This window comes from Puniceibacterium sediminis (assembly GCF_900188035.1).
GTDB lineage: Bacteria > Pseudomonadota > Alphaproteobacteria > Rhodobacterales > Rhodobacteraceae > Puniceibacterium > Puniceibacterium sediminis.
The window spans coordinates 114,844-171,371 of the sequence record NZ_FZNN01000009.1 but is presented as its reverse complement, the minus strand read 5'-3'; the positions used below and the strand labels follow the sequence as shown (position 1 = coordinate 171,371).

Genomic DNA, 56,528 nt, shown 5'->3' with positions numbered 1-56,528 from the left:
TCAATGCCCTCGGCACTGCCGAGATCATTCGCGTGGCATAACGCCAGCGGGGTAAGGGGAAGTCATGCCTCAGGCGTGAGTTCTGCAACAATGCCACGCCGTGGCGATAAGGCAAGCAGCGAACCACCGGTTTCAACTGCTTTTTGTAGATCCTACAGGCTACACGGGTTTTCCTCCCGCAGCGTTAGCTCAATTCAGAAACCGTTCTAGCGAGATAATCGTCAACTTTATGAGATCGTTTATCGAACGATTTGTCAGTGGGGACCATAGTGGCCGGGAGCATGCTCTTACAGGTCTGGTAGGCGAAGCACGTGCCCGGAAACTTCTTCAGTCCGAAATCACGATAGAGCGTGTGGAGGCCGAATATCTTGAAATGATGCGCACCGAACTCGGGTACAGGTTCGCGGGGATGTCCCCAATCTATAACCCCGATCGAAATGAGATCCATTTTAGTCTGGCATATGGAACCAACCACCCTGAGGGGATGGATGTAATGAGGAGGGCAGAGTTCAAAGCGCTTTCAAGCCACGATCAAACGCAGTTTAAAAAGACCCAGAAGAAAACTGGCCCTGATCTCTTCGACTGCCTGGAAGAGACCATGGAGTATCGCGGCCCCTATCTTCGCGCTCGGCAAGAGCACAGGCTCACAGCATCAAAGTTGGTGGCATCGCTTTTGGATGCCGAGACAAATGGGATCGAGTTCATCCAGCTTGCCGCGAAGGTTCAGGAGAAAAAATTCCTGACGCGTACTGAAATTGGTGATGTGTTGATGGACATGAGTCGAGAGGGCACGATTAAACCTAGCTGGATGGACCGGGGCGGGAAACGTCCTGTCGGGGGTGACGTGCTCTGCCTAGCCTGAAAACACGTTTGCTGTAAAAATCCGTGTCAAACTCTGCAATTTTGCGTGTCACGCTACATTCATCCACAACTTATTGCAGCGTTCACGGAAATTTAGCTTTACACATACCTGCGCACGCAGGCACCATATGTAGTGAGGATGGCGGATGACCCCGCTGTTACTTGAGCAGGCACCTAGCGCTTGGGACGCTGCCTGAGCCCGGCGCTAAGCAAATCAAAAGAGGTGGCGCCATGGCATTGTCCGAGCAGTATCTTGAAGATGACATTCACCCAATCGACATCGTCGAACATCTGGCCGAGCATCACGACTGGGACTTTGATCGTGTCGCCGACGATCAGATCGCCATGGCTGTCGAAGGCCAGTGGCGCACCTATTCGATCACTCTCGCCTGGTCGGCATATGATGAAACGCTCCGGCTGATATGCACCTTTGAGATGGAGCCGCCGGCGGAGCGGATGGGCGACCTTTTCGAAGGCCTCAACGCCGTGAACGATCAGTGCTGGGCTGGCGCCTTTACATTTTGGGCTGAACAAAAACTTATGGTCTACCGCTACGGTCTGGTTTTGACCGGCGGTCAGGTCGCCACACCCGAGCAGATTGACACGATGATCAGCGCCGCCGTCATGAGCGCCGAGCGGTATTATCCGGCTTTCCAGTTGATGGTCTATTCGGACCAGACGCCCCACCAGGCGCTTCAGGTCGCCATTGCAGAAGCTTACGGGCGCGCGTAATTCTCCTCCCTGACGCGCGTGAAAAGGATCGGGCGACCGGTCCTTTTCCATTTAGGCAACCGAAAACCGAGGACGACATCATGCAGGACAGCGAAATCGCAAAGCGGGGGCTGGTGCTTCTGGGATGTGGCAAGATGGGGTCGGCCATGCTCGAAGGCTGGCTGGGCCGCGGGCTGCCAAAGACGTCGGTTTGGGTCACGGATCCGCATCCCGGCGACTGGCTGACAGCGCAGGGCGTTCATCTGAACGAAGGCATGCCTGAGAACCCCGCTGTTGTGTTGATTGCGGTCAAGCCACAGATGATGGCCGATGCCCTGCCCTCGCTTCAGGCTTTGGGCAACGGCAGCACAGTGTTCCTGTCGGTCGCCGCGGGCATCCCGATCTCGACCTACGAACGCATGCTGGGCGGCGACACTCCGGTGATCCGCGCGATGCCAAACACCCCCGCCGCGGTGGGGCGCGGGATCACGGCGATCATCGGCAATGCGCATGTGACCTCGACCGATCTGGATGCCGCCGAGGAGTTGCTGAGCGCGGTGGGCGAGGTTGTGCGCCTTGAGGACGAGAGCCAGATGGACGCGGTCACCGGCGTCAGCGGATCAGGCCCGGCCTATGTGTTCCACATGATCGAATGCATGGCGGCGGCGGGTGTGGCCGAAGGGCTGGCGCCCGAACTGGCACTGCAGCTCGCGCGTGCCACGGTGGCGGGGGCGGGACAGCTGGCGATGACCGGCGAAGACCCCGGCCAGTTGCGCAAGAACGTGACGAGCCCGAATGGCACCACGCAGGCCGGGTTAGAAGTATTGATGGACGAAACCAACGGGTTGCCGCCGCTGATGAAGGCGGTCGTGCGGGCGGCGGCTGCTCGATCAAAGGAGCTGGCAAGTGGCTGAGATTACGTTTGACGACTTCCTGAAGGTTGATATCCGCGTGGGTCAGGTGGTGCGCGCCGAACCCTTTCCCGAAGCCCGCAAACCCGCGATCAAGATGTGGATCGACTTTGGCCCCGAGATCGGAGAGCGCAAGACCTCGGCCCAGGTGACGGTGCATTATTCCCCTGAAACTCTGATCGGAAAACGGGTGATGGCCGTGGTCAATTTCCCGCCCCGCCAGATCGGGAGGTTCATGTCCGAAGTGCTGGTGCTGGGGGTGGCTGATGACGCGGGGGCTGTGGTGCTGCTCAGCCCCGATCTGGATGTGCCACTGGGCGGGCGGATGCACTGACCTAACCCATGGACGCGGGTATCACGCATCGCCATTGCCGTGATGAAAGCAAGTCTTGGTAGAGTGAAAGGACGCAGCATGACATTGAACGTCAAAGACATGATCGCCGCGGCAGAGGCCGAGATTGTGACGCTGGATGCGAGCATCGCCTCTGACCGTCATGGGGCAAAAGGTGTGCGGTTCATCGACCTGCGCGACCGGCGCGAGCTGGAACGTGAAGGTCGTATTCCCGGGGCCTTCCATTGCCCGCGCGGCATGCTGGAATTCTGGATCGACCCGGCGTCACCCTACCACAAACCGATCTTTGCCGAGGATGTGCAATTCGTCTTTTATTGTGCCAGTGGCTGGCGCTCTGCCCTGTCCGCCAAGACGGCGCAGGACATGGGGTTGAAAAAAGTGTCACATCTGGGTGGCGGGTTCAGCGCCTGGCGCGACGCCGGTCTACCGATAGAGGACGTGGCGGCGAAGTAGCATCCAGAAGGGCCTACGCCTTGGGACCAGTCTCTTCGCCCAGGGCTGCGCGCCAATGGCGGCGGCAGAGCGGCAGATAGGTTTCATTCCCACCAATCTGAACCTGCGCCCCCGAGGTCAGCACCTGCCCCGTCTCATCCTGCCGCACCACCATCGTGGCCTTGCGCCCGCAGTGGCAGATTGTACGCACCTCGCGCAGATCGTCCGCCAGCGCCAATAGCGTCGCCGAGCCCGGAAACAACTCACCACGAAAATCCACGCGTAGGCCATAACACATCACCGGCACGCCCAGATCGTCCGCCACCCGGGCCAACTGCCAGACCTGATCGGGCGTCAGGAACTGTGCCTCGTCCACAAAGATGCAGGCAATGTCGCGCTGCGCACTTTCCGCTTTCATCCGGGCAAAAAGATCGGTGTCGGGTGCAAAGGTTTCAGCCTCGCGGCCAAGCCCGATGCGGGACGCGATGCGCCCGGGCCCGGCACGGCTGTCCACAGCCGCAGTCAGAAGAAAGGGCACCATACCGCGCTCGTGGTAATTGTGCGCGGCCTGCAGCAGCAGGGTGGATTTCCCCGCATTCATCGTCGAGTAGTGGAAATAGAGCTTTGCCATGGAGCACGTCATGCCGGGAGCGCCACAGCTTGGCAAGCCCCTGACAGTGCCATGATAATCCGCACTGACAAATCACGAACTTTCCCTTAGGGTAGCCTTGCCGCCCATCTGATTTTTCGGGCCGGTGCGTGCAAAAGAGGTGGTGATGCGGTTTATCGCGGGTAATCTGAATATCAAACCGCAGCCGGGGGGCGCACTTGCGTGACATCCCAAATTTGGAACCTCGGCCTCTCGCCGATGCGGAATGTTATGTTCCCGAACTGCTTCAAAGGTTCGTGCAGAACATTGAAAATACACGGCATTCCACAGAAGTCTGGTGTCTGATCGTCGCGCTTGGACGTGAAGTGCAACTGCCGTTTATCGATTTCATCTCAGCCTCGTCCTATCGGGACTGGAAAAAAACCCTGTTCATCCGCACCTCCTACGACGCGACCTGGCTGAATACAGCCAATGAAGACCCCGAGATCTGGCGTTGGTCCTATTTCCGAAATCATGCGATGCATTATCTTACGCCCGTGATGACGGGGATCGAATTTGTCGATGAATACCACCACATTCCCAAAAAACGGATCGATGTGCTCCGGATGGCCGCTTCGCATGGGCTACGCGCTGGTTTTTCGATTCCCCTGCGTCAGAATGCGCCCCCTCAGGCCGCGATGATCACCTTTTCCGGGGACCATTCCCGGCGCGAGATGCTGGCCATCATTCGCGCCCACGGCTGGACGCTGAACGCTGCGGCGCTAATGGGACATCAGCGTTATCTGTATCATTTCAAACAGGAATTCAGTGAACGCAACCACATCACTGATAAACAGCTAGAACTACTGGAACTGCTGGGACTCGGCTTGCAGGACAAGGCGATCGCGGCTCAGCTTGGTATCTCGATCTCGGCAGTGCGGCAAAGAATGAACGCACTGATGCAGAATACCGACGCGAGGTCGCGCGCCGAACTGGCAGCGCTGGCCATGTCACTGGGCGTTCTGCCAGATCCGTTGAATCGGCCCGGACCCAGTGAGGACGAGATACTGATCGAGATGGACGATGCGCGGTCTGGCGCTTAGCTGAACACAATGGGCTGACCTCGCCCCAGCAACGCGGGGCCAGCTTCTGGGTCAGCCAAGCACTCAATCGCAACAGGAAAAAGGATGCCGCCATAGGGCGACATCCTGAAGTATTTAAATGTTCGTCGCAAAAATTTGCTAGACATCATGCGATGTCACAAAGTTTGTACACTTCGCAGAAACGACCCTCTTTTCAGGTGGATATGCGGATCGGAACCTGTTTCGGTGCTGTCGGCATGCTTCGGATTCCCCCGGATAACGGGCCGACCCAATGGGAACAGTGTACATCAGAATACGGCTTTTGTCTGCTGTCAGCTTGCAATCGACGCGGTGCATCGCACGGATAATACTTGCAGGTTTAGCCGATTTTCCTGCTATTTATGACAGGTCATAAATTAACAGCAGGGGCGATTTTGTTAACTTTTTAGTCTTTCCCACATGAGTCGGTCAAGGATCGCCACATCGGATCAGACAAGCCGACCCCAAAGGTCATATTCACCAGCCTCATCCACCTCGACCGTCACTATGTCTCCGGGCTTGAGCGTCTCATGACCGGTATCGATGAACAGGTTGCCGTCGATTTCCGGTGCATCGGACATGGTGCGGCAGGTGGCGGCATCGTCTTCGACCAGATCGACGATCACCTGCTGCCGGGTGCCGACCTTGGCGGCCAGTTTCGCCTCGGAAATGGCTTGTGCCTTTTCCATGAAACGGTCCCAGCGTTCTTGCTTCAGCTCGGCAGGCACGTGGTCGGGCAGCGCGTTGGAACGGGCACCCGCGACGTTTTCGTACTGGAAACAACCGACACGATCCAATTGCGCCTCGTCCAGCCAATCCAGCAGGGTCTGGAATTCATCCTCGGTTTCGCCGGGGTAGCCGACGATGAACGTGGAACGAAGTGTGATGTCCGGGCAGACGTCCCGCCAGGCGATGATTTCGTCCAGGGTACGGGCGGCGGCAGCGGGGCGTGCCATGCGTTTCAGCGTGTCGGGATGCGCATGCTGGAAGGGAATATCGAGGTATGGCAGGATGCGCCCGCCGTTGCTCGACTGTGCCGCCATCAGCGGGATGAGGTCCCTAACATGCGGATAAGGATAAACATAATGCATCCGGACCCATGCGCCGAGCTGGCCCAATTCGCGGGTGAGGTCGAGGATGGGGGCCTTGGTTGTGCGGTCTTTCCAGTCGGTGCCGTAGGCTGAGGTGTCCTGGGAGATGACCAGCAGTTCCTTAACGCCCGACTCGACCAGCTTTTCCGCCTCGCGCAGGACGGCGCGTTGGGGGCGGGATTGCAGGCGGCCGCGCATGTCGGGGATGATGCAGAACTTGCATTTGTGGTTACAGCCCTCGGAAATCTTGAGGTAGCTGTAGTGGCGCGGGGTCAGTTTCACACCCGCCGCAGGCATCAGATCAATGAACGGATCGGGCGACGGCGGCACGGCGATGTGCACGGCATCGAGCACCTGTTCGTACTGATGCGGACCCGTCACGGCGAGGATGCGGGGGTGATGTTCGCGGATGTAGTCAGGCTCGGCCCCTAGGCAACCCGTTACAATCACACGACCATTTTCGGCCAGCGCCTCTCCGATCGCCTCAAGGCTTTCGGCCTTGGCGCTGTCGAGAAAGCCGCAGGTGTTGACGATCACCGCATCTGCACCGGCGTAATCGGCAGAGATTCCATACCCTTCGGCACGCAGTCTGGTGAGGATGCGTTCACTGTCGACCAGCGCCTTGGGACAACCGAGCGAGACCATGCCAATGGAGGGCTGGCCCGCGCGTCGGTCAGACGGCAGGGTGGCTTTGGGGGCGAGATCGGGGCGCAGATTCGGCGGGTTCTGGGACATTGCCCCTCATAACGACAGCGCACGGGGTCGGAAAGGGTTTGTTGTGTCTGCCCGGTCGGGAGGCGCAAAAACCGCCGTATGGACCCCGTATGGTTTGCGTATGGAAAGCGTATGGCTGGCGTATGGCTGTGGCGGTTTGGTCCTGCAGCGGACGGTGCTGGTGTTTGCCCGAGCGTTCGAGTCCTCCGCAACGGTCTTTCTGGTGCTCTGATGGGCAAGTTCCGCGCCTGTCGTTACATGCAGTGTCAGGTGTGCGAAATTGTCCTTCCGTCAGGCCAATACATTGTAAGGGCGACGCCAGTCCTGACTCGTCATTCGTTCCACGGCTACCTTTACAGAGGCCAATTGCCAAAGAGGCGGACTCATGTGCATTCGCCGAACGTGTTCGGGCTAGCGCCGCAATGTTGCCGTTGCCCCATGCAGCCACAACTTGTAGCGTCTCCATGCATTCGTTTTGGAGAGGTGTTCGGTGGAAGTCTCGCAAGTTATCAATGTTGCTGACTGGTATTTGGACGTAATTCCAAACATCAACAAGCGATACAATGCGCTCAAGAAAAAGTTAGACCATAACGCATCCCAGCCGCAGAAAGAGCCGCTTCGTGACGAGCTGGAAGGGCTAATTAAAGATCTGGATGCGATGCAATTCGATCTTCTCACCAATGAAGAGCTTGATTTGCTTCAATCCTTAGAAGCTCTGCAATATCTGGGTCATCAGGGGGCGCTTTTCGTAACTAAAACTGTGCAAACCAGTCAGTTTGATCCGGCATCTGCGGCTTCTGACATCGGCGAAGCGTTCAGAGCCTTGAACACTATCCAGACAAAGTTTGATCAAGCTAGGGCGCAATTAAGAGAGCTGGGCCTCGAGAAGTATAGCGATGAAGGCGAGCTAGTCGATCTACCGCTGATCCGAGTCCGCTTTAAAGACGGTGCTGGGGTCGATGACGTAGCATTATTGAGAAAATGGATTGGTGACTGGTACGACATCTCCCGCGGCGCGGCGATGGCAGTGGGCGAAACGCCTCAGACTGTCAAGGTCGTAGGGGCCAGCAATGGTTCGGTCATTCTAACCCTTGGAACGATTGCCAGCGTTACGATGATTCTTGCAGTGATAGCCAAAAACGCGGGACGAATTGCTAATGAATATTTGAGCATCGCTAACGACATCGAAGACCTTCGACAGAAGAAGCGTCTAAACAAGGTAATTGAGGATGCGCTGATAGAGCAACAAACTACAGTCTAGGCAACCGGTGTGGATGACACGCTGGAGCAAATAAAAGCAGCAGTTCCCCATATCATAGAGCAGGAAGTTGATAATGCTCTGCGAAAATCTATCGAAAAATATTTCAACTTCTACAAGAAGGGCGGAGATGTTGATTTCATCCCGCCTCGCTCAGAGCCAGAGGACATAGTGGAAGGTGAACACAATCAGGCCATTATTGCTGAAATACAGCAACATGCAGACGAGAATACTCGGCTCATTGAAATGATTGAAAGCGTCAGAGCCCAGCAAGCCGAGCTGAAACAGCTCACCAATCATGCAGCTGTGGATGACGAATAACAGAAAACCCCGGAAGTGGGCTCCGTTTTTTTGTAGGCGGGCGGGGCGTCGGGCCACGCGCAATGAAAAAGGGTGCGCAGGGGATGCGCACCCTTTGGTGTAGGGATCGGGTTTGGCCTGCGGATTAGCGGCGGCGGTCGCGGCGGGCTGACATGGGTTGGAAGGCGACGCCGACGTGGGCTTCGCAGTAGGGTTTGCCCTGTTGCACGGGCAGGCCGCAGAACCAGAAGTGTTCGGTCGCGGGGTCACCGACGGGCCATTTGCAGGTCCGCTCGGTCAGCTCCATGAGTGAAATCTTCTTGGCCTTCTTCTCGACCTCGTTGACCTTGGCGAGTGCCTCTGGGCTGATCTCGTTTGCCGAAGGCTGCGGCGGCAGGGGCTGACCGGCGGGAATAATCGCGCGGCGCGCCGGGGGCTGGGCCGATTTGGTTTCCAGCACCGGTTCGGGCGGCACGGGGCGCGCGCTTTCGGTCTTGATCACCGGGGCCTTCGGCTTGGCCTCGGGCTTGGGCGCGGCGGCGGCGGGTTTGGGGCGTGCCTCAACCTCGGGGGGTGCGGCCGGGGGGGGCGTATCGCCAGCGGGGGCTGCACCCACGCGGTTGGACAGGCCCAGGCGGTGCACCTTGCCGATCACCGCGTTGCGGGTCACTCCGCCCAGCTCTTTGGCGATCTGGCTGGCGGACTGGCCTTCGCCCCACATCTTCTTGAGCTGTTCTACGCGTTCGTCGGTCCAGGACATGGGAGTTCCTTAGTGAAAAAGCGGCCACGCTGGCGGGCCGCCTGAAAATTCCGTATGAGGTTCTATTCTAATCACTCCAACCCGAGTTACAAGCGGGCGCAGGCAACAGGAGACCACGATATGCACGAAAACGCGCCTTTTTCGCAGGGAACGCGGCGTTTTGGCCGGGTCAACTGGCTGGGGCTGTATACGCTGGCGCGGCGCGAAGTCATGCGGTTCAGTGCGGTCTGGACGCAAACGCTGCTGGCGCCGTTGGTGACGGCGGGGCTGTTTCTGCTGATTTTCACCATCGCGATCGGGCCGCAGAGGGGGGATGTGATGGGGGTGTCCTTCACCACGTTCATCGCACCCGGCATCCTGATGATGACGGTGATTCAGAATGCGTTTGCGAATACATCGTCGTCCATCGTGATTTCCAAGGTGCAGGGCAATATCGTCGACACGCTGATGCCACCGCTGAGCGGCGGCGAGCTGGTGCTGGGGTATCTGGCGGGGGGCGTTGCGCGCGGGCTGTTCGTGGCGGTGGCGCTGGCGGCGGTGCTGGGGGTCGTGCTGGGGATCATGCCGGCGCATCCGCTGGTGGCGCTGGTGTTCGTGGTTCTGGGCGCGGCATTCATGTCGGCGCTGGGGATGCTGGCGGGGATCTATGCCAACAAGTTCGACCAGATGGCGGCGATCACCAACTTTATCGTGACACCTTTGGCGTTCCTGTCGGGCACGTTTTATTCGGTCGAGGCGATGCCGCCGGTCCTGCGCGAGATCACCCATCTGAACCCGATATTCTACCTTATCGACGGGGTGCGCTACGGGCTGATCGGGGTTTCGGATTCATCGCCTTTGCTGGGGTTCTGCGTGGCCTTTGGTGCGACGCTGGCGATCCTGGCCGTGGCCTGGCAGATGTTTCGCACCGGGTATCGGCTGAAGGCATGACGGCAGGGGGCGTGACTGCCCCCCTGCCCCCGCTTAGCCCACATCCTTGATGTCGATATAGCCGCCTGTCAGCTTCAGCACCGGCATCGGTTTTTCGGTCAGGTCAGACATCACGGTCAGTGACAGCTGGATCTGTCCGCCTTCTTCGCTGGGTAGGTTGGTGGCCCACCAGTCGGCCCATGCCGCCGCCTGTTGGGGGATCGGTGCGGTGGTGGTGTCAAAGATCCCGCCCGCCGGCAGGGTCAGCGTGGTTGGCGGCATCAGGAAGACCGGCAGGCGCACCGGTTCAAGTCCGGTATTGATCGAATAGGCATAGTACAGCGTCAGTTGCAGCGTCACATCCGCCGTGCCCGCATTGCGGAACAGCGCGGTATAGAGCGCCGCCAACTGATCAGCGAAGGGTCGTTTCACCGGCACATCCGGTCCTGTCGAATAGATCGTCGCGATATTGACCGGTGTGTCGTTCATCAGGGTCGGATGCAGCGGCGATTCGAAGGCGATTTCCGGGGTGCGGTAGACAAAGGGTTCGGCAATGACCTTGCCCGGGACGATATCGGCGTTGCGCGTGAGGTTGACCGAGGCCAGCGCATCCTGCCGTTCGAGGATCCCGAGATCGGGCAGCACCACGCGGCGGCCCGGGATTGTGCGGCCGATGGCGGCGGGCAGATATTTGCCAAGCTTGCGGTAGGTGAACTGGGCGATTTTCGGATCATCCGAAGGTTCCCGTGCACAGTCATAGCCGTCGATGGTGACAAAGGGGTTGCCCACCCGTTCCGGGAGAAGATCGGCAAGGCGCAGCGTGATCAAGAGCGCCTCGACCGGGGTTATGTCGGGGTCCTGTTTGGTGATTGTGCCTTCGGAGATGGAGAATTTGACCGGGGCCACCGTGCCGGATTCGCTGTCCCGGCGGCTGGCTTCGTCAAAGGAACCGCCGACCTGCGGCAGGTTCGCGGTATCGGCCAGTTGCTGGATCAGTGTCGCGGCCGAGAGCAGCGCGTTCTGCGCGGCGTTCAGCGTGTCCTTGTCCCGTGTACCCACGTCGATGGGCACGAGATTGGCGTTCAGCCCCGCAAGGACCTGCGGATAGACCGTCACAAAGGTGGCGAGGGTGTCGAACAGATCGCGTGGCTGGCCAAGCCGTGCATCGGCAAACACACCCGACGGTTTGATGTTGAAGACGACGGTGCCGTGTACTTCGTCCTGCTGCTGATGCACCTGCATGGAGTAGGCAAAGCTGTAGGCCCAGCGCGTGACGGCAGTCAGCGGGTTGTAATCGCCGGTCGGCATGGCGGCCAGAACCGGCGGCGTGAGCGGCAGATAACAGCCATCCGGGGTCAGCGCGCCACCATCCTGTGCCACAAGCAACGGCATTTCAGGGAAGGCCCGCAGCACGATGGGCACGGGGAATTCACCCAGCGATGCGGCAAAGGGCGGCTGCGGCTTTTCGGTGCCAAGTTCCACAAAGCTGAGCCAGGAGGATGGTTTGTAGCCGTCGATCCCCGGCAGTTTGCCGATCTCATGTTCGATGTACTGCCCGGCATAGTCGAGATCCAGCGACACGCAGGCGGCATCGGTGGAGGTCGAGCTGAGCAGAGAGTTCAGCCAGCTTGTGGAGGTGGGATCCATCGTCGATGTCTTGAGCGTGACACGGGGCGAGGACAGGGTGACGTTCTTGTCACTGGTCGCGCCGGTGCGGGTGTTCAGCGCCTTGGCATGGGTCACATGCCCGATTTCGCCAAAGATGCGTGGCGGTTCCACCGCCCCCGGCTGTGGTGCGATGGCCGAGGTTACATCGGCTTCGAACTGAACGCCCGCCTTGACGGCGTAGAACTGGCCCAGCGTGCCCAGCATGGATTGATAGAACGCCTCCTGGATCGTGTCGGAACGGGCCGGTTCGCCGGAATAGACCGGGATCATCAGATGCTTGAGAGATGCGGCAAGCGCCTTCTTGGCGTCGAGCACCTTTTGCAGGGCACCCTGATCGGGAATACCGGCTTCTGGCAGGTTGTGGCGCAGGATATCGCCGGGGGTGACGTATTTCGGGCTAAGCAATGCGTCGGTATAGGCCAGCGCGGTGCCCATCCATTTATCAAGGTCGATGGAGGTGAACGCTGTCATCACCGGCGGTGCGTCCGGGTCCAGCGGTTCGCCCGGCGTATAGGGCAGGATCTGCGTCTGCGCCTTGGAGCGCGGCACATTCGAGATCGGGCGCGGGGCATAGATCAGCGGGTCGCCCTTATCCGGCACGGTAAAGGAAATCGCGTCGGTGCCTGCGGTCTTGCCCAGCTGGACGACCCAGACCGGTTTGTTCGCGCTGCCGGTAAAGACATTGCGGTCTGTGCCGGTGGCAATGCGGAATGTATGCCCGGCGGTGTCGGCAAAGGCGTTGGCAAAGTCCTGGGCAAAGGCGGTAAGGCCGCGTTGCTGGGTGACATCGGTGTCATCCATGTCGCCGGTCCAGGGCGACACCGGCGTGGCGGCGGTAGAGACCCCCGGCACGCTGCGCAGGTCACCATTGACCAGCGACGGGTCGCGCGCCAATGCCACGGTGGCCGAGAGTTTGAAGATCTGATCGGCGTTCAGAGTTGCGCCGGACAGGTCGAAAGCGGCGGTGAAGGTCTGGCTTGGCAGCTTGCCAGGTGTACCGGCGGCCAGATCGGTGAGGTACTTGAGAATTTGCTGCGCCCAGAGCAGCAGACCGGCGGGCGCGCCTGCGACCATGCTGGGGATTGGCCAGCTGGCCGTTGGTGCCATTGTCGAGGTCACGGTGACGCTGACGCCAGCCGGATCGTTCAGCTGAGCGACGATGTTGGTATAGGCCTCGATCGCCTGCTTGAGCTTGTTTTCACCATTCTCTGCGGTGTCGGCCGTTTGCATGTCACTGCGGGCGGTTTCGTACACTGAGGTATCAAAGCGCAGGATCAGGTTCAGCACCGGCGCATCGGTGCCGTCGGGTTTGTGGATGCGGAAGGCATTGGCGACCGATGGCCACTGCCCGACACCAAAGAGCCGGTCGGTATAGCCGGTGATCTGCGGCGGCAGGTTCTGTTTCGCCGGTGCCGCATTCGGGTCGTTCAGATCGGACAGCACCCGGTTGCCGAAGATGTCCAGCCAGTCGAGGTCGAGCGTCATCATGCTGCCCACGCCCAGATAGGGGCTGGGGTCGGCCACGCCTTTGGACAGAACGGCGGTATAGGGCACGGATACGCTGAAATCCCAGCTATCGGCGCTGGCGGCCGGTGCCTGAAGTTTGCCGCTGGTGGTGTCGGGGTCGGGATTGACCGGACCGGCGGGCAGGCCCCAGTTGGAGGTGGCAAAGTAGGAATTGCCGGTATTGGGCGCGATGCGATAGCCCATCAGGCTGAAGGTCTGTTGCAGATAGGCAAGGCCATAGTCCGCCGTCACCGTGTCGGGCACCTGCGGTTCGGGCCGGGTCAGGGTGATGCCTGCCACGCCTTCCTTTACCTCGGGGGCGAGGCTGAGCGGACCGACGATGACAGACAGCGCCCCGGCGGCAAAGGCCGAAGTCGCGGCGTTGGTGGCCGCAAGGCTGGCAAGCGGCGCGCCGTAGTAGGTGGACAGGGCGGCAAAGCTGCTGTTGGCAGGCACCGTGATGTCCAGCGCGGGCAGCTTGATCGCCGTCAGCGGGGCCAGCGTGGCGGGCAGACCGGCGATGTTGACGGCCTGAATGGCCGCGACCGAGGTGCCAAAATGCTGCGCGATCAGCGCGAGATCCCCGCCGGGGTTGGCAAGGTCCGGTGTCTGCGGCGGCACGGCGGGGACTTGGTACAGCCCGCCTTCGATCCGCAGCGGAGTGCCTTCGGCCAGTGGCGCGGTGGCGTTCTGGGTCACCAGCACGCCGAGGCCCATGTAGTATTCAGCGCCGTAACTGGCGAGCGTATCGGCGCCGGGGATGAAAGCACGCCCCTGCTTGGGTGGCAGCGGCACGGCCTCGGCGACCATGGCGGCGGCGGTGAGGTCAAAGCCTTCGTTGGTGGCCACCACGTTCATGAAGTTGCCGACCTCCAGACCCATTGACCCGGCAAGATCGTAGAGCACCAGAACCGCGACCTCGGCTTCGCCCCGGTCGTTGAAGATGTGGTCCGGCAGGCCTTTGGGATCAGTCGTGCCGTTGGTGGAATAGGTCAGGAAGAAGCCGCCCTGCCGGGTGATGCTTGCCTCCCACAGCAGGCGCAGCAGGTCGATGGGCGTGCCGATGACATTGCCAAAATCGGTGACCGCCATCCGCGCGTCGACCTGCGCCGAGCCGACGGGGGGCCGGGTTTCGGTCGACAGGTTGGTCTGGGTGATGCCCATCAGGCTAAGCGATGGGTCGTCAGACTGCCAGCCTGCCGTTTCGCTGCCCGTGGTGGTCGGGCGGTAGAAAAGGCCCAGCTGCTGGAAGGCGGAATTGTCTTTCGGCAGCTGGTCGAGCAGGCGTTCCAGCAGGGTGATTTCGGATTCCGGCGCGCCGACGATTTCGTAGGTGCGTTTGACGGCAGACCCCGTGCCGATATCGGCCAGTTTCTTGACCTGGAAGGAGATCAGCGACCCAAAGCCGTAGTTTAAGATGGCTTCATCGACGGTTTTACCCTTTGCCTCGTCCGTGCGGGCGATCAGCGGCTTCATCGTCGGACGGGTCGGCGTGCCGTTGGGCAGGTTGATCAGCGGATTGGGCAGCGACCACAGCCGCGGGCGCGGCGTTGTCGGGGCGGCGGGTTGCTGCGGCAGGTCGATGTTAACCGCCGATTGCCAGACGATTTCGCGTGTCAGCGGGAAGCGCTGGGCCTTTTGCGTGGCGGCCGGCAGCGGTTTGATGGGAGATGCGCCAAGGTCGAGGTATCCGCCCTGCGCCACGGCGCGCACCGCGTCATATTGCAGATAGCGCGCATTCCCAAGGCTGGCATCCAGCGTGTAGGTCACCGTATTGGTATCGCCAAGGGTCAGCCAGCTGTCGGCGGGACCGGCCAGGGTAAAGCTGTAGAACGGGTCGCCTTCGGGCGTGTCGGCGGGGTTCGGGATGACGGGCAGCGGCAGCGTCTGGCCGGTCAGCGCAAACAGGCCAAGGTCGGCGGGATAGGCCCCGGCGTCCGCAAAGGGCACTCCGGCGGCGGGGATCAGTTTGTCCTGACCGGTATCGCCCAGAACCGTGGGCAGGCGCAGGCCGTGCATGTAGTAGCGCGACATCATCGCCGAGATATGCTGTAGCGCCAGCGAGCGGCGCAATTCGTCCATCAGATCGCCGGTGGTGTATTGCACCAGATGCGGGACATTCAGGCTGGGTTTTTTGCCGGTGCCGTCAAAGAGATCCGCGATCTTGGCGTTCGCGTCGGTGGCGAGCGCGTCGAGTTTAAGCGCGTAGCGCTGTGCCACGGTTTGCAGGGTGTCGCCTGCGGTGATCTTGTGGCCAAAGACCGGGATATCGAGGATCGATTGCGCCGCAAGCACGGTCTTGTCGGCCAAGAGCGTCGGCAAGGCGGCAAACAGCGCCGCCGCATCGGCAAGACCCAAGGTGACGGCGATGCGGTCAAAGCTGTCGCCGCTTTGGGTGACATGGGTATTTCCGTTGGCCGCGATGGTGACGCCGCTGGCGATGATGCGGGGGTCGGCGGCATTGGCAAGGCCCAGCGCCTGCCCGCTGTAGGCGGTGCCAAAGACCGGCAGCGCGGCGATGTCATTCAGGCTTTGCCCGCCGGTGGCCTGCCAGGTCATTCCGGCGATCTGCACGGCCGACGCCGCCGGGTTCAGCGGATGGGATGGGTTGGCGGCAAAGAGTTCGGGGACGGTGTAGAACAGCGGCTCCAGCGGGGCATCGCCCGCCATCTGCGCATTGATATGATCGACGATCTGCTGCGCGGTCTTTCCGGTTTGCGTATCAAGCGGCAGAAGATAGTTCGCAAGCGCATCGCGCAGGGACTGCACGCCCTGCCGGATGATCATCGCGAAATAATCCTGGAAGATATATTCGGCAATCGAGAGGCCACCGGCACCAGCAGTCAGGCGGCCATTCGGGGCCGGGTTTTCCGCCTCGATCTGGACCTTGAGGGCGTTGAAATAGCTGTTCAGCGCGGCAAGGTAGCCGGGAGTCGACGTGTTGGCCGCGCCATAGGAATAGGTGTAGGCCGCGCCGCCGTTGAAGGCGGGCACATTGACGTTCAGTTCCGGCGCGGCGGGGAAGAAGACCACGGGAACCTCGCCCGTTGGATCCGCCTCTTGCTGGAGGGTGAAGGCGAAGGCGCTTTGACCTTTCAGGAAAGCGGCGATCTGGGTGGCGGGGATTGGCGCGGGATTGGCGTCGTTGCTGAACCAGCTCAGGATCTGTTCGAGATAGGCGTCGGTGACGATGGTGGCGTCGACCTCATCCGGCGTGGGGGTGCCGGGTTGACCGGCGGCCAGCGCCCATTGCAGCACGCGAACGGCGAAATCCTCAAACGTGTTCGCGGCCCCTGTGGCGCGAAGGCGGCTGCGGGCACGGGCGCGTTCATGCGCCGCGCGGGCCACGGAGTTGGGCGCCACGATATGTGCGGCAGCACTGCTGCGCAGGGTGCCATCGGGTCCGGTCTGGACCGGGGCCTGATCCTTGATGAAGAAGTTGACCACATAGGCCATTTTCTGATCGGCGGGGGCGGCCGCCCCGTCACCGACGACAGACAGCACCGGCACCACATAACCCTGCATGTTCAGCAGGATACCCGGCTGAAGTTTCGTCCAGTCGGGGTTATAGGGTGCTGCCCGCAGCGCCGCACCAGAGGTCATGAGTTTCGTCATGGCGCGGGCGTTCAGCATCATCGGGGCGGCACGGGCCACCTGTGTCGGGTCGTGCCACGGGGCCGGGCCCTTCATCGGGTTTTCAAGCACGAAGCTGGCCTTGACCTCGGCCTTGAAGCCGAGATGGATGGTGATCTTGAACAGGCCCAGATTGATCTTGACCGACAGGGATACGTCGACGTTTGCCTGCACCAGAAGCGGAATCGGTTCGTAGGACGCAAATGTGGCGCGCACGAAGATCGAGATCTTGATGTTGAGTTCGGCCGAGATGATCGCAAAGTTGATCGAGCCATAAAGCCGTCCCTGAATGCCGAGCGTGCCGGTCAGGGAGAAGTAGTAGCCGTCCTGCATTTCGGCGGGAAGGCCCTCTTCGGTCTTGCCCTGATACGGCAGCCAGCGGGCGATCACGCCTTCGATGATGCCAAAGACCGTGAGGCTGAAACCGGCGGACAGAATGCCGGCCTCGACCGATTTGCCCAGACCCACCTGCGCGCCAAAGCCAAAGACGATGACCGGGTTGAACCAGCCGGTCGACGTGGTCGGCACCTTGTTGGTGGTCGCACTTGAGAGTTTGCCAAAATAGAAACCGGCCGAGCCCATGACCGGGAACGGACCGGCCATGAATTCGACAGAGAAAGAGACCGAGAAATCTTCGTTCCAGGGAAAGCCGAGATCGACCTGGAAATCGCCGTTTGTGTAGACCTCGATGGCAAAGGTCGGCAGGGTGATCGAGGCGACGCCGATCTGGAATTTGCGCATGATGTCGGGCAGGACAAGCTGGGCGGAGTATTTCCCAACGTTTTCAGATACCTGCTGGTACATGATCTGGAAGTCCAGACCTTTGAATATCTTGGCCATCGGCCCGGCCAGCGCGATGCGCAGGGCATACAGGTTGGGGTCGTTGAACACGATCGAAAGCGAGATGAAGTATTCGTCCGCTTCCTCGGCTGCCACCAGCGCACGGCTTTGTGCCGGGGCAGGAACGCCGTATTCGCGGGGGGCGGTCATGTTCGACGCCGCGATGGCGGTGGCCGAGGTGGTGGATTTGGCGTCTTTTTCCGTCTTCAGCACGCCGAAATCGAAGGCCACGAACCACGAAGAATCGGCCTTGAACCTTGGCTGGTTCGGACCGTTCAGCGGGATATCGGGCGGATTCGGGATATCGAGATTTTGCAGGTTGGTAATGACCTCCTGCACCGATTTCGCGCCGGTCAGGCCCTGAACCTCGACGTGCTGGCCCAGCGCGAGCAGGCGCAGATCGAAGTATTTATTGCCGCCACCGGCAGGTGCGGGCGTGGAATTGGGATCGTCCGGCGCCCAGGACAGGGAATCGCCGCTTTGCCACAGGAAGGATCCCTCAACGTTGATCGCGACCTTGTTCTTGCTGCTGCCGTTGCCTTCGGATGCGGAATTGCCGTCCGGGTTGTAGGCCAGTGTGATGCCCTTGAGCGTGAACAGCCCCAGATCGATCGGGCCGATGCCGATGTTGAACGACACCTTCTTGGTGGTGAAGTTGTAGGTGACGCTGAGCCCCGACAGTTTGATATCGTTCAGCACGTTGAACGGCGGCTGCAGGCCGAATTTGGTGCCCGTGGCCCAGCCGACGAATTTCTCGACCATGCTGCCGATGGATTGCCCTTCGAGCGTGAAGGTGGCGATCGTGTCGCCCTTGGTGATGCCGCGGGCCGGTTCGTCCTTGGCTGCGGTTTCAACCACGGCCTTGAGCCCCACATCAGTCCAGATCACGATGACCTTTTGCACACCGGGCTGGAAATCGAATTCGATGCTCAGGTGGATTTTCCACAGTGTCACGGCGGCAAGAAGTTTGCCATGCATCCCGGCGGTTTCGGTCGCGAGCGCGGTGGGATTGGGCACGGTGGGCAGGCCCGCAAGCCGCAGATTTTCGTTCACGGCCCCATCCGGGCGATAGCCCAACGTCAGATCGAAGGTGGCGGAAAGCTGGTCGCCCAGCACCGGGATCGGTTCCCATGGGGTGGCGGTCTTGGCCTTGAATTCAAAGCATTGGGCCGAGGCCGCGCCGGTGCCGCCCTTCTGGCCCCAGACCATTTCAACGCTGATATCCTTGAGCTTCGGGAACTGGAACGCATCGGTGATCCAGGCCGCGCCAAGATAGTCGCCGATCAGATCATTGAGCGGCACAACCGTGGTGGTGCGCGCGAGAAAGCGCCAATTCTTGGTCGCTTCGTAATAGGCGCCGACCTCAACCTTGATCTGCGGGGTAAAGGACGGCACCAGCGTCGTGTCGGCGGTGATGTTGCCGGTGTTCGACCCCTTGTCGCGGGTGATCCCGAAGCCCACCCGATCAAGCGAGAACAGCGGCTTCTGCGCATAGGGAAAGGTGAATTCCCACCCCTGCATCGTCATGTTCATCGAGACAGTGAGGTAATCCCTGGGCTTGTCATAGTTGAAGGCAAAGGCGTCGATCACCGGTTCATGCGGCAGGTCAAGAACGGTGCCGGGCACAAAGGTTTCGATCACCTTGGAAATGGTCAGAACGCCGGACTCAAGCGCGCCCTGAAGGGTGACTTCGGGGTAGGTGACGGTGACGGAAATCACCGCCGGATCAGTGGCGCCTACGTTGAATGTGGCCGAAACACCCACCGCCAGCGTGCGTGCGGTGGTGGGCTGGGTGACGATGGCGGTGATCTTGGTGTTGGCGAGGCTGAGACCGCCAAAAAGCGGCAGATCGGTGGTGTTGCTTTGCGCGACGACCGACAGGCTGTTCACGTTCTTTGCCTTGGCGTCATAGTCGATTTCAATGTCGCTCACGCCCAGATCGGTCAGTACGTTGAAGGGTGCGGGCAGTGCCTTGACCAGATTGTAACCGGTGAACATCTGGTAGGCGCTGGCGATGCCGGGATAGGTCCCGTCAAAGCGCATGCTGGCGGGCCAGAGATCTTCGGCACCGCCAACAAGGATATCGAGGTCGGCCTTGATCGGGGTTTTGGACGCATCCTTGAACGCCGAATAGCCGCCGCCGATGCGGGCGCTGACCAGCTTTTTCCCATCCGACAGGGTCAGGGCGATAAAGGGCGAATCAAACACCATCCAGGGGGCACCGGGCATGACCCAATCCCCCGTGACGGTGAAGCGGATATCGGCGGCCAGCACATTGTCGGGGGCGGTGAATTTGATCGTCACATCGCAGGGGATACCCAGCGCATCAAAGGCCGAGGTCGGTCCGGCCAGCGTGATTTCGGTCACGTCGTCGGGTTTCGTCGCGGGTTCAAAGGTGGTCACGCTGGTCAGGGTCAGCGTCGGGGCCCATGACTTCAGGAAGGTGGTGATGAAATCCGGGATGCTGCCACCGGCCAGAATGCCCGGCACCAGATCGACACTGCCCTTTTTCTGCGCCGCGTCGATCTGGTCCCACAGGTCATTCAGCGGATTGTCCGTGGCGGCCAGCGTCGCATTATCGGGCACGCGCTGTGACATCATGTAGGCGATGGCCAGCGACAGCTTGTCCTGCGGCGCGGAGGCGAAAAAGGCTTTGATTTCATCGAAATAGGTTTGAATTTCCACCGCGCGCGCACCGGTATAGGCGCGGTAGAGGTCGGCCGTCACGCGTGACGGTGCCTGCGTCGGATCGGTCGGCCAGAGCGCGTTGGAGGTGGATATCTGCTGCGCCGCTGTCAGCAGCTCACCGGGGATGGCCTGGGAATTGTAGGTTTCAAGCGTCAGTGCCGGATAGATCTTGAGCCGGTTTTCCTGACTCTGATTGGGGGCCGGCACCTGCATGAAGGCGCGGCCGATATTGACGCAGAGGTTCGCGGTGCCCTGCCCTTCGAACACTGGCGGCAGGGTGGATTTATACACCGCATGGCTGAACACCGCCGGAAAGCTGCGGCCCAGCTGGATGAACATGACGGCGTTCGGATTGCCATCGATCAGCGCGAGCGCCGCTTTCACATCATCCAGATCGTCCGGATAGTTCAGATAGAAAAACCGCGTGCCGGAATCCAGATTTTCGAAATACTGCTTGCGCCGGTTGTAATTCGATACAGCGTCGGGATTACCCGCCTGAACCATCATATTCAGCTGGTGTTCGTCTGGCGCAAAGCCGCCCAGCAGCACGGTTTTGAGCGCGCCGCCCTCGGATTCGGCTGGTGTGCCGAAGTCGTCGAAATTGAGGATGACAGTCGGTTTCGCGTTCGGGTTGTTACCGCCCGTCTGCCGCTGCCAGTCCAGCACAGAGGCACAGACCAGTCCCGCCGCGTATGTCGGCGAGGCATTGAGCCGACTGATCAGGCTTTTGATGCTGTAGGCCGCCTGAAGGGCGTGATCGGCCAGGAACGGGTCGCTGACCAGATACTGGACAATCTCGGCGCGGGCCTTTTGTTCGGGGGTGTATGCGCCGGCCTGATACATCGCCCAGGGCACGGTCTGATAGCTGGCCGGGTCCAGCGTATAGAGCCGCCGGTTGAACCGTTCGCCGCCGACCTGGGGCACGGTCGACAGATCAATGGCCGGTGTGCCATCGGCAAAGGTGATCCGCTCGGGGCTTGGCCAGTTGTAGGGCTGCAATTGCAGAAAGGTCTGGACGTTCAGCAGTGTGTTGTAATCGCTGCTGTAGCCGACCCCGCCCGTCATACCAAAGGCCACCTGCGTTGCCGGTGGCGTGGCGGCGTCATAGGCGATCAGCGTGACGGTCGCGCCGTTGATCGGGCCGGATACCGTGGTGGCAAGTTCCGGGATCAGCTCCTGTAGCTTGGTCAGTTCTGCGGCGCTTTGGTAATAGACTTCGACCGTGCCGGTGTATCCGAACGTCAGATCGGCGTCATCGGCGGGCCGGACCAGCCGGTACATCACATTCACGGTCGACGCCTGATGCCCGTAGCTGGCCCCGTCATCGACCCAGAGGCGGATCGTCTTGAATTCCGGCGCGTCGGTGTTGATCAGCGTGCGAAAAGCGGCAACCTGCGCATGGACGGCTTCACCCGAAAATTGCGCGGTGGTGCTGAACAGCGATGAATAGACCTGAGCGAGAAATTCAAACATGGGATGACCTTTTCCGCCTTAAGCGTCTGTTTTGGCGTCCGCCTTTTTGGCCGCCTCTTCCTTGGCCTTGTTGTAGACGGCGAACCATCCCAGCCCGGTGCTGTCCCCGGCATCTGGATCGCCGAACAGCATGAAGGCGGTGTTGCCGCTGGGCGGTACCTTGAGCAGGCCCAGAAATTTGAGCGCGATCTGGTTCAGCACGAGCAGGAAACCGCCCTGATTGGCACCATCGGGCGGGGCATAGAACAGCTGCACCAGACCGATCGACAGCTTGAGCACGGTTTGCAGGCTGAACAATTCGCCCCCGCCCCCCGCGCCGGGCAGGGCGATGCCGACCACGGCGCCATAGCTGTCGGGATCGCTGGCGCCGCTGTCATCCGACCAGGCGATCAGCATCGAGGAATCGAGGTTCACCTTGCCCGCCAGTGCCCCCGGCGTGCCAAGGTTGAGTTTGAACCGCAGCCCGTGCCAGCGCCCGGAAACGCCGCGCAGATCGTACTGGGTGAGCGCGGGCAGAAACCCGAGCGAGGCCGGATCGGATTTGTCCGCGCCTTCGGCATCGCCTGACAGCAGCCCCAGCAGTTCCAGCTGAAAGCTTTTGTACAGGCTCTTGTCGCGGGCATGGCTGTCAGCACTGTTAAAGGCGATTTCCGATTCCACCAACGTGAGGACCGGCACCGGATCAGCCACGGGTGTGGCAATGCGAAGGCCGAGGTTGGAGAAGTTCAGACCCTGACGCAGGGCATTGGAATCCGCAGACTCGGGCCCGTAGGAAAAGACGTCGAAGTCGGGCAGATCAGCGTCAGCATCGCCCGGCACGACCGAGAAGTTCATGAAGCCGCTCATGCCGATCCACGACACCATCTCGCCGCTTGTTTCGCCCGTGTCGCGTGTGGACATGGAGGCGGTGTCGATCTCGACCGAGGTGAGGACGTTGTTGGCCAGACTGTACTGGTTGGGCCAGCGCGAGGTCAGCGAATAGACCACGGAATCGCCGTTGCGCTGGACACCGCCCTGAAGCAGCACCGCGTTGTCTGGATTTTCCTCGCGGCCTTCGGGTTTGACATCGACCATGGCGGTCACTTCGGCACCGAAAAGGCGGTTCAGCACCATCTGCGCCAGCGATTCAAATTTGGAAATGGCGGAATTTTCGAACAGGGCCTTGAGCGTGAGCAGGGTGAAATCCTGTTCGGCCTCAAGGTTTGCCGGCTGGATCGTGTGCGCCGGCGGGCGGTCATCATAACGCGGGTCGACATAGTAGACGAGCCCGAACATCGAAGTCGTTTCGGTCTGTTCGACCTTGTCCTTTGATATCTGGCCGATGTCGAAACCGACGTGGTGGGCATAGAAATCTGTCGGGTCCTTGACGCCTGCCAGAATGCCGCTGATGTCGCTGGGGACCTCGGCAATCGCCGCCTTGAGGATCAGCACGCCGGTCCAGTCCGGATCGGTGATGATGTCGACAAACTTGGCGAAATAGGGGTTGTTGCCGCGATCCGGCGCGCCCTGTTCCCAGGCATCGGTGCAGTATTCCACCAGCCAGTCCGATAGCGGAATCAGTTCCGACATATCGGGCGGATCGGGCGTGGCAAAGGTGTCCTTCATCGTCCATTTGTCGGGGCTTTTGACCAGCGATCCGGGCAGCACCTTGCCGGTGGAATCGATGTCGAGGATCTTGCCCTTCACGCCCTTGACGATCATCACGCTGGCATAGTCGCCATAGGCGTTGTTCACACCGGGTTTGGTGGTGAAATCCCATTGGCCGATGTTGATCCGGTTGAAGAAAAGCTGCTGATCCGCGATTTCCGGGCTGGCCGGGGGGGCAAAGAAATGTGGCGGCGGGTCGCCCTGCCCCGGGTCGGTAAAGGCGCCAAGATTCTGATTGTTGGCGATGACCAGAAACTGGTCGGTGGTCTGAAACGCGGCCTGCAGGTTGTCGTTCAGATCGGTAAAGCCCATCTGACGGGTGACGCTGCCATTGGTGACCACCTGCGCCAGCAGCAACTGTTTCCATGCGCCGCCAGCATCATAGCGGGTGATGAATCCGGTCGGCGTTGTCGTGCTGGTCAGGGTCGTGTCCGCCAGTGCGGCCCGTGCCACCGACGCATTCAGCGAATGCAGCGCCGAGGCCGAAAGCCGTGCCGCGCCGGTGCTGACGGCCAGATTGATGCAGTTCTTGCGGGTTGGACCGACGATCTGGCGCGACAGCAGTTCAAGGTCGTCCGTCGTCATGTCCTGCAATCCGTCGCTGCCGACAAAGCCGGACAGGGGCATCATCGGGAAGAACACTTCGCGCGTGCCGGGCAGTGCCACGCCCGGGTCCTTTGGCCCCAATGTGCCGGTCGATCCGCCGCCGCCAAACAACTCAGCCCCTTTTGGCATGGCGGCATAGTGTCCGCCCGCCACACCACTGGCGGCGGGATCGGCCAGAAAGGATACCCAGGAGGTGGTAAAGCCGGTGTCCATCAGCATCGCCTTGGGGTCGATCGGTGGCCCGACAGGAGAGACCGGTTCAAGCGGGAAGACCGGCGCATTGGCGGGCATCCCCCCGGTGAAACGCAGCCGTTGCTGTGCCGTCGTGCCGCCCGGGGCGATGACCACCGATACCGTTTCGGTGCCTGACTGCCCGCAGAGGATCGCCTCGGATCCATTGGGCTTGGCACCTGCGACGCCGATGGCGAAATCGCCTGCGGGGCCAAAGCGGAATCCATTCTGCAGCGGCGTGTTCTGCCCCCCCAGCGCAATCACCAACCGACCCGCGTGGCCGGGCGATTGCGTTTCGCTGAGCGGCGTCAGAAGAACCGTCTTGCCAAAGTTGGTGCGGTAACAGGATTGCAGAGCGGTTGGCATGCTTTTGCCATTCTGCATGCTGTCGCCAAAGATGAATGCGGTTTCCGAGGCCCCCGCCACCGCATTGTTCGGATTTAGGATATTCACCTGCCCGGTGAATTCCACAAAGATATTAACGCTGCCCGGCGCGGCCAGCGGCAGATAAGCCGGCAGATACGGCAGGACGCTGGGGTCCGTTCCGGTCGATTCCGGATTGGGGATCAGCAGTTGAAACCCCATGTTCAGATCCGTGCGCAGTGACGGCTGCCGAATGGTGAGGCCGAACCGGAACGCGCCGGATGCAGGCCCGTCGAACCACAGTCTGGCCGACAGGTCGTCGGGCTGCGCCGTGTCGGGCGCCGATGGGCCAGTCAGCGATACCGCGGGTGTCGAGGATCCGGTCGGGTCCAGCTGGATATAGGATTCTGCGGCCTCGGGTGGCACGTGAAAGGTGACGCTGGGATTGAAAGACGCGCTGACGCCGGGAACCCCGGTCAGCAGCACATCAAAGAACTGCTGCGGCCTGATCGTGCCGTTGCTGCGTGAAAACGGCACTACGAACAGGTCATCCGCGCCTATGGCCGCGCGTATCGTGGCCTCATCGGCATCGAGATAGTCCAGCGACGGCAGAAAGATCAGGCCACCCTGCTTGCCGAAGGTCGTTGCCAGAATGGTGCGGATCATGTCGACAAACTGAGCGGTGTGCGCCGTCGCCTGATCGACCTCGGTGGCGAGATAGACCAGCGTGCCTTCCCAGTCTTTTGCCTCCCAGACCAGCGCCTCGGTCAGGGTCAGCGGTCCGTCCGGCAACAGCTTCTCATCGGCAGTCGGCGTGCGGTTGATGGCGGCAAAGATCCAGCCGCCCGTGCCCGCCGAATTGCTGCTGCAGGTGTAAAGACGGGTGTCCTGATAGCGGATGAACTGAACCACGGCAGATCCTCATGGCTTACGCAGCCGTCTGGGTCTGAGACCCGGATCGGAGACGACAGGATAGGGGATGGGGGCCACGCCCGTGCGGCGCGACCTCTGGCCCCGGGTGGAATCCCGGGGCACTGGGACAGACGGGCGTCGGGGATTGACGCCCGGGGCGCCTGTCAGGTGGTAAAGGTGACTTCGGCGGCCAGCGACGTGGCTTGGTCACCCTTGGCCGGGGCCATGTAATACCCCGCCGTATAGGTCGACCCGATCAGCAGCGGGCAGGGAACGACCACAGTGCCCGAACTGGTGGGCGAGGTGATCGCTGCCTTGCATTTGGGAGCGCCCTTATACAACGCCGCCTCACCGTCCCAAATCGCGACCCAATTGTCATTGGCCGAAGGATTGTACTGGGACAGCCCGCTGAATTTAAGCTGCACCCCCCCGGTGATAAGGCTGCCCATGGTCAGCTGGACGCTGGTCGAGTCGGTCGGGGCGTTGTCGGCAGGCAGGAACAGTGTGGCCATTGTCGACGAAGGATCCGGCGTAACCGCATAACCGACGATGTAGGATTTGCCGACCTCGTAGGCGAATTTCACCTCTTGCAGGCCCTTGTAGGAATCCTGGGTGATCGGCTGGTCTTTTACAAACGAGTCGATCTTCTGCCAGGGCACCACCGGCCCGGCCGATTCCCAGACAAAGATGTGGTTGGCAAAGGTCTTGGGCATGTTGTTGCTGAACGTGGTGTAATTCACGTTGATCCCGGTCGGCCCCTTTGAGAAGAGCGACAGGGTAACGGATTGGGAGACCGCCGGTGCGGTCATCAAAAGCATTTCAGTCATTTGTAATCCTCTGGGAATAAATCAGGTCGAAAAATTGAAATTTCGCGGGACAAAACAATTCCGCGAAACAGGCAGTGCCAAACAAACTCTACCTGCCGCTAAGTAAATCACAGATGATAGATTCGGTCCACACAAAAACACGTTATGGTAGACTATGCAGACGCACGACCTTAGGTTGAAAAATATAGCGCTGCGCCAGCCGACACGCGTTTTGGGTCATCCGCGTCGGATTTCATGAAAAAAATCAGCGTATAGTCAAAATTCTCATAAAGGGTCAGACCGGTCAGCGTCAGAATATTCGTGTTCTGGTTGTCTGGCACAGAAATGCGCGCGATTGGGTCAACCGCGCCGGGGTTCGTTTGAATTCCTTGCCAGAGGCCGATCCAGTTACCATAAGTGGCCGGCGGGTACCCCGACAGCACAGTATATTGAAATACCATCTGAGTTGTCGTCAGATCGCGTATCTGCATCGACACATTTTCCGGAAAACCCAAGGCCATGGTCGGAAACAGCGGCAATGGCGCGATTGCGCACATCGTATCGGGCGCGCTGCCGACCTGATAGGTGATGGCGTAATTCATTGGCTGAAAGTCATATTTGAACTGAAATCGGCTGGGTTGATCATCCGTGGGCATCGGTTGGATATCCAGCGGCGTGTCCGTGGGAAGCGGCGACGACGTGTTCCACAACGCGTAGGTGTTGCCATTGGTCTTGGGCAGATTGCCGGGCAGGCCCGCCACGTCGAGCAGAACGACATTTCCGTGCACGGTTGCGGTAATGTGGAAATGATCCAGATCGCCCTGCGGCAGGGTCACGGGGGTGTGCGGCAGCGGCTTGCCATCTTTGGGGCCCTGGCGGGGGGTCATGCTGTGGCCCCGGGGGACGGCTGCGTCCCGAACCCTTGGTCGCCGGGTATGAGGGGCATGGGTTGAAATCTGCGCATGTGGCCTATTGCCCCCTTCAGGCGGACACCAGGCCACACGATCCGTTCCCGGTTTTCGCCAGTGTTGCGCGCCGTCAGCGGGATGTAAAGCGCGCGCCCGCCGGTTGCGCGATCAGCGGCGCGCCGGAATCAACTGCTGCAGGACGCCGACCGAAATCAGATAAATCGATGTCACGACCAGCCCCCAGTGTGCCCAGCTTTGCGGATGGAAATCGACCCAGGCGGCCCAGCCGGCAAAGAAGGTCCAGGCCAGCGCGACAGGCAGGGACACAGGCCGCCAGCGTTCCGTGCGCACGGGGTGAATGAACTTGAGCGGCAGGAACATGGTCACCGCAAGAATGCTGACCAGCCCGAGGATGATCCAGAAGCTGGGCTGCAACGCGAACATGACCAACACCAGCATGTTCCAGCAGCCGGGAAACCCGTGAAATGAATTGTCCGATGTTTTCATGCGGGTGTCGGCAAAATACATCGCACTGGCAAAGGTGATCAGGATGATCGCCACCCAACCGGTCCAGCCCGGCAGCAGCCCCGACTGAAACAGCGCGAAGGCGGGGATGAACACGTAGGTCAGATAGTCGATGATCAGATCGAGCAGCACGCCGTCGAACCGGGGCGCATTGGATTTGACCTCGTATTTGCGCGCCAGCGGCCCGTCGATGCCATCAACGAAGAAGGCGATCACCAGCCAGAGGAACATGATCGACCACTTTTCCTGCGTCGCGGCCAGCAGGGCCAGCATGGCAAAGACCGCGCCGGTGGCGGTGATAAGATGGACGGTGAGGGCTTTGTTCTGTGGTGTCATTGAACTGTCATGGCTAATTTTCGGTCCGGTTGCAAACTGGATGTAGGGCGATGTCCCGAGGGAACACGGCAAATCCGGCGTTTTTGCCAAAGTGGGGCGCGCGGGCAGGTCTGACGGGGCGGTGGCCCCGGCGTGAACGATTTCTGGCTTTAAATTCCGGGCGGATTTCGGTCAGAATGTTCCCGGTTTCAGTTCCACAGAATTTGCATAGGATTTTGCGCATGGCACACCCGCATTCCCCTGACCTTCTGGCCACCCGCGCCCGCTGGGCCGGACTGCTATATCTTGTCGTTATCTGCGCCGGACTAGGTGCCGAACTTGGCATCCGCGCCCGGCTTTATTCACCCGGCGACGCCGCTGCAACCGCCGATGCAATCCTTGCCGCGCCGGCGCTCTACCGGGCTGGCATAGCTGCGGATCTGGTTATGGCGGTATGCGATGCCGGACTGGCGATCCTGCTTTACCTGGTGTTTCGGGCGGTGGCACTGGGTCTGGCGCTGTCTGCGATGGTCTTCCGTCTGATCCAGACCGTGATCATCGCGATCAACCTGATGTCACTACAGGCCGCATGGCTGGTTCTCTCCGCTGAGGGCAGCCTGACCGGCGCAAGGGCTGACGGGCTGGCGATGCTGTTCCTCGACCTGCACGGGCACGGCTATGACCTTGGCCTGTTCTTCTTCGGGATCAACGGGTTGCTCATGGGGATGCTGATCTGGCGGTCGGGTCTGATTGCGCGGGTCTTCGGCGTTGGCCTTGCTGCGGCGGGGCTTGTTTACCTGACCGGCAGCGGGCTGCGTTTTTTTGCGCCAGAGCTTCTGGACAGCTTTGCGCCGGTTTACGGCATCACCATCCTTGCCGAGGCCGCGTTCTGTTTGCGGCTTCTGCTTTTCCGCCAATCCGCCTGAGGCGTCTGTCGGTCACGCGACCAGATGGGTATCCGTCGTGCCAGTTATCCGTGCCGTGACGATCTGCCCTTCGGGTTGGGGCGTGGCGAAATGCACTTCGGTGAATTGTTCGGTGCGGCCCATGTCAGGGGATTCCATCAGGATACGGTGGATCTGCCCGATCTGGGTGGAGAGGTGTCTTTGTACCTGCGCGTCACCGGCAGCACGGAGACGGGCGGCGCGGTCCTTGATCGCCTTGCCGTTGACGGCAGGCATCCGGGCGGCCGGTGTGCCCTGACGCGCGCTGTAGGGGAACACGTGCAGCCAGGTAAGGTCGCATTCCTCGACAAGGCGGAGGGAGTTTTCGAAATGGGCCTCGGTCTCGGTCGGGAAACCGGCGATGATGTCGGCGCCAAAGGTCATGTCGGGGCGCAGTTTGCGCGCCTCTTGGGCAAAGCGGATGGCGTCGTCGCGCAGGTGACGGCGTTTCATGCGTTTCAGGATCAGGTCATCGCCATGCTGAAGGCTGAGGTGCAGATGCGGCATCAGGCGCGGCTCGGTCGCGATGGCTGCCATCAGGTTGTCATCCACCTCGATCGAATCGATCGATGAAATCCGCAGGCGCGGCAGATCCGGCACCAGTTTCAGGATCCGCATCACCAGATCGCCCAGTTTCGGCTGTGCCGGCAGGTCAGCCCCCCATGAGGTGAGGTCGACCCCTGTCAGCACCACCTCGTTGAAGCCTTTGTCGACCAGCCGCTTGATCTGATCGACCACCACACCGGCGGGAACCGAGCGCGAATTGCCCCGGCCATAGGGAATGATGCAGAAGGTGCAGCGGTGATCGCAGCCGTTCTGGACCTGCACATAGGCGCGCGACCGGGTGCCGAAACCATCGATCAGGTGGCCCGCGGTTTCCGTGACGGACATGATGTCGTCGACCATGACCTTTTCCGTCTCGCCAATGAAATCAGCGGCGAGCGTTTTCCACGTGCCGGGCGTCATCTTTTCGGTGTTGCCGATGACGGCGTCGACCTCGGACATCGCCCTGAAAGTCTCGGGTTCGGTCTGGGCCGCGCACCCGGTCACGATCAGACGGGCATCGGGGTTTTCCCGGCGCAGGCGGCGAATCTCTTGCCGGGCCTTGCGCACGGCCTCGGCTGTGACGGCGCAGGTGTTGACGACTACGGCGTTGCCAAGGCCCGCCTCACCGGCCAGCGCCTTCATCGCTTCGGTTTCATAGGCGTTCAGGCGGCAGCCCAGCGTGGTGAATTTGGGCGCGTTCATACGGTGGCCAGCCAGTCTGCGGTCAGCACACCTGTGGCCACATGCATCGTGGCACCAGTCATCCAGACGCCGTCGTCACGCCAGTCGATCTGCAACGTGCCGCCGTCCAGATCAATACGCACCCGGCGCCCGGTCAGGCCCCTGCGCGCAGCGGCCACGGCGGTGGCACAAGAGGACGAGCCAGAGGACAGGGTGATTCCCACGCCGCGCTCCCAGACCCGCATCCGCAGGTGATCGGGGCCAATCAGCGACGCCACCTGAACATTGGTGCGCTGGGGGTAGAGCGGGTGATGCTCAAAGCGGGGCCCGAACTGCTCGAGAGCGACGGATTCGGCATCGTCGACGAAAAAGGTGCAGTGCGGATTGCCCATACCGGTCGCCGTAGGGGCACCTTCGATCGGCAGCTCCAGCGTATCCATCGGCTCGGCCAGCGGAATGTCGGCCCAGTCCAGCTGCGGGGGCCCCATGTTGACCGACGTCAGCCCCTGCCCCGCATCAACGGCCTGCAGGGTGCCCCTGTCGGTGGTCAGCGTCAGGCGCTTCTGCCCTGTCTCGTCCATGATGTGCCGGGCGATGCAGCGCGTGGCATTGCCGCAGGCGGCTGACGTGGAGCCGTCCGAATTGTAAAAGGTCAGATGCGCGTCGCCTGCGCCACCCCGAGTGATCAGGGCGAGCTGGTCGAAACCGATCCCACGGTGGCGATCGCCTAGGGCCACGGCCAGCGCGGGCGTCACCGAAATGTCGCGCGCACGCCCGTCCAGCACGACAAAGTCGTTGCCCAGCCCGTGCATCTTCATGAAGGGCAGCCCAGAGGAGTCACGCGTATCCATGGCCGCGCATATACGCCTTGCATCGGCTTCTTTCCAGAGGCCTTGCCGCGCCTTACGCTAGGGTCGTTACAAGTTGGTCATAAAATGCACTTTTTGGGGTTGACCCCCCCGGGCCGTCTTTCTAAACAGCCGCCTAGTGGGCCTGTAGCTCAGTTGGTAGAGCAACTGACTTTTAATCAGTAGGTCTCGGGTTCGGATCCCGACGGGCTCACCACTTTTACGCAAGTTCCGGTGCAATCGTGCCGTTTCATCCAGCGCCAGGCAGGTGCAGGTTTTCTTTGCGTCGAAAGTGTTGGCGTCTTGCCATGCGGCCTTGGCCTCCGGGCGGAGGAGCATCATCTTCCGGACAATTTGCGGGATACAAGCCTCAGAAAAACGGGCTGGCTGGCCCCACCCTGACGCTCTGCTCATTCTGTGACCGCGATCGATACGGGCAATGGCATTCCCCCGATCCTGCCGGTGCTGTGGGACGTTGCTGCGATCAGATCGAGGCCATTGGCAGCAGGGTCCCCGGACGACGGTTTCTGCTCAGATTGCCTGCTGAATGATGTAGTTGGCAGAGGTACCGTGCAATGCTTGGCATCTGACAAACATAGCCCTGACTTCCGCAGCCATCGCAGAAGGCTGGCGGCCTGTCTGACCGATCCAAAGAAGGCTGCCCGCTCCGTCAGGGCAGCTTCGTCGTTGGGCCGCGATTGTATTTGGGATGCGTCACCTGGCCCCTCCAACTCTATTGTTTCACGCCGTGAAACGCATCCGCGTTGAATCGTGCGACAGGGCCAACTCGATGGAAAAGGTGCTGCCGACCCCGACTTCGGATATGCACTTAATGGTGCCATTGTGCCGCTGGGCGACCTTCAGACAGGTGGCCAGCCCAAGGCCGGTGCCGGTAACCCCCTCCCGGGAGGGGGCACGTTTGAAGGGCTCAAAGATACGCTCCAGAAACTCTTCTGGAATACCGGTACCGTTATCCTTGAGAAGTATTGTAATTTTTTCTTCATCAGCCGACCCGACAGAAATTTGAATTTTCGGGGTATCATCGCCACGATACTTGATCGCGTTGGAAATCAGATTCTGGAACACCTGGATAATCTGGGGGCTACAGCAAGAAATTTTTCGATCCTCGAATGCCATATCAACTGTGGCATGACCCTCGGAAATCTCCAATTGGAGAGCGTTCACAGCAGCCCCCACCATATCCATGATACTTGTCTCTTCGAATTCTGTATCATTATCCAAACGGATGTGCTTGGCGAGGCTATCGATAAGAGAGCCCATCTGCTTGGCCGAGCGCGCCAACAAGTCAAAACCGGTCCGGACCGAAGCCTCATCGCCCTCGTCCATATCCATTCTTATCTGCTCGGAAAGGAAGCTTACCGCCCGGATTGGCGCTTTAAGGTCATGGATAAGGACATCGGCAAAGACTTCCAGCTCTTGCCTTTGGGAAACAAGCCGTCTGTTCATCAGGCTCCGCTCAAGGCCATGGGTAACCATTCGGTGCACCGCACTTTCCGTCAGTTTGCTTTTATTAATGTAGTCGAATGCACCGCCCTTAATTGCCGCCTTCGCGACATCTTCGTCACCTTCGCCCGTCATGACTATACAAGTGAGGTTAGGCCATTTCGCAACGAAATCGGCCATCACGTCCAGCCCGCTGCAGCCCGGCAGCCGGTAGTCAAAAATGGCGACATCGGGTTCCTGCTCTGCGGCCAGCATCGCTTCGTCACGGCCTGCAGCTTCTCGGATCGTAATTTCTCTAAAGGCACTTCTGAGCAGACGCGCCACCGACCGCCGATCAAATCTATCATCGTCAACGATTAAGACATCAATATTCTCATACTGACGGTTCATGACTAGGTAATTTCTGGCAACAGTACCAGTTTCCAAATTTCATTCAGCACCTTGAAAAGTTCCTGATTTTCCTCGGACCGGCCCCCCTTGACAACATAGCCTGCGACATTTTTGTCGTATGCAGAATTGATGTCCTGTTCATCCGTGGATGTAGACATGACAAACACCACGGATCGGCGTAACTTTGGATCTTTTCTAATCTCTTCCAAAAACTCATGACCATTCATTCTCGGCATATTGATGTCGAGAAGGATGATAAATGCGCGCGGGAGTTCGCCGCTGTCTTTTCTCAAAAATTCCAGCGCTTCTACGCCATCGATACAACGTGTCAAATTGTTCTTTATGCCCGTAGCAGTCAATGTGCGCCGTAGCTGTTTCGCGTCGAAATCGTCATCTTCGATCATTATGATTTCGAGCGGCGCGGTGTTTTGAGGGGCCGTATGTGTCATCATAGAATTTTCCTACGTTCCTGATCATGGGGCATGGGTATATCGGTTTGCCCCAAGTGATCGTGATCGCCTTCCCCAAAGACAGAGATCATTTCAAAATAAACGCTTTCCAAGTCCGCCCCAAATTCCAGTTCCTTGCATTCTCCCCCAAGATAATCGGTGTCTTTGCGTCGCTGCAGCGTCGCGGACATGATCCGGCGCATTTCAGGCGTCAGACAGGCGTTGAGGCGCCTCATTGTACCTTGTGTCGCTTCTGACCTGACCACATCTCTGTTGGTTATCGCAGCAAACAGTTGCCTCTCGAAGGCGAGCGACACCGAATTCTGGATGCCGTCGACGCTAAGATCGTCTTTCAAAATGTAGTCGGAACATCCATTTCGCGTGGCCTCAATGATAACTTCTGGTCGGTTTTCACTTGTGACCATAATGGAAATCGCATCCGCCTGACGTTCTGATGACTTGATAATCTCAAGGGCCTGATGTCCGTTCGACAGGCCAAGGTGAAAGTCGATAAAGATAATGTCAAAACTCACTTCATCCAAACGGTCCTTCAACTGGACAAGATCCGCGGCCTCATGGAAATTCAGATCCATACCCGCCTTTCGGCAAATTTTGGTTAACCGGAAGCGGTCTCCCATGTCGTCATCAAGGGCAAGCGCCGAACAGGATTTTGGGATCGCAATGAACTCCTGATTGCTCATGACTGTTGCATTCATCGGCTCTGAAGACCCTCTGGATATTTCACATTCGCATTACTGATATTTGCTCGAAATTTCTGAAGAAGCGCTTAACTTCAGAAGAGCTTTCGCCCCCGTGAATCCACGCGCGTTAACGCATTAGAAGGGGGATGTGATCCAGAACGGTATCTTATGCGAATCTGAAGAAAGCGACTCTGATGAATCCGGTGGACCGTCTAAAAGTCTGGTTCAAGACCTCGTTTAGACGGCGCATGATTGCCAGAGCCATGTTCACTGCTGGCATCAGCGCGCTGGCCGTGGGGATGGCAGGGTTACTAATTGTTCGTCACCTCGAACATTCGCACAATAATGAAGTCTATTTTCAAGAACTTGAAAGTGTCGGAGAAAGTATCTCCAGTTCGATATCTTCGATTGTTCAGGATCTTGAAATTTTGGCGAATACACCACCGATTCAGGGGCTTGCGCGCACGGTCATCGGTGGTGGTGTTGATCCCGTGGATGGAAGCTCAACGAAGGAGGATTGGGAACTCCGGTTATCCTCGATCTTTGAATCCTTCCACAAGATGCGTCCGAGTTATCTGCAGATCCGCTTTATCGGATTGGCCGACAACGGCAAAGAGCTCGTACGGGTGGATAGGGATGCCGACAACAATATTGTGAGGTTAGGCGACGACAGATTACAAGAAAAAGGCAACGAGCCATACTTCCAGGCCGTGTTGCAGTTGCAGCAAGGAGAAGTCTACAAGGGCCAGGTTTCCTGGAACCGGGAGTTTGGAGAGATTCAGGAACCCCGCACGGCCGTAATCCGGTACGCGGTGCCCGTCTTTGCAGAAGATGGGACACGGTTTGGAATGATTGCGATCAATGTTCTCGCGCTACCATTCGGAAACAATGCTTTCGCACGTGCAAACTTGGCCAACGATATTGTGCTCATGGATGGGTACGGAACGATCTTCATTTATGATGGCGCGGCCAAGTCCGGACAAATCTTCATCAATCAGCCTGCTCCTCTTCCGCCGGAGATGATCGCGTTTCTATCGTCTGGTGATACGGCATCTGCCGTTGCCGAAATTGATGGATGGACCATTGCCAAGAAGAGCCTGAGTAAGGCTACACCCGGCGACGTCGTTTTCACGATCGCTGTTATTACGCCTACTGAGGCGACCAACTTTTCTTCCCGTTTCGCGTCGAGAATACTGCTCGGCAGCGTCATTGTGTTAATGATAGTTTCAATGATTTTTTCAATCATTGGGACACAGCATGAGATCGCGCCCATTCTCAGGATGAACGAAGCGATGGGAGTTTCCCGTTCGGGCACTCAGCGTCCTAATTTACCTCTGGATCGCACGGATGAAATTGGCGAGTTAGCGAATAGCATCGACAAGCTGGTGGAGCGCCTGATTACCCGAGAAAAAAGAGCAAAAACGATTTTCGACGGGGTTTCGGATGGCGTGATCATAAGTGATGAAAACGGAGTGATCGAGGATGTTAATCCGGCAATAGAGAAGATGTTCGAATTCAGTCAGACACAACTTATTGGAAGTAATGTCGGCATATTGATGTCGAAAGCCGATCACGTGGCTCATGACAGGCAGGTCGCTCATTATCATGCCACGCGGGAACGTGTGTCGCTTGGGGATACTGTCGAGAGACACGCCGTGCACAAATCTGGCGCAGCCTTTCCGATTGAGCTTACGGTTAGCCCGATAGAAGTCGATGGCAGCCGGTTCTATGCGGGCGTCATACGCGATATTTCCGTCAGGAAGGCCCAGGAAGCCGAGCGGCTGGTTCTCATTGAGGCGCTGAAGGCGTCAAACGAAGAGTTGAACAGCTTTGCCCATGTCGCATCACATGACTTGCAGGCACCACTGCGCGCGATTCACAAGGTGTCGACATGGATCGAGGAAGACCTTGGCGATCATCAGAACGAAGAGATGACCGAAAATCTGGCGCTGCTGCGCAGCCGCGTCGAGCGGATGTCTCAGCTGCTTGATGACCTGCTGGAACATGCAAAGATCGGGCGAAAGACCGGCGCCACGAACAGTCGGCTCGTCAGTGGGGCTGAGCTGCGGGACGAACTTTCCAATCTGGTGCACCTGCCCGCCAAGCTGCAGCTAGAGTTCAACCCCGAGTTCGATCGTATCGTGATACACAAGATGCCTATCCGTATCGTTTTGCTAAACCTTATCAGCAATGCGATCAAACATGATGACTCTCCCAGCGGGGTCATCCGCGTATCAGTGAATGTCTTACCAACCTACTTCGAATTCAGTGTTTCCGACAATGGCCCGGGGATCGACCCACAATACCACGAGCGTATTTTTGGCATGTTCCAGACGCTGAAGTCCCGTGACGCGGTCGAAGGAAGCGGTATGGGTCTTGCGATCTGCCGTAAGCATGTCCTGATGCACGGAGGAGAAATTCACGTAGAATCCGCAGGCGATGGCACTGGCACGACGTTCACGTTCACATGGCCCAGAGAGGCGGATGCAACCGAGACAGCGAGTGTAGCCTGACGATTGAACACTCAGGCGCCCGGGCAATGCCTTATGGCTAGGCGCCGCCTGCCGGGAAGAGTCGAAGACAGACGTCAGCACCTTTGTCTTTAGAGTGCCCTGAACTTCATCGAACTCCTGGCCGCCGCGGCCCCCCATTAGAAAAAGCGCCGCTGCGATGTCGCAGGTTCAGCGTACAGCGACGACACGGTGCCTGCAAAGGCCGGCGACCCGGATCAATGGTCATAATCAGGGTCGCTGGCCCAAAGCGCTTTAGAAATTGCGGGTCAATGCAACGTAGAAGGCGCGGCCGGGTTCGTTGTAAGTATTCGCGCCGCTGCTGCTGCCGTCCGTGCGGTTGATCTGCGTGTCAAAGAGGTTTGTGACGCCCGCCGACAGATATCCCGTGTCGTTGAACTCCCATTTCGCGCCGAGGTTCACCAATGTGTAGGGATCACGATCCTCCGCATCTTCGACGTCCACATTGGTGTGAAGCGTACGCGTCGCCGCCGAAATCTTGCCATAGTGGGTTGCGGACAGGGTCAGGACCAGTGCGTCCCGCGCCTGCCAGTCGATCCCGGCATTGATCGTGTATTCCGGCACAAGGCTCAGTGGATTTCCGGTTTTCTTGTCTTTGGAGTCCAGCATGTAAGTAAAGTTGGTGTTCAGGGCGAAACTGTCGCCCAGCGGAGCGGAGAAGTTGCCCTCCAGCCCGGACACAACCGCTTCGGGTGTATTCTCCCATTGGAGCAGGGAGCCGGACGCATCGGACGAAACGGCCTCAATCCCAGCCGCGATGCGATTTTTGTAGTCGTTGTGGTAGTAGGTCAGGCTCCCTGCGATGCCGTTGTAGCCCTTGTAGGCGACGCCAATTTCCTTGTTCACGCTGTATTCTGCTTCGAGGTCTGGGTTCCCGAGGATCCGGCATGGGCCGGGGACGCCCGAAGGACAGCCGCGCCCCCTGGTCGAGTAGATGTAGTCGGGGTTTAGCTGAAACAGGTTCGGCGCCTTGAATGCCCGCGCGACACCGGCCTTCATCTGCCATTCGCCGGTGATGTCGTAGGTTGCGTTTACGCTGGGGGACCAGTTCGAACCAAAGGTACCGCTGTGGTCATAGCGCATCCCGGGCGTCAGGGTCAGTTTGTCCGTCAGCAAAATGTTGGCTTCGGCATAGAGGCCAAACAGATGCTGTTCGCTGGCGTTGCCCGCGTCGAGGTTTTCATTGTCCATCAGTTCGCCACGATATTCCGCGCCAAGCGTGAGGTGGCTGTCATAGCCCGCAAAGGTCAGCGGCCTGTCCCACTCGGTCTTGGCGGTAATGCTGTCATAGCCGATCGTCGTCATATCGGATGAGTTGATGTTGCCATCGCCGCCACCGGCCGTGCCCTGGCCGTTGCGGGTGTTGTTGGTGTGTTCCCATTGCAGATAACTGAAGGCGTTCCATGTCTGAAATTCGCCGCGATGGGTCACCGAATAGGTCCGCCGGGTCATAATGTTGGTCTCTTCGCCGACATATTCCTGCAGGCTGTCCGAGCAGCCGCCGGTTCCGGCGTCGCAGGCGTATTCATTGCCCTGCCGACTGTAGCCCAGTTCAAAGTCGATCTCCTGTCCGGCGGCGGGCTTCCAGGTCAGCATCGCGCCGATATCCTTGTTCACGACACCTTCCCGGCCGGCATAGACGGTGTCCGAATCTGCCTCTTCGCCCGCTTCGGCATTGATGTCGGAGGAGTCGGATTCGCTCTTGTTGTAGTTGCCGAAGACGCGAAACGTCAGTTTTTCGCTGACCGGACCGGCAATCATGAAGTTGGTGCGCACGGTGCTGCCCTCTTGGGCGCTTTCGGGCAGGTTGTAGTGCAGGCTGACAGAACCGGTGGTTTTTTCCGGTTTTTTGGTGATGATGTTGACCACGCCGCCAGCAGCGCCTGAGCCATAGCGTGCCGCAGCCGGGCCCCGGATCACCTCGATACGTTCAACCAGTTCCGCCGGGACCCAGTTCGTGTCGCCCCGTGTGTCGCGTTCGCCCCGGCGGCTGGTCGCCACAGAATTGCGCGCCAGAACAGGTTTGCCATCAATCAGGATCAGGGTGTTTTCCGGCCCCATGCCCCGCAAATCGATCTGGCGATTGTTGCCTCGGTCGCCCGAAACCGAGTTTCCTGTCAGGTTCGCGCCGGGCATCTTCCGAATGATTTCGGAAATGTCGTTCACCACGGCGCTCTTTTCGATATCGCCCTGTGTGATCGTCGACGCACCAAGAGCCTGTTTGATCTGATCTTCGGCCGAAATCACGATGGTATCGAGCGCAAAGGCGTCTTCGCCGACCGGTGTAGCCGTCTGGGCAGCGCCCTGTCCGGCAAGGGCCGCAAGAACGAGCGAAAGGCAGAGCGCCGTGTTCGATTTGAAAGCGAAATTGGGGGATGCCATCGCATGCTCCTGAATTAGCGTAAGCATTTTCAGCTGGCGGCGGCGGGCTATTGCGGGCGTTGAACCATTCAGCCCTGTGAGCAGCAAGGTTTTGGCCGCATGTTTTTTGTCGCAAATTGTCGCAAAAATTCCGCGCGACCTTTCATAAGTCTGCGTTTCAGGGGACACAAAGCCGTCCGCGGTAGCCAAATCGCCACCCTGACCGGACAGGCTTTCAGCCAGCACAACAGCTCTCAGAAACCAGCGCCCGGTCACGCACGATGAATGAACTCAGCTCTCCGCAGATAATGATTGTCGACGATGCGCGCGACATTCGCGATCCGTTGGCGCAGTATCTGAAAAAGAACGGCCTGAGGGTACGTGTCGCTGAGAATGCCAAGCTTGCGCGCAAGATGCTGAGCGACTGGGCGATCCATCTTGTCGTGCTGGATATCATGATGCCCGGCGAGGATGGCCTGAGCCTGTGCCGGTATCTGGTCGAAAACAGGACGGCGCCGGTCATCTTTCTGACCGCCTGCACAAATGAATCGCAGGTGATCGCGGGGCTCGAGCTTGGCGCTGACGATTATATCACCAAGCCGTTCAACCCGCCCGAGCTTTTGGCACGGATCCGGGCTGTGCTGCGCCGGGTTCCGCAGCAAAAATACGAAACCGCCTGTGCGCGGCGCAGGTTTGAACAGTTCAGCCACAACTTTTCGGCGCAATGCGTTTATTGCGACGATGGCGCGGAAATCATGCTCACCACCGGCGAAAACAAGCTGTTGTCTGTGCTTCTCGATCACCCGAACGAGGTGGTGTCCCGCACCAAGCTTCTTGATGCCATCCGCGGACGAGAGGCGGCAGCCTATGACCGCGCCGTTGACAACCTTGTCAGTCGGCTGCGCAGGAAACTGGGCGACGACAGCAAGCCGCACCAGATCATTCTGACCAACTGGGGCGGTGGCTATCGGATCGCGACATCCGTCGAATACCTGAATTGAAACGCCTCCAGAAAATAATTCCGTCGGGATTGTCCGCCCGCTTCGCGCTGCTGCTGCTGGCTTCGCTTATCGGAGTGAATTTCGTGGCCGCCTATCTGCTGGCACGCGAAGGCACCAGTTTCGATCAGGCGGCGCGGGTTCAGGGCGACATGGGGCGGCTGGTTGCCATTGTCACAGCGCTTGAATCCGTCGATGCGCAAACCGGAGCCACGACGCTGGCGCGCAGCAACACGGCGTTCACACGGTTTTCGCTTGACGATCTGCCGGTCGGATCATCGTCAATGCAGTCGGTCCCCCATATCGAAAATGACATCGCCCAAGCCCTGCCCGGGCATGCGGTCAAGGTGATCGACGGCGCGACCGACGCGACAGAAGAAACGCCATTCCTGCTGTTGCTGTCGGTTCAGCTGAACGGCGGGCCGCATTCGGGCAAATGGTTGAATTCACTGGTCTACCCGCTGCCAACCCTGAAGGCGTGGAAGTGGAAGGTCGGCTTTTTCGTTCCGCTGCTGGCGACACTGGGCGGAACACTTCTGGTCGGAATGCGGTTCATTCAGCGCATGACCGATCCGCTGCGCCGACTGGCCGCAGCGGCCCGGGCCGCAGGCAACGGTGACCGGTCCGTCCGTGTCAGGGAACGCGGCGCGCGTGAATTGCGCGATACCGCGGCGGCGTTCAACACCATGCAGCAACGGATTGCCGAATTCGAAAACGAACGTACCCGCGTTCTGGCCGCAATCGGGCATGATCTTCGCACGCCGATCACCAGCCTGCGCATCCGTGCCGAGCTGGTTGACGACCCAGCGATCAGCGCCCCGATGGTCCGGATTCTGGACGAAATGACGGTCATGACCAGTGATTTCCTGCAATACGCCCGCGACCAGCATTCACCAGAGACCGAAGAGGAAACCAGCCTGTCCGAACTACTGCAACGCATCTGTTCCGATCAGAACGTCAACCTGCGAATACATCAGTCCGCCCGGCCGCGGCTCCAGCGCGTTGCCATGACACGCGCAATCGGCAATCTGATCGGGAATGCAAAACGCTATACCGGATCGGCCTTTGTCAGTCTGAACCGCGATGGCAACGTGGCTGTCCTGACGGTCGAGGACGATGGCCCCGGCATCCCCGAAGCGCAGCTGAAATCGGTGGTCGAACCCTTCGTGCGCGGAGAATCCAGCCGCAGCGAAAAGACCGGCGGCGTGGGCCTTGGCCTTTCGATCGCCAAGGGGATCGTCACGGACCATGGCGGCACGCTGACCCTCTCCAACCGCCCATCTGGCGGGCTGAGCGCCGAGATCCGTCTTCCGCTCGGCGCGTCTTTGCCACAACGATCCGCACCGGCGAAAGGCGTCGGCACATGAACCTGGAAAGCCCTGAAAAATGACCCCGAACCCAGAGATGAAATCCATTCGGTGGCGCGACACGCATGTCGCCTATGGCACGGTCACACGCTGCCTGCATTGGACGATGGCCGGGCTGATCGGCTGGCAATTCCTAGGCATGGGATTACGGCTGATCCTGGGGCGGACGCCGCTTGTGTCCTTCTTTGTCGGGACCCATCAGAATGTCGGCACGCTGCTTTTCCTTCTGATCGTCCTGCGTATTGTGTGGGCCCTGATCAACCGCCGGAACAGACCGACCTACGCCCCCGGAATGGCGGGGCGCGCGGCCCGTGCCGGGCACCTGATGCTCTACCTCGCGCTTGCCGTGGTTCCGGCGGCGGCGCTGGTGCGCGCCTATGGGTCCGATCGTGGATTTTCCCCCTTTGGCGTCGAGATTTTCAGCGCCCAACAGCCACCGCTTGCCTGGATGGTGACCCTTGGCAATGCGCTGCACGGTGAAATCGCCTGGGGGATGGCGGTTCTGATCCTTGGCCATGTGGTGATGGTCGGCGTGCACCAGAGGATGTGGCGGGACGCGACGCTGGACAGAATGGCGGGCAATCGCCTGCGTGGCGCGGCAAACCCACAAACGGAAACGCACGAAGAATGATCGGGCAATCCTGAACCACCGAACACTTTTGAACACGCGCCCGCCAACGCAGGCGTGCAGCCAGACCGGCTCTCCGGCCCAGCCAACAATGCGACCAACACGCCAAGGAGAACACTATGGCTCAACTCACACAACACCGTCTGCGCAGCTTGCTGGGGGCGACCGCCGTCGCCATGACCATGGCAGCCACGCCCGCGTTTGCCGACACCCTTTTCACCCCCGTGGTGGAATTTTCCGGCATGGTGCGTGCCGCAGCCGTCGATGGCGGCCCGGTCTACAAGGGCAGCAAGGTCAGCGTCACCGGCCAACGTCTGGTGCCCGGGCAGCAAATCACGCTGATGCGCGGCACAACGGTTCTGAACGCCGACGGCCCGCTGGTTGCCGATACCGAGGGCAAGTTCAGCTTTGAGCTGACGGTCGACGAGGAAGCTGCCATCGGCTTGCAACCGATCCTGCTGATTGCAGAAAACCCCGCCGCGGCGGAAATCGTCACGATGAAGATCTCGCCCCTGATCCCACTCTCGGGTCAGGATCTGTTCGATGTGACCAGCGCGCCGGTGACCAGCGGGCTTTATCAGGTGGCATATAGTGCAGCATCCGACGCGGTGTTTGTCGCCTCGGCGGTCGGGCGCCCGCCAGTCAAGCAATCCGCGCTGACCAAAATTGACGCGACCACGATGGAGGTCCTTGCCGAAGTGACCCCCGCAGCGGCCCCGGCACGGGCGGATGGGTCCGACGGCGGTGTGTTCGCGGTCTATGGCGTGGCGGTGGACGATATCAACGGCACTGTCTGGGTCACGAACACCCGTCAAAACTCCGTCGCGGTCTACCAGCAGGCCGACCTGTCCCTGATCAAGCAGTTCGAACCCGGAACCGTCGGTCATCCGCGTGACGTCGTGGTCGATACCGCGAATGAACGTGCCTATGCCAGTTCGACCGGAACTGGCCTGATCGAAGTGTTCGACACCAGGACGCTGGAAAAGCTTGCCCCGATCGAGATCAAGTCGCGCCAGCGCGGCGGCGCATATTCCGCGATGTCGCTGGATCTGGACAGCGAAAACGGGAAGCTGGTGAATGTATCGATGAAAACCGACGAAGCGGCGCTGATCGATCTTGCGACCGGTGACGTGTCCGTTCTGCCCCTCAAGGGCGCAAAAGGCGCGGCGGGTGCGGCCTATGATGCCAGGGAAAACCTGATTTTCGTCGTCTCGCAGCAAAGCGACAATCTGCTGATCGTGAACGCGGAAACCGGCGCGGTGCTGCATGACACACCGGTTGGCGCCCAGCCCCTGAACGTGACCTTTGATCCGGTGTCACGTCTTGCCTATGTCTCAGTACGCAGCGCCAATACGATTGCCGTGGTGAACACCAAGGGCGAGCTTGTGGCGAATCTGGATGGCGGCTCGCGGCCCAACCAACTGCGCGCCGATGGCCATGGCCACATCTGGGCGGTCAACAAGACCAGCGGTAAGGACGACCCCAAGGGTGACCGCCTGTCGCGGATCAGCCCTGTCGCGCAGTAACGCGTGAAGTGGTTGACGGGGACCGCCCACCGATCCCCGTCAGCCGCGTTTCTGGCGTGGGGCAAGCCCGACAAGTTGCGGGAAAGTGCCCTACTTCTTCAGTAATTGCGCGACAGCGGCCAGCAGATCATGGCGCTGAACCGGCTTCATCAGACGGATATCTTCGGGGCGCAGACCGTTTCCGTGCACCGTCGCTTCGCTGGCGTATCCGGACATGAACACGACCCGCAGGTTCGGATCAAGTTCGCGCAGGGCTTGCGCCAGCGTGGTTCCCAACAGTTTTCCCGGCATCACGATGTCGGTCAGCAGCAAGTCGAAATTGGGGTTAGCTTTGAACAGCTCGAAAGCTTCGTCGCCGGAATGGGCCGGCGTGACATCGTATCCGGCTTTTTCCAGCGACATCACAAGCACCTGCAGGACGTCTTCCTGATCCTCTGCCAAAAGGATCCGGCCACTTTGGGTTTCGTCAAGGTTTGCCTTCTCCCGTGGCATCACAGGTTCAACACTGGTTTGCGACGATCTGAAGTACAGCTTGAACGTCGTGCCGACGCCGGGCTCTGAATAGACCCGGACCGTTCCGCCAGACTGGCGCATGAAACCCTGGATCATCGAAAGCCCCAGCCCCGAGCCTTTGCCAGGCCCCTTGGTCGAAAAGAACGGCTCGAAAATATGATCAAGCATCTCGGCCGGGATACCATGCCCTGTGTCACTGACGGCCAGCATGACATAGCGGCCCGGCTTCAGATCGACCTCGCGGGTGTCGACATACTCGCCGTCGATTCTGATGTTTGCGGTTTCTATCGTCAGCTTTCCGGACAAATCCATCGCGTCACGGGCGTTCAGGATCAGGTTCAACAACGCGCTTTCGGTCGAACTTGGGTCAGCTTCGATCGGCCATAGTCCCGCCAGAAGCGAGGTTTCAACTTCGATACTGGTCGGAAGGGTGCGCCCCGTCCAGTTTTTCGTGTCACGAACCAGCTTGTTGAGGTCAATCACGCTGGGTTCAAGACTGGCTTTGCGGGCAAAGGCTAGCATGGCGCGGGTTAGGTCGGCCCCCCGCACGCTTGCCGCGATGCCCGCATCGATCATATCCAGGTGATCCTCGTCCGACAATTCGTCCCGCAACAATTCAAGATTGCCCATGATGATTGCCAGAAGGTTGTTGAAGTCATGCGCCACACCACCGGTCAATTGGCCGATGCTTTCGTTCTTCTGCGCCTGATGGGAAACGCGCATCTGCATCTGAAGCTGTTTCTGCGCAATGACTTCGGTGGTCAGGTCCAGAAAGATACTGTCGATCTGAACTGATCCGTCCTCAAGCCGCGACGCGCTCGCGTGCATCTCAAGCCACTTTGGTTCACCGGCGCGCGTGGTGATCGAAAAACGGCGGTTGATCGGTTGCAGCGTCTTGGCCGCGCGCTTGAAGGCCTTCATCATCTCCGGCAGATCAGCCGGATCGTGCATTTCTTCCAACAATTCCGGTTTGGCCATGAATTCATCGCTGGAGTAGCCCCAAATGTTGTAGCAGTAGGGGCTGATAAACTTAATTCTCTTTTGCCCGTCGGGCTGCACGTCCATGCTGTGCAGTGCACCCGGCAGGTTTGCGATTATCTTGCCCAGCCGTGTTTCTGCCTCCATCTCTTTTGCCCGCGCATGGAGAATAAGGGTTACGTCCTCATAGATCCCGACAACCCGTTTTACCGTGCTGCTGCCAGGCGGTTCCGTCGCCCAGTGCGCCTGGATATTCCTGATTTCCCCGTCGGGGCGGACAATTCGAAAGTGAGTCGGGGTGTCTGGCGGATTGCCCTGCCAGACCTGTTTCACAACCTCACCAAATTCGGCCACATCCTCGGGAAGCATCATTTTCATCCAGTCCGCCACATGAACATCACCGCCGTCGCCGGGCAGGCCCAGTATCCTGAACATCCCCTCATCCAGCCATGCTGTATCGGTGCCTGCTTCGCGCTCGAAAATGCCTATGTGCGCCGCTTTTACCGCAAGGCCAAGCCGACGCCCCATTCTCGTAGACGCGGTACGGACCGAAGCGGCGATATTGGCATATCGCAGGAGGAACGTCATGACTGCGGTCGACAGCCCCCCAGCCACAGCAAGCGCGACACCGACAAGAACGATGGATGCCGACGGATCAGCCGCCTGATTCCAGCGGAAAATCGGAGCAGGCAGAAACTGCAGCACCACCGATCCGACAATCAGTATTGCGATGGCCTTTTTCGGCACCCGGGGCCATTTTTTAGGCGGATATATCCAGCCGACTAACGCGCCGAACATGGCGAATACGCTATACATGGCGACACCGATCGCCACGTTCGGCCCGCCGATGAAAATGCGTACCAGGGTGCCAAACGCTGCCGCTATCAGGCCACCGACCGGACCCCCAAGGTATCCCGCATACAAAAGCAATCCGGTCTTTCCATCCAACGGTCCCTGCACGCCTTCGATGATGAAGGCGTCAAGTGAGATCAAAAAGACCATGACTCCCATCACCAGGCCAATCGCGATCTGCCTGCGCGATTTGTCTTTTTTCAACTCGCCGTTGGAGAAGATCGCATAGGCACCGATACCGGCAAATATCAGAAGGGCCATATTTTGCAGGATAAAAAAGAACATATGTTTCTCGTTGTTTCGCGAGAGACTACGATGGAAGCGGCGCAAAACATAGCGGCTAAATCGCGGACCCGAACAACCTTTGACTGTCGGGCAGACTAATGATCCCCGCCGCTGCTCAGGGCAGGTGGCGGGCTGGCATGAAGCTGGGGAAACCTGTGCAATTTTCCAGTGTCCTGCATATGAAAAACAGGCGGACTGTCACCAGAACAACGCATCTGATGCGTTCGGTCAAAAACGGGCGCAGACGCAGGTCAGATAGCCGCCCAGGCTTTGGAAAGCTTCTGTTTTTTGCCAATCCCGCCTAAAGTTTTGGAATGGCTTTTCCGCGCATCATGCGTTTCTGGGCGGCAATGCGGAATGGGGCATTCGGCGCGCCATATCCGTTGTAACCGTCCCGCCGCTCAAGGATTTCAAAGAACATGCCACCCGCGAAAGGTTTCGAATAGATTTGCAGGAATTCCCCCTGATCATCTTGATCATAAAGGATGTTATATTTGCGCATCATCTCGAAAGCCTCGTCCGGAATATCAAAACGCGACGCGAGGTCGGCGTAATAATTGTTCGACATGGCGAGCGATTCAAACCCGCAGTCAGCAAGCGCCCGGGCCGTGGCAAAGATGTCGTCAGTGGCAAGCGCCACATGCTGCACCGGCGCGCCAAAGCTTTCGGCAAGGAAGCTGCCGGCAAAGGTGCGGTGCGTCTCGGCCCCATTCAGGGTGATCCGGAACGCGCCGGATCGCGCGCCAAGCGCCTGACTGCGCACAAGCCCGTCCGGGTCCGTCACATCCACCATGGCCGATTTTGTCATGTTGAAAAGCGAGGTGTAGAACAGCGACCAGCTGAGCATTTCGTCATAGGTCATGGTCTGGGCGATGTGGTCGATCCGCGCCAGACCGGCCCCCGCAGCCGCGTCACTGACGGGCGTGAATTCGGCGGACCAGACATCCGACAGCGCCTCTGATCCATCCAGGAAATGCAGCAGGCTGCCCCCCAGCCCCCGGATCGCGGGAATTTCGCGCTGCTCGGGGCTTGCCGCCTGAGAAAACGGCTCGGCCCCCAGCGCCCGCGCGCGTGCGACCGTGTCCGCAGCCGAAGATACCGACAGCCCGATATCGCAGATGCTGGTGCCCCGCGCATGATAGACTGATCCCGCGAAATCGTCGGGTTCCTCGTTGATCAGGATGCGGATGTCGCCCTGCTGCCACAGCGCCAGCGCCTTTGTCAGGTGCTGCCCCACCCGGGCAAACCCCAGCTGGCCCAGCAGCGTTTCCAGTGACCGCGCCTCTTTCCCGCGCGACGCGAATTCCAGAAAGGCAACGTTCTGCACGTCGATCCGCGCCGGAAAGTCGCGCAAACCGACGGACACCTCGGGTTCGGCGCGGCGCACGTCGTCCATAAGGCTGATCAGTGACCGATAACCATCGCGCGCCACCGCTGCCGGGCGGCCGCCACGGAATTGGTCGTTAAAGATTTCAAGGCTGATCGGCCCGGAATATCCCGTCGCCATAACGGCTTGCATGAACCCCGTCACATCCAGATCACCCTCACCGGGCATGTTACGGAAGTGGCGCGACCAGTACAGCAGGTCCATGTCGATCTTTGGTGCATCGGCAAGCTGCACGAAAAATATCCGGTCACCCGGAATGCGGCGGATCGTTTCCGGATCAATGCCACGGCCCAGGGTGTGAAAACTGTCGAGGATCAGACCGATGTTGGGATGATCCGCCCGGCGCACGATTTCCCAGGCATCCCGGTGATCGTTGACATGACGCCCCCAGGCCAGTGCCTCATACCCCACCCTTATGCCACGCGCAGCGGCAAGCGCGCCAAGCTCGGAAAAATCATCCGCCGCGCGGTCGATGCCCCCCAGACTTTCGGGATGGCAGGACGAACAGAACAGCACAAGATCGGTGCCCAACTCCTGCATCAGGTCAAACTTGCGCAGCGCGCGGTCGAACGCCTTGGTGCGCAGTGGGCCGACGGGCAGGCCTTCGAAATCGCGGAACGGTTGAAACAGGGTGATGTCCAGCCCGTGGTCGCGGATCATGTTGCCCACGTCGCGCGGGCTGCCTTCGTCGACGATGAAATCCTGTTCAAAGATTTCAACGCCGTCAAACCCGGCAGCGGCAATCGCTTCCAGCTTTTCACGCAAGGTTCCAGAAACCGATACTGTGGCGATAGAGGTTTTCATGTGATCTCCTCGTTGCTGGAAAGGTCCGCCCGCAGCGCTGTTTCGTCCAGCGGCGTGCCAGAGAATAGCGCCCAGGCGTGAACGCCCTGATAAAAGAATAGCTCCCAGCCCGAAATGACCGTCAACCCTTCGGCAGCGGCGTCGGTCAGGAACTGCGTGTCAGCCGGGGTGTAGACCGCGTCAAACACCCACTCACTGCCGGTCATGCTGGAACGGGGCAGCGGCGTGCCCCCGTATCCGACCATCCCCACCGGGGTGCAGTTGATCAGGCCCGAAACACCGCTCGCTGCCTTTTCTGCATCGACCCAGATCGTCACCTTCATGTCAGGCGCGGCGGCGGTCAGTGCTTCGGCCAGCGCCTCGGCCTTGGCGGCGTCGCGGTCCACCAGCCGCAATTCGCGCGTACCCAGCGCCACAAGGCCAAAGGCAACCGCCCGCCCCACGCCGCCAGTGCCGATCATCAGCACCGGGCCGGTGTCGGCCCCGCCCCTGACGCGGTCATATGCGGCCTTGAAACCAGAGTAGTCGGTGTTGTGACCGCGCGGGCCGTCCGCCTCGAATATCACGGTGTTGACCGCGCCAATGGCCCTTACCAGCGGATCGTCGATGCGCAGGCCCTTCGTCACCAGTTCCTTGTAGGGATAGGTTACGTTGATGCCCCGGTATCCACCCGTCAGGCAGCGCGCAAAGACCTGATCGAACGTCTCATCCAGATCCTTTGGCACCAGCCGGTCATAGGTCACGGCGATGTCGTTCTGGACCCCTGCCAGCCGGTGCAGGCGCGGGGAACGTGAGCGGGCAATGTTATCCCCGATCAGACCCAGATGCAGGGTGTTCGCCTGGTTCATGACTTTGCCCTTCTTGCCAGGCGCGCCTTGGCGCGGGTCCAGAGCGGAGTCTGCGACACGAAGATCAGGATCACGGCAACGAATAGCACCGTGGACAGCGGGCTTGAGAAGACCCCGCCAAAGAAACGGCCCAGATCCTCGCGCTCGGAAATGATCGCCCGGCGCCAGTTGTCATCCAGTAGCCGCGACAGGATCACCCCCAGAATGACCGGCCCCAACGGATAGCCGTAGTGCCGCATGAAGTAGCCGAAAACACCGAAACCGAGCATCCAGTAGACATCCGAGATCGAATTATTGACCGCATAGGCCCCCACGATCGACAGCAGCATGATCAGCGGGATCAGCACAGCGCGCGGCATCTCGACGATTTTGGTGAACAGTTTGATCCCCGTCAGGCCGAACAGCAGCATGAAGAAGTTTGCCATCACCAGCGCGCCGACGATGAACCAGAACATGTCGGGCTGGTCGATCATCAGCATCGGGCCGGGGTTCAGCCCGTGGATAAACAGCGCACCGATCATGATCGCCGTCACCGCATCGCCCGGAATACCCAGCGTCATCATCGGGATAAAGGCCCCGCCCACAGCGGCGTTGTTGGCGGTCTCGGGGGCGACAAGCCCCTCCATCGCGCCCTTGCCGAACGGCACCTCGGGGTTCTTGGTCACGCGCTTGGCGTGGTCATAGGCCATCAGCGCGGCAATATCCCCACCCGTGCCCGGCAGCGCGCCGATGATCACACCGATGGTCGAGGTTTGCAGCGACAGCGGCAGGTATTTGCGGATGGTCGAAAAGGACGGCACGATCCGGGTGATCTTTTGCCGTACGGCGGCCTTGTTGACGTGGTGCAGCTGCATCAGCGCCTCGGACACGCCGAACATGCCGATCATGACGGCGATGAACGAAATCCCGCCCTGCATCATCTGCAGATCAAAGGTAAAGCGTTCGGTAAAGGTCAGCGGGTCGCGCCCGACAGCCCCGATGGCGATGCCCAGCGCGCCGGCAAAGATACCCTTGACCAGTGACCCGGTGGAAAGCGACCCGACCAGCAGGATGCCCAGCACAGCCAGCAGCATATAGTCACGCGGTTGGAATTTCAGCGCAAAGTCCGACACGAAGGGTGCGGCCAGCGCCAGCACGATAATCCCGATGAAACCGCCAAAGAATGACATGACGGTGGTCACGCCGATGGCGGTGCCCGCCTCGCCGCGCTGCGCCATGGGATAGCCGTCAAGCGCCGTGGCGATGGCCGAAGGCGCGCCGGGAATGTTCAGCAGGATCGCCGTGCGCGACCCGCCGTAAACCCCGCCCATGTAGATGCCGATCATCAGCGCGATCGCCGGATGCACATCCCAGGAAAAGGTGAAGGAAATCAGGATCGAAACCGCCATGGTCACCGAAAGACCAGGGATCGCACCGACATAGACCCCGGCAAAGGTGCCAACACCGACAAGCAGCAAAAGTTCCGGGTGGGTGACGACCGTCAGGAAAGCGAGCAGCGTCTCCATCAGACACGTCCCCCGATAAGATTACGGAAATATTGGATGAATTCAGCCTCTGGCATGACGCCAGCGGGCATGAGCACGGAAAACACGATGCGGAAGATCAGCCAGACTACCACAAGGCTGCCCAGACCGACGACCAGGGTAAATCCCCAGCTGCGCCGCGACAGCATCTTGATCGCGGCAATCAGGAACAACGCCGAAGTCGGCAAAAACCCCAGCGGACGCAGCAGCAGCGCATAGCCCAGAAGGAACAGCACCATCACGACAACCGTGACTGGCAGGATGTCCTTGATCATCCCCTCGCCCCGGATCAGGGGCAGGCGCGCGGTGCGCAGCACGACGATCAGCGCGGTGACCACCATGGCGAATGTCGTGGCCATCGGGATCGCCCCGGGTGCCGACAGCGCCTCGAACCCGGAAATGTCATAGGCGCTCCAGAACAGCCCAAGGCTCGCCGCAAGCATGATCAGCGCAAAGCCAAGCTCGCCGGGGCGGCGGTCGTCCTCGTATCCGCCCGGGGTGGCATCCGATGTGCCGTCGTGATGCTCGGGTACAGGTGTCGTCATCTTCTGCTCCTCAGGCGTTTTGCCTGCTCCTGACGAAAAGGCGCCGCGCTTCGGTTTCGAAGGCGGCGCCACTCACTTCTGCGGCGCGATTACCGCCGGTCCGGGATTATTCGGCCGGACGCGCGATGCCGAACTCTTCGGGGGATGTCTTGGTCTCACCAGCATCCTGAAGCAGCCATGCGGTGCCCTGCTGCCACTTGGTCAGGAACTGGTCAGCCTCATCACCCGAGATACCCATCAGGGTAAAGCCACGGTTGTCCATCAGCTCGACAAAGTCAGGCACCTTGGCGGCTTCGGTATAGGCCGCCGACAGCTTGGCCACGACATCGTCAGGCGTTCCGTTCGGTGCAAAGACGCCAAAGAACGGACCCCACGGCAGGTAGGTGTTGTAGCCGTCGTTGAACGAGGTCACGGCCGGAACGTCCGGCAGCTTGGCATTCGGGGCAACGTCAAATGTGGCCAGCGGCTTCATGTTGCCGGCGCGCACGGCTTCGATCGCAGCGCCCAGAACGGCTGGCATCACGTCGATCGCACCACCCTGCAGCGCGGTCAGCGCCGGGCCGTCGCCATCATAAGGAACCGAGATCACGTCAAGCTTGCCTTCGACCGTGTTGATCATCGCGGTGACAACCGACGGCAGGCCACCGGGGCCGGTCGCGCCAAAGCGCACTTCGCCGGGGTGGGCTTTTACATAGGCGATCATTTCCGCGTAATCGTTGAACGGCGCATCGTTGTTAGCCACCAGCAGGGGCGTGCCACGGGCCAGAATGCTGATCGGGGTGAATTCGGAATAATCCTTGTCGCCCAGACCCATGACCTTGTAGAGCATCGGGTTTTCCGCGCCCATCAGCAGCGTGTAACCGTCTGCTTCTGCACCGGCCACATAGTTCAGCGCGATGGCGCCCACGGCACCGGTCATGTTCTGCATGACAACGGTTCCGCCCAGAATTTCTTCGGCATGGGGTGTGACGGCACGCATCACGGTATCGGTCGAACCACCTGCGCCCCACTGGATGATGCCCTGGATTTCCTTTGTGGGGTAATCCTGCGCCTGTGCGGTGCCAATTCCAAATGCAAGCGCCGACACGGCACCAAAAACGATATGTTTCATTGGGTCTCCTCCCTTAGATATCCTGCGAACGAACTGTAAAAGTCTCATTCATCGAAAAGACTATCGCCGCTGGCCCCCATAACGTCAAATACCAGATTCACGCCATTATTAACCTGATGTTATTTTCGGCCGTCGCCTTGCCAGTACAGATGCGCCTCTGACAGCTCCTTGCGGAACTGCCGTATGGCGAACTCCGCAAAGTTGGACAGAACGCGCCCCTTCTTGGTGACCACCGAAATCGTGACCGGCACGGATTCCGCGATGGGGCGGCGCGCCAGCCCGGGCATATAGACTTCGGCCACCGAAAATTCATCAATCAGCGCAACGCCAAGACCGTGCCGGACAAGGCTGACAACCGTCTGCGCAAAGCGCCCGCGCATCGAATGATTGGGCTCGATCCCGGCCTCGCGGAAAGGCCGGGCCATGGCCGCACCATAGGGGTCTGACGGATCCACCCCGATCAACGGCTCGTTGGCCAGATCGCGCACCGAAATCACCGCCTGTTCGGCCAGCCTGTGACCCTCTGGCAGGATGGCAACAACCTTGCCCTGCGCGATTTCCTCGCTCTCAAGCCCCGGGTTGTTGACAGGCGACGTCATGATCACGAATTCGCCCCGCTCCAGCAGCAGGTAGTCCATTGTCTCTTCGATCTTGAGGATGTTGAGGTCGATGAACAAATCCGGATAGCGCCCGCGGATGGTGCGGATCGCGCGCGCCGCGATGAACTGCGCCACCGACGGGGACGACGCAAAGGACAGGCGCACATCCTCGCCCTTCTGCAATGAGCTTAGCGCGCTTTGCAGGTTCTCGACGCCTTTATAGACTTCGCGGATCTGGTCGAAAACCGGGCCCGCCTCGACCGCAGGCACAAACAGCCCCGCCCGACGTTCGAACAGCCGAATGCCCAGCGATTCCTCGGTATGTTTGATCAGTCGGCTGACCCCGGGCGGAGAAACGCCCAGATGTTCGGCCGCGCCGTTGATCGTTCCGCGCAGCATGACCGCACGGATAACCTCGACCTGGCGCAGCGTGATTTCCTTCATGGCGGATCCTCCCGGGGCACATTTAACCTGATGTTATACAGGCGGCCAATCGGGCAACTCACGTTAATCGACGGGTTTGGTGTTTTTTTCCCCACAGGACCTCGCTCACACCGATAGGCGATCTGATCCGCCGATCATTTCGCATCGCGGGAAGACCATCAGCCTCAGCGCCCGAGCAGTGCGAAACGCCGTTCCCCATGATTCAAAGAATTATGGCCACCTCACTGCAGTGAGATGGCCATATCGTTATTTTTTCCTGCGTCTGCACCAAAGCGGAAGACCAGGTGTCTACTGCGCGGCGACTATCAGAAGCGCTTGGTCAAAGACGCGTTGATCGTGCGCGGCGCGCCACGGAAGTTGAAGACCGACGGGCCGCCGACACGTGTGTAGTAATCCGCATCGAACACGTTATCCACACCAACCCGCAGTGTCGTGTCATAGCCAAGGTCCTTGGCAACCGTCAGGTCCACAACGTCATAGCCAGGTGCCTCGACCCCCCGGTTAGAAAAGCCCGACATCGTTGTCAGACGGCCACCAACGCTCCAGCCCTGCATCTGACCTTCGGTGAACTCATAGGTCGCGGTCAGCTTGAATATGTTCTTGGGCGTGACGGTCGAAAACGTCTCGCCCTCGCTGCTGCCATTCAGGTAATCGGTTTCCGTGTAGGTGTAGCCGCCCGACATGTGCAGATTATCAAGGACTTCGCCCGAGACTTCCAACTCGATCCCGCGCGACCGGACATCTTCTTCGGCGACAAAATAGGATTCTCCAGGGACTGCGATAGAACGATTCACCTCACGCAGATCGAAAAGCGCAGCAGAGACGTTCAACCCATGGCCAAGCTCGGCCTTTATGCCGATTTCCCTCTGTTGACCTTCGATCGGGTCAAGGAGATTGCCGGATTTGTCGACATCGGATTGCGGAATGAAGATTTCCGAATAGCTGGCATAAAGTGTCGCGTTCGGCGTGATGTCATAAGTCAGACCGGCGAAAGGCGTCAGGCGGGCTGTAACATCAAGCTCGTCCTTCGTAGACGCGCCGCTGCTCAGGGTAGTCGTCTTCGTGGTGCCATCATACCAGCTCAGGCGAGCCCCGCCGATCAGGGTCAACTCTGCGGAGGGCTTCAACCGCAATTGGGTGTAAAGGCCAGTTGATGTGGCGTCGGTTTCGTCTTTCGTCTGATAAGCGGCGTCGGGCTTTGCCACATCGGAAACATCCCAATCATCCAGATCCCAGCTACCCACGGCGGATCTTGCCCGATATGTCAGCGTCTTGCTGTCGATCCGCTGCCAGTCGGCGCCGGCAATCAGGTTGGCATCCCAGCCGCCCATTGAAAATGGCAGTTCCGCGTGGGCATCCAGCGCAAGGCTGTTCTGTTCGAAATCCCGGCCCAGATAGGAAAGTTGCGACACAGTATTGTCTGCAGCCGCGGCGGTTTGGGAAAAGGCATAAAGGAAATCCGCGTCCTGCTGCGAATTGCGCATCGAGAATTTGAGCCGCCCGCCATTGGCAAGGTGGTGTTCGATCGCTGCCACGGCATCCGTCGTGGCGTTTTCGAAATAGTTCCAGTCGGCTGCAGTGGTTGCCGAGGCGTCGATCCAGATCAGCGAATTGTCTGCATAAGCGGGAAGACCGTTGAAGGGCGCAATGTCACGCTGCATATGGCTGAGCGAGAATGTCAGCAGCGTGTCCGGCGTAATATCCCAGGCCAGCGTGCCGTAGACGGATTTGACGCCGTTTTCCTGCTTGTCGACAAAGCCGTCGCCATCGGCATAGGCACCCACGATCCGACCACGCAATGTGCCATCGGCATTCAGCTTGCCTGCCACGTCTGCTTCGACGCGACCACGTCCGTTGGAATCGATCGAGGTGCTGACATATCCTTCGGTTGTCGTCGCCTTGGCCTGCTTCAGGCGCATATTGATCGAACCTGCGGGTTCACCCGTCCCGATAAACAGACCGGCAGGCCCCTTCAGGACTTCGATATGATCCACGATCGATAGATCCGGCTGCGTGCCATAGATGGAACTGACCGGCGCGGGCAGACCGTCGAAATAAAGATAGTCAAATTCGTAGCCGCGCGAATAGATCGAAGACCGCCCGGTGTCATTATTCAGGATCAGCAAACCGGGCGCATCGGCAAGCGCTTCTTCAAGGGCGGTATAGCCCCCGTCTTCGATCTGGCGATGGGTAATAACAGTAATCGACTGCGGCACTTCGCGGGGACCTACTGCCGATTTTTCACCAACCGAAATAAGATCGGTTTTGTAGCTCTCTGTGCCTTCGGTTTCATAGCTCGATCCCTCAACAAGAATCGGCTCAATTTCGATCACTTCCTGCGACATTGCCGGTCCGGCCAATACCGTAGTCGCAAGTAGAAACAGTCGGAATGAATACGGTTGATTTCTGCGCATGATACGATCCCTGAAATGACATTCTGTTCAGACGGGCAGTTTCACAGACTGTTTCACGTGCACCCGAGATGAGCGATCACATAACCAAGTAAAACTGTCAACCACTCCTGAAGTAGATTTTTCTCACCGCAGGAGGACGGTCACACCCTGATTGGCGTGGGCCTTGAGTGACTTCAGGTCAGAACCTTGACGCCGGACCTAAAAGCTCCGGTCGCTATCAAATTCCCTACAAAACCACCTCCAAAACAGGCGATGACCTTCCTCCGCATCAGTCACAAAGCCTGCAGATTGGAAAACCACCGAGGGCGCGGAAAAACCCGATACTTTGCAAGGTTATGTCAATGAGTCACTGTCAGGCTCTACATGTCTTGTATGTGGAGGACTTCGTTTGAAGCTAATTATTGGTAGCCTGTTTGCCTTGATTGCAGGACCGGCTTGGGCTGATGGGTATTGGGAATACGGCTCCTGGCGCGTAGACGTGCAAGAGGTGGACACCGGCGAGGATCTGCGGCGCACCTGCAGCGCAGTGACCGGCGGCGATGGGTCGCCAAGCGTGCAGGTTTCCATGAGCAACGGCGACGCCGGGCCACCGGATTACTTTCCGACCGTATTGATCAGCGAGCATGCACCCCGTGGGCACGGGACCGTGCTGCAAGACGGG

38 protein-coding genes and 1 tRNA gene (1 of these 39 running past the window's edge) are annotated in these 56,528 nt (G+C 59.6%); 17 read left to right on the top strand and 22 right to left on the bottom strand.

Features of this window, described 5'->3' with window-relative positions; all coding sequences use genetic code 11:
- Positions 1-409: 409 nt before the first annotated feature.
- From CHB75_RS11740 to CHB75_RS11720, 5 genes are all read left to right on the top strand, one after another.
- The gene (locus tag CHB75_RS11740) at positions 410-862 is read left to right on the top strand and encodes a hypothetical protein (RefSeq protein ID WP_141135103.1); all 453 of its coding nucleotides are present in this window, start codon (positions 410-412) and stop codon (positions 860-862) included.
- A gap of 230 nt (positions 863-1,092) precedes the next feature.
- Positions 1,093-1,593, top strand: coding sequence for a type III secretion system chaperone family protein (locus tag CHB75_RS11735; protein WP_089270737.1), 501 nt, complete (start codon positions 1,093-1,095; stop codon positions 1,591-1,593).
- Positions 1,594-1,673: 80 nt separating this feature from the next.
- Complete coding sequence (proC, locus tag CHB75_RS11730) at positions 1,674-2,486, top strand: pyrroline-5-carboxylate reductase (RefSeq protein WP_089270736.1); 813 nt, start codon at positions 1,674-1,676, stop codon at positions 2,484-2,486.
- Positions 2,479-2,817, top strand: coding sequence for a tRNA-binding protein (locus tag CHB75_RS11725; RefSeq protein WP_089270735.1), 339 nt, complete (start codon positions 2,479-2,481; stop codon positions 2,815-2,817). The genes proC and CHB75_RS11725 overlap by 8 nt, the downstream gene beginning before the upstream one ends.
- A gap of 78 nt (positions 2,818-2,895) precedes the next feature.
- Positions 2,896-3,288, top strand: coding sequence for a rhodanese-like domain-containing protein (locus CHB75_RS11720; RefSeq protein ID WP_089270734.1), 393 nt, complete (start codon positions 2,896-2,898; stop codon positions 3,286-3,288).
- A gap of 13 nt (positions 3,289-3,301) precedes the next feature.
- On the opposite strand, the gene CHB75_RS11715 is transcribed toward CHB75_RS11720, so the two are convergent.
- Positions 3,302-3,898 carry a thymidine kinase gene (locus tag CHB75_RS11715; protein WP_089270733.1) on the bottom strand — a complete coding sequence of 199 codons (597 nt, stop codon included), beginning with the start codon at positions 3,896-3,898 and terminating at the stop codon, positions 3,302-3,304.
- A 197-nt stretch (positions 3,899-4,095) separates the two neighbouring features.
- Here CHB75_RS11715 and CHB75_RS11710 point away from each other — a divergent pair, with 197 nt between their 5' ends.
- Positions 4,096-4,959, top strand: coding sequence for a helix-turn-helix transcriptional regulator (locus CHB75_RS11710; protein WP_089270732.1), 864 nt, complete (start codon positions 4,096-4,098; stop codon positions 4,957-4,959).
- A 467-nt stretch (positions 4,960-5,426) separates the two neighbouring features.
- Here the strand turns inward: CHB75_RS11710 and rimO are convergent, their stop codons facing one another.
- Entirely contained in the window at positions 5,427-6,803 is a 1,377-nt protein-coding gene (gene rimO / locus CHB75_RS11705; protein WP_089270731.1) for a 30S ribosomal protein S12 methylthiotransferase RimO, read from the bottom strand.
- A 469-nt stretch (positions 6,804-7,272) separates the two neighbouring features.
- Here rimO and CHB75_RS11700 point away from each other — a divergent pair, with 469 nt between their 5' ends.
- Both CHB75_RS11700 and CHB75_RS11695 read left to right on the top strand, forming a co-directional pair.
- Positions 7,273-8,043 (top strand): hypothetical protein, encoded by a 771-nt coding sequence (locus CHB75_RS11700; RefSeq protein ID WP_089270730.1) that lies wholly within the window; start codon positions 7,273-7,275, stop codon positions 8,041-8,043.
- 9 nt (positions 8,044-8,052) lie between these two features.
- On the top strand, positions 8,053-8,361 hold the full coding sequence (locus tag CHB75_RS11695; protein WP_089270729.1) for a hypothetical protein: 309 nt from the start codon (positions 8,053-8,055) through the stop codon (positions 8,359-8,361).
- A 124-nt stretch (positions 8,362-8,485) separates the two neighbouring features.
- On the opposite strand, the gene CHB75_RS11690 is transcribed toward CHB75_RS11695, so the two are convergent.
- Positions 8,486-9,100, bottom strand: coding sequence for a GcrA family cell cycle regulator (locus CHB75_RS11690; protein WP_089270728.1), 615 nt, complete (start codon positions 9,098-9,100; stop codon positions 8,486-8,488).
- A gap of 120 nt (positions 9,101-9,220) precedes the next feature.
- Here CHB75_RS11690 and CHB75_RS11685 point away from each other — a divergent pair, with 120 nt between their 5' ends.
- Positions 9,221-10,030 (top strand): ABC transporter permease, encoded by an 810-nt coding sequence (locus CHB75_RS11685; protein WP_089270727.1) that lies wholly within the window; start codon positions 9,221-9,223, stop codon positions 10,028-10,030.
- Positions 10,031-10,063: 33 nt separating this feature from the next.
- Here the strand turns inward: CHB75_RS11685 and CHB75_RS11680 are convergent, their stop codons facing one another.
- From CHB75_RS11680 to CHB75_RS11660, 5 genes are all read right to left on the bottom strand, one after another.
- Positions 10,064-21,817 (bottom strand): hypothetical protein, encoded by an 11,754-nt coding sequence (locus CHB75_RS11680; RefSeq protein ID WP_089270726.1) that lies wholly within the window; start codon positions 21,815-21,817, stop codon positions 10,064-10,066.
- Positions 21,818-21,835: 18 nt separating this feature from the next.
- Entirely contained in the window at positions 21,836-25,576 is a 3,741-nt protein-coding gene (locus CHB75_RS11675) for a hypothetical protein (protein WP_089270725.1), read from the bottom strand.
- Positions 25,577-25,740: 164 nt separating this feature from the next.
- Entirely contained in the window at positions 25,741-26,403 is a 663-nt protein-coding gene (locus tag CHB75_RS11670; protein WP_089270724.1) for a hypothetical protein, read from the bottom strand.
- A gap of 170 nt (positions 26,404-26,573) precedes the next feature.
- Positions 26,574-27,269, bottom strand: a complete 696-nt coding sequence (locus tag CHB75_RS11665; protein WP_089270723.1) for a hypothetical protein — start codon at positions 27,267-27,269, stop codon at positions 26,574-26,576.
- A gap of 189 nt (positions 27,270-27,458) precedes the next feature.
- Positions 27,459-28,151, bottom strand: a complete 693-nt coding sequence (locus CHB75_RS11660; RefSeq protein WP_089270722.1) for a CDP-alcohol phosphatidyltransferase family protein — start codon at positions 28,149-28,151, stop codon at positions 27,459-27,461.
- 221 nt (positions 28,152-28,372) lie between these two features.
- Between CHB75_RS11660 and CHB75_RS11655 the strand changes: the two genes are divergently transcribed.
- Positions 28,373-29,056 carry a DUF4386 domain-containing protein gene (locus CHB75_RS11655; protein ID WP_089270721.1) on the top strand — a complete coding sequence of 228 codons (684 nt, stop codon included), beginning with the start codon at positions 28,373-28,375 and terminating at the stop codon, positions 29,054-29,056.
- 12 nt (positions 29,057-29,068) lie between these two features.
- On the opposite strand, the gene mtaB is transcribed toward CHB75_RS11655, so the two are convergent.
- Both mtaB and dapF read right to left on the bottom strand, forming a co-directional pair.
- The gene (gene mtaB, locus CHB75_RS11650) at positions 29,069-30,322 is read right to left on the bottom strand and encodes a tRNA (N(6)-L-threonylcarbamoyladenosine(37)-C(2))-methylthiotransferase MtaB (protein ID WP_089270720.1); all 1,254 of its coding nucleotides are present in this window, start codon (positions 30,320-30,322) and stop codon (positions 29,069-29,071) included.
- Entirely contained in the window at positions 30,319-31,152 is an 834-nt protein-coding gene (gene dapF / locus CHB75_RS11645) for a diaminopimelate epimerase (protein WP_089270719.1), read from the bottom strand. Before dapF ends, mtaB begins: the two co-directional genes overlap by 4 nt.
- 138 nt (positions 31,153-31,290) lie before the next feature.
- On the opposite strand from dapF, the gene CHB75_RS11640 reads away from it, so the two are divergent.
- Positions 31,291-31,366, top strand: a tRNA-Lys gene (locus tag CHB75_RS11640).
- 524 nt (positions 31,367-31,890) lie between these two features.
- Here the strand turns inward: CHB75_RS11640 and CHB75_RS11635 are convergent.
- Genes CHB75_RS11635 through CHB75_RS11625 form a run of 3 tightly spaced genes read right to left on the bottom strand, consistent with a single transcriptional unit; the run spans position 31,891 to position 34,153 of the window.
- A complete protein-coding gene (locus CHB75_RS11635) occupies positions 31,891-33,003 on the bottom strand; it encodes a sensor histidine kinase (RefSeq protein ID WP_089270718.1) in 1,113 nt (370 codons plus the stop codon).
- Positions 33,004-33,005: 2 nt separating this feature from the next.
- The gene (locus CHB75_RS11630; RefSeq protein WP_089270717.1) at positions 33,006-33,455 is read right to left on the bottom strand and encodes a response regulator; all 450 of its coding nucleotides are present in this window, start codon (positions 33,453-33,455) and stop codon (positions 33,006-33,008) included.
- A complete protein-coding gene (locus CHB75_RS11625) occupies positions 33,452-34,153 on the bottom strand; it encodes a response regulator (RefSeq protein WP_176439121.1) in 702 nt (233 codons plus the stop codon). The genes CHB75_RS11630 and CHB75_RS11625 overlap by 4 nt, the downstream gene beginning before the upstream one ends.
- A 194-nt stretch (positions 34,154-34,347) precedes the next feature.
- Between CHB75_RS11625 and CHB75_RS11620 the strand changes: the two genes are divergently transcribed.
- Positions 34,348-36,666 (top strand): sensor histidine kinase, encoded by a 2,319-nt coding sequence (locus CHB75_RS11620; protein ID WP_089270715.1) that lies wholly within the window; start codon positions 34,348-34,350, stop codon positions 36,664-36,666.
- A gap of 252 nt (positions 36,667-36,918) precedes the next feature.
- On the opposite strand, the gene CHB75_RS11615 is transcribed toward CHB75_RS11620, so the two are convergent.
- The gene (locus CHB75_RS11615) at positions 36,919-39,066 is read right to left on the bottom strand and encodes a FepA family TonB-dependent siderophore receptor (RefSeq protein WP_089270745.1); all 2,148 of its coding nucleotides are present in this window, start codon (positions 39,064-39,066) and stop codon (positions 36,919-36,921) included.
- A 260-nt stretch (positions 39,067-39,326) separates the two neighbouring features.
- On the opposite strand from CHB75_RS11615, the gene CHB75_RS11610 reads away from it, so the two are divergent.
- The 4 genes from CHB75_RS11610 (at position 39,327) to CHB75_RS11595 (ending at position 43,564) form a co-directional block, all read left to right on the top strand.
- Positions 39,327-40,046 (top strand): response regulator, encoded by a 720-nt coding sequence (locus tag CHB75_RS11610; RefSeq protein ID WP_089270714.1) that lies wholly within the window; start codon positions 39,327-39,329, stop codon positions 40,044-40,046.
- Positions 40,047-40,075: 29 nt separating this feature from the next.
- Entirely contained in the window at positions 40,076-41,410 is a 1,335-nt protein-coding gene (locus CHB75_RS11605; RefSeq protein WP_089270713.1) for an ATP-binding protein, read from the top strand.
- Positions 41,411-41,429: 19 nt separating this feature from the next.
- A complete protein-coding gene (locus CHB75_RS11600) occupies positions 41,430-42,041 on the top strand; it encodes a cytochrome b (protein WP_089270712.1) in 612 nt (203 codons plus the stop codon).
- 116 nt (positions 42,042-42,157) lie between these two features.
- Entirely contained in the window at positions 42,158-43,564 is a 1,407-nt protein-coding gene (locus CHB75_RS11595) for a YncE family protein (RefSeq protein ID WP_089270711.1), read from the top strand.
- A gap of 90 nt (positions 43,565-43,654) precedes the next feature.
- Here the strand turns inward: CHB75_RS11595 and CHB75_RS11590 are convergent, their stop codons facing one another.
- From CHB75_RS11590 to CHB75_RS11555, 8 genes are all read right to left on the bottom strand, one after another.
- Positions 43,655-46,192: an ATP-binding protein gene (locus tag CHB75_RS11590; protein ID WP_089270710.1), complete on the bottom strand. Its 2,538-nt coding sequence runs from the start codon at positions 46,190-46,192 to the stop codon at positions 43,655-43,657.
- Positions 46,193-46,493: 301 nt separating this feature from the next.
- Positions 46,494-48,383, bottom strand: coding sequence for a bifunctional sugar phosphate isomerase/epimerase/4-hydroxyphenylpyruvate dioxygenase family protein (locus CHB75_RS11585; RefSeq protein WP_089270709.1), 1,890 nt, complete (start codon positions 48,381-48,383; stop codon positions 46,494-46,496).
- Positions 48,380-49,231: a shikimate dehydrogenase family protein gene (locus CHB75_RS11580; protein ID WP_089270708.1), complete on the bottom strand. Its 852-nt coding sequence runs from the start codon at positions 49,229-49,231 to the stop codon at positions 48,380-48,382. Before CHB75_RS11580 ends, CHB75_RS11585 begins: the two co-directional genes overlap by 4 nt.
- Entirely contained in the window at positions 49,228-50,736 is a 1,509-nt protein-coding gene (locus tag CHB75_RS11575) for a tripartite tricarboxylate transporter permease (protein ID WP_089270707.1), read from the bottom strand. The genes CHB75_RS11580 and CHB75_RS11575 overlap by 4 nt, the downstream gene beginning before the upstream one ends.
- Complete coding sequence (locus CHB75_RS11570; protein ID WP_089270706.1) at positions 50,736-51,299, bottom strand: tripartite tricarboxylate transporter TctB family protein; 564 nt, start codon at positions 51,297-51,299, stop codon at positions 50,736-50,738. The genes CHB75_RS11575 and CHB75_RS11570 overlap by 1 nt, the downstream gene beginning before the upstream one ends.
- Before the next feature lie 106 nt (positions 51,300-51,405).
- Positions 51,406-52,410: a Bug family tripartite tricarboxylate transporter substrate binding protein gene (locus CHB75_RS11565; RefSeq protein ID WP_089270705.1), complete on the bottom strand. Its 1,005-nt coding sequence runs from the start codon at positions 52,408-52,410 to the stop codon at positions 51,406-51,408.
- A gap of 119 nt (positions 52,411-52,529) precedes the next feature.
- On the bottom strand, positions 52,530-53,453 hold the full coding sequence (locus CHB75_RS11560) for a LysR family transcriptional regulator (RefSeq protein ID WP_089270704.1): 924 nt from the start codon (positions 53,451-53,453) through the stop codon (positions 52,530-52,532).
- Between the two features lie 305 nt (positions 53,454-53,758).
- The gene (locus CHB75_RS11555; protein WP_089270703.1) at positions 53,759-55,867 is read right to left on the bottom strand and encodes a TonB-dependent siderophore receptor; all 2,109 of its coding nucleotides are present in this window, start codon (positions 55,865-55,867) and stop codon (positions 53,759-53,761) included.
- Between the two features lie 388 nt (positions 55,868-56,255).
- Here CHB75_RS11555 and CHB75_RS11550 point away from each other — a divergent pair, with 388 nt between their 5' ends.
- Positions 56,256-56,528, top strand: the 5' portion of a protein-coding gene (locus CHB75_RS11550) for a hypothetical protein (RefSeq protein ID WP_089270702.1). The gene runs 267 nt beyond the window's last position; the window shows 273 of its 540 coding nt (coding positions 1-273); it begins with the start codon at positions 56,256-56,258; its stop codon lies off the right edge, out of view.

What these genes read in the sequence shown, in the direction of transcription:
- CHB75_RS11735 (WP_089270737.1), top strand. Translation starts at nt 1,093, where the DNA reads ATGGCATTGTCCGAGCAGTATCTTGAAGATGACATTCACCCAATCGAC.
- CHB75_RS11555 (WP_089270703.1), bottom strand. Translation starts at nt 55,867, where the DNA reads ATGCGCAGAAATCAACCGTATTCATTCCGACTGTTTCTACTTGCGACT.
- CHB75_RS11655 (WP_089270721.1), top strand. Translation starts at nt 28,373, where the DNA reads ATGGCACACCCGCATTCCCCTGACCTTCTGGCCACCCGCGCCCGCTGG.
- CHB75_RS11720 (WP_089270734.1), top strand. Translation starts at nt 2,896, where the DNA reads ATGACATTGAACGTCAAAGACATGATCGCCGCGGCAGAGGCCGAGATT.
- CHB75_RS11680 (WP_089270726.1), bottom strand. Translation starts at nt 21,817, where the DNA reads ATGTTTGAATTTCTCGCTCAGGTCTATTCATCGCTGTTCAGCACCACC.
- CHB75_RS11660 (WP_089270722.1), bottom strand. Translation starts at nt 28,151, where the DNA reads ATGACACCACAGAACAAAGCCCTCACCGTCCATCTTATCACCGCCACC.
- CHB75_RS11580 (WP_089270708.1), bottom strand. Translation starts at nt 49,231, where the DNA reads ATGAACCAGGCGAACACCCTGCATCTGGGTCTGATCGGGGATAACATT.
- CHB75_RS11585 (WP_089270709.1), bottom strand. Translation starts at nt 48,383, where the DNA reads ATGAAAACCTCTATCGCCACAGTATCGGTTTCTGGAACCTTGCGTGAA.
- CHB75_RS11635 (WP_089270718.1), bottom strand. Translation starts at nt 33,003, where the DNA reads ATGAACCGTCAGTATGAGAATATTGATGTCTTAATCGTTGACGATGAT.
- CHB75_RS11600 (WP_089270712.1), top strand. Translation starts at nt 41,430, where the DNA reads ATGACCCCGAACCCAGAGATGAAATCCATTCGGTGGCGCGACACGCAT.
- CHB75_RS11665 (WP_089270723.1), bottom strand. Translation starts at nt 27,269, where the DNA reads ATGACCCCCCGCCAGGGCCCCAAAGATGGCAAGCCGCTGCCGCACACC.
- CHB75_RS11685 (WP_089270727.1), top strand. Translation starts at nt 9,221, where the DNA reads ATGCACGAAAACGCGCCTTTTTCGCAGGGAACGCGGCGTTTTGGCCGG.
- CHB75_RS11740 (WP_141135103.1), top strand. Translation starts at nt 410, where the DNA reads ATGTCCCCAATCTATAACCCCGATCGAAATGAGATCCATTTTAGTCTG.
- CHB75_RS11570 (WP_089270706.1), bottom strand. Translation starts at nt 51,299, where the DNA reads ATGACGACACCTGTACCCGAGCATCACGACGGCACATCGGATGCCACC.
- CHB75_RS11610 (WP_089270714.1), top strand. Translation starts at nt 39,327, where the DNA reads ATGAATGAACTCAGCTCTCCGCAGATAATGATTGTCGACGATGCGCGC.
- mtaB (WP_089270720.1), bottom strand. Translation starts at nt 30,322, where the DNA reads ATGAACGCGCCCAAATTCACCACGCTGGGCTGCCGCCTGAACGCCTAT.
- proC (WP_089270736.1), top strand. Translation starts at nt 1,674, where the DNA reads ATGCAGGACAGCGAAATCGCAAAGCGGGGGCTGGTGCTTCTGGGATGT.
- rimO (WP_089270731.1), bottom strand. Translation starts at nt 6,803, where the DNA reads ATGTCCCAGAACCCGCCGAATCTGCGCCCCGATCTCGCCCCCAAAGCC.
- CHB75_RS11575 (WP_089270707.1), bottom strand. Translation starts at nt 50,736, where the DNA reads ATGGAGACGCTGCTCGCTTTCCTGACGGTCGTCACCCACCCGGAACTT.
- CHB75_RS11690 (WP_089270728.1), bottom strand. Translation starts at nt 9,100, where the DNA reads ATGTCCTGGACCGACGAACGCGTAGAACAGCTCAAGAAGATGTGGGGC.
- CHB75_RS11670 (WP_089270724.1), bottom strand. Translation starts at nt 26,403, where the DNA reads ATGACTGAAATGCTTTTGATGACCGCACCGGCGGTCTCCCAATCCGTT.
- CHB75_RS11595 (WP_089270711.1), top strand. Translation starts at nt 42,158, where the DNA reads ATGGCTCAACTCACACAACACCGTCTGCGCAGCTTGCTGGGGGCGACC.
- CHB75_RS11715 (WP_089270733.1), bottom strand. Translation starts at nt 3,898, where the DNA reads ATGGCAAAGCTCTATTTCCACTACTCGACGATGAATGCGGGGAAATCC.
- dapF (WP_089270719.1), bottom strand. Translation starts at nt 31,152, where the DNA reads ATGGATACGCGTGACTCCTCTGGGCTGCCCTTCATGAAGATGCACGGG.
- CHB75_RS11615 (WP_089270745.1), bottom strand. Translation starts at nt 39,066, where the DNA reads ATGGCATCCCCCAATTTCGCTTTCAAATCGAACACGGCGCTCTGCCTT.
- CHB75_RS11590 (WP_089270710.1), bottom strand. Translation starts at nt 46,192, where the DNA reads ATGTTCTTTTTTATCCTGCAAAATATGGCCCTTCTGATATTTGCCGGT.
- CHB75_RS11565 (WP_089270705.1), bottom strand. Translation starts at nt 52,410, where the DNA reads ATGAAACATATCGTTTTTGGTGCCGTGTCGGCGCTTGCATTTGGAATT.
- CHB75_RS11625 (WP_176439121.1), bottom strand. Translation starts at nt 34,153, where the DNA reads ATGAGCAATCAGGAGTTCATTGCGATCCCAAAATCCTGTTCGGCGCTT.
- CHB75_RS11630 (WP_089270717.1), bottom strand. Translation starts at nt 33,455, where the DNA reads ATGATGACACATACGGCCCCTCAAAACACCGCGCCGCTCGAAATCATA.
- CHB75_RS11560 (WP_089270704.1), bottom strand. Translation starts at nt 53,453, where the DNA reads ATGAAGGAAATCACGCTGCGCCAGGTCGAGGTTATCCGTGCGGTCATG.
- CHB75_RS11620 (WP_089270715.1), top strand. Translation starts at nt 34,348, where the DNA reads ATGAATCCGGTGGACCGTCTAAAAGTCTGGTTCAAGACCTCGTTTAGA.